This window comes from Salinimicrobium tongyeongense (genome assembly GCF_026109735.1).
Classification (GTDB): Bacteria; Bacteroidota; Bacteroidia; order Flavobacteriales; family Flavobacteriaceae; genus Salinimicrobium; species Salinimicrobium tongyeongense.
The window spans coordinates 1727624-1785294 of sequence record NZ_CP069620.1 but is presented as its reverse complement, the minus strand read 5'-3'; the positions used below and the strand labels follow the sequence as shown (position 1 = coordinate 1785294).

48 protein-coding genes, 1 tRNA gene and 2 pseudogenes (2 of these 51 running past the window's edge) are annotated in these 57671 nt (G+C 44.0%); 22 read left to right on the top strand and 29 right to left on the bottom strand.

Annotated features, from left to right (window positions below):
- From JRG66_RS07885 to JRG66_RS07875, 3 genes are all read right to left on the bottom strand, one after another.
- A protein-coding gene (locus tag JRG66_RS07885) for an OmpA family protein (protein ID WP_265162222.1) crosses the window boundary here: on the bottom strand, window positions 1-934 show its 5' portion. The gene continues 458 nt to the left of window position 1, outside the view; only the first 934 of its 1392 coding nucleotides appear in the window; its start codon is at window positions 932-934; the stop codon falls past the left edge of the window.
- Between the two features lie 298 nt (window positions 935-1232).
- Window positions 1233-2429, bottom strand: coding sequence for a glycine C-acetyltransferase (kbl, locus tag JRG66_RS07880; protein WP_265162221.1), 1197 nt, complete (start codon window positions 2427-2429; stop codon window positions 1233-1235).
- 31 nt (window positions 2430-2460) lie between these two features.
- Window positions 2461-5604, bottom strand: a complete 3144-nt coding sequence (locus JRG66_RS07875; RefSeq protein WP_265162220.1) for a UvrD-helicase domain-containing protein — start codon at window positions 5602-5604, stop codon at window positions 2461-2463.
- 224 nt (window positions 5605-5828) lie between these two features.
- Here JRG66_RS07875 and JRG66_RS07870 point away from each other — a divergent pair, with 224 nt between their 5' ends.
- On the top strand, window positions 5829-6437 hold the full coding sequence (locus JRG66_RS07870; RefSeq protein WP_265162219.1) for a superoxide dismutase: 609 nt from the start codon (window positions 5829-5831) through the stop codon (window positions 6435-6437).
- Window positions 6438-6791: 354 nt separating this feature from the next.
- On the opposite strand, the gene recJ is transcribed toward JRG66_RS07870, so the two are convergent.
- Window positions 6792-8489: a single-stranded-DNA-specific exonuclease RecJ gene (recJ, locus tag JRG66_RS07865; protein WP_265162218.1), complete on the bottom strand. Its 1698-nt coding sequence runs from the start codon at window positions 8487-8489 to the stop codon at window positions 6792-6794.
- A 162-nt stretch (window positions 8490-8651) separates the two neighbouring features.
- Between recJ and JRG66_RS07860 the strand changes: the two genes are divergently transcribed.
- Window positions 8652-9002, top strand: a complete 351-nt coding sequence (locus JRG66_RS07860) for a hypothetical protein (protein ID WP_265162217.1) — start codon at window positions 8652-8654, stop codon at window positions 9000-9002.
- Here JRG66_RS07860 and rsmI read toward each other — a convergent pair whose 3' ends face one another.
- Window positions 9003-9674: a 16S rRNA (cytidine(1402)-2'-O)-methyltransferase gene (gene rsmI / locus JRG66_RS07855; protein WP_265162216.1), complete on the bottom strand. Its 672-nt coding sequence runs from the start codon at window positions 9672-9674 to the stop codon at window positions 9003-9005.
- A gap of 6 nt (window positions 9675-9680) precedes the next feature.
- Window positions 9681-10478 carry a DUF8457 domain-containing protein gene (locus JRG66_RS07850; RefSeq protein ID WP_265162215.1) on the bottom strand — a complete coding sequence of 266 codons (798 nt, stop codon included), beginning with the start codon at window positions 10476-10478 and terminating at the stop codon, window positions 9681-9683.
- Between the two features lie 99 nt (window positions 10479-10577).
- On the opposite strand from JRG66_RS07850, the gene JRG66_RS07845 reads away from it, so the two are divergent.
- The 6 genes and pseudogenes from JRG66_RS07845 (at window position 10578) to JRG66_RS07820 (ending at window position 17577) form a co-directional block, all read left to right on the top strand.
- Complete coding sequence (locus JRG66_RS07845) at window positions 10578-11246, top strand: thymidine kinase (protein ID WP_265162214.1); 669 nt, start codon at window positions 10578-10580, stop codon at window positions 11244-11246.
- The gene (gene alr / locus JRG66_RS07840; RefSeq protein ID WP_265162213.1) at window positions 11218-12327 is read left to right on the top strand and encodes an alanine racemase; all 1110 of its coding nucleotides are present in this window, start codon (window positions 11218-11220) and stop codon (window positions 12325-12327) included. Before JRG66_RS07845 ends, alr begins: the two co-directional genes overlap by 29 nt.
- A gap of 38 nt (window positions 12328-12365) precedes the next feature.
- Complete coding sequence (gene mscL, locus JRG66_RS07835; RefSeq protein WP_265162212.1) at window positions 12366-12794, top strand: large conductance mechanosensitive channel protein MscL; 429 nt, start codon at window positions 12366-12368, stop codon at window positions 12792-12794.
- Between the two features lie 329 nt (window positions 12795-13123).
- Complete coding sequence (locus JRG66_RS07830) at window positions 13124-14113, top strand: aspartate-semialdehyde dehydrogenase (protein ID WP_265162211.1); 990 nt, start codon at window positions 13124-13126, stop codon at window positions 14111-14113.
- Window positions 14114-14241: 128 nt separating this feature from the next.
- A complete protein-coding gene (locus JRG66_RS07825) occupies window positions 14242-16416 on the top strand; it encodes a prolyl oligopeptidase family serine peptidase (protein ID WP_265162210.1) in 2175 nt (724 codons plus the stop codon).
- Between the two features lie 193 nt (window positions 16417-16609).
- Window positions 16610-17577 (top strand): annotated as a pseudogene (locus tag JRG66_RS07820) (ABC transporter ATP-binding protein).
- Between the two features lie 53 nt (window positions 17578-17630).
- On the opposite strand, the gene JRG66_RS07815 reads toward JRG66_RS07820, so the two are convergent.
- The 9 genes and pseudogenes from JRG66_RS07815 to pdxA form a co-directional block, all read right to left on the bottom strand.
- Entirely contained in the window at window positions 17631-18086 is a 456-nt protein-coding gene (locus JRG66_RS07815) for a transcription elongation factor (RefSeq protein WP_265162209.1), read from the bottom strand.
- Window positions 18083-18754: a monofunctional biosynthetic peptidoglycan transglycosylase gene (mtgA, locus tag JRG66_RS07810; protein WP_265162208.1), complete on the bottom strand. Its 672-nt coding sequence runs from the start codon at window positions 18752-18754 to the stop codon at window positions 18083-18085. Before mtgA ends, JRG66_RS07815 begins: the two co-directional genes overlap by 4 nt.
- Window positions 18751-19872 (bottom strand): NAD(P)/FAD-dependent oxidoreductase, encoded by a 1122-nt coding sequence (locus JRG66_RS07805; protein ID WP_265162207.1) that lies wholly within the window; start codon window positions 19870-19872, stop codon window positions 18751-18753. Before JRG66_RS07805 ends, mtgA begins: the two co-directional genes overlap by 4 nt.
- Window positions 19873-20041: 169 nt before the next feature.
- Window positions 20042-21387 (bottom strand): annotated as a pseudogene (gene accC, locus JRG66_RS07800) (acetyl-CoA carboxylase biotin carboxylase subunit).
- 39 nt (window positions 21388-21426) lie between these two features.
- The gene (gene accB / locus JRG66_RS07795) at window positions 21427-21927 is read right to left on the bottom strand and encodes an acetyl-CoA carboxylase biotin carboxyl carrier protein (RefSeq protein ID WP_265162206.1); all 501 of its coding nucleotides are present in this window, start codon (window positions 21925-21927) and stop codon (window positions 21427-21429) included.
- Between the two features lie 21 nt (window positions 21928-21948).
- On the bottom strand, window positions 21949-22944 hold the full coding sequence (locus tag JRG66_RS07790; protein ID WP_265162205.1) for a beta-ketoacyl-ACP synthase III: 996 nt from the start codon (window positions 22942-22944) through the stop codon (window positions 21949-21951).
- 168 nt (window positions 22945-23112) lie between these two features.
- Complete coding sequence (rpmF, locus tag JRG66_RS07785) at window positions 23113-23310, bottom strand: 50S ribosomal protein L32 (RefSeq protein WP_006988996.1); 198 nt, start codon at window positions 23308-23310, stop codon at window positions 23113-23115.
- Between the two features lie 9 nt (window positions 23311-23319).
- Window positions 23320-23856 carry a YceD family protein gene (locus tag JRG66_RS07780; protein WP_265162204.1) on the bottom strand — a complete coding sequence of 179 codons (537 nt, stop codon included), beginning with the start codon at window positions 23854-23856 and terminating at the stop codon, window positions 23320-23322.
- Between the two features lie 96 nt (window positions 23857-23952).
- On the bottom strand, window positions 23953-24999 hold the full coding sequence (gene pdxA / locus JRG66_RS07775) for a 4-hydroxythreonine-4-phosphate dehydrogenase PdxA (protein WP_265162203.1): 1047 nt from the start codon (window positions 24997-24999) through the stop codon (window positions 23953-23955).
- Window positions 25000-25057: 58 nt separating this feature from the next.
- On the opposite strand from pdxA, the gene JRG66_RS07770 reads away from it, so the two are divergent.
- A complete protein-coding gene (locus JRG66_RS07770; protein WP_265162202.1) occupies window positions 25058-25648 on the top strand; it encodes a riboflavin synthase in 591 nt (196 codons plus the stop codon).
- On the opposite strand, the gene JRG66_RS07765 is transcribed toward JRG66_RS07770, so the two are convergent.
- Window positions 25629-25940 carry a hypothetical protein gene (locus JRG66_RS07765; protein WP_265162201.1) on the bottom strand — a complete coding sequence of 104 codons (312 nt, stop codon included), beginning with the start codon at window positions 25938-25940 and terminating at the stop codon, window positions 25629-25631. The two genes, JRG66_RS07770 and JRG66_RS07765, sit on opposite strands and share 20 nt — an antisense overlap.
- A gap of 236 nt (window positions 25941-26176) precedes the next feature.
- Here JRG66_RS07765 and JRG66_RS07760 point away from each other — a divergent pair, with 236 nt between their 5' ends.
- From JRG66_RS07760 to JRG66_RS07750, 3 genes are all read left to right on the top strand, one after another.
- The gene (locus JRG66_RS07760; RefSeq protein WP_265162200.1) at window positions 26177-27235 is read left to right on the top strand and encodes a transporter substrate-binding domain-containing protein; all 1059 of its coding nucleotides are present in this window, start codon (window positions 26177-26179) and stop codon (window positions 27233-27235) included.
- A 178-nt stretch (window positions 27236-27413) separates the two neighbouring features.
- A complete protein-coding gene (locus tag JRG66_RS07755) occupies window positions 27414-30290 on the top strand; it encodes a M16 family metallopeptidase (RefSeq protein ID WP_265162199.1) in 2877 nt (958 codons plus the stop codon).
- Between the two features lie 192 nt (window positions 30291-30482).
- Entirely contained in the window at window positions 30483-31868 is a 1386-nt protein-coding gene (locus JRG66_RS07750; RefSeq protein WP_265165379.1) for a sodium-dependent transporter, read from the top strand.
- A gap of 71 nt (window positions 31869-31939) precedes the next feature.
- On the opposite strand, the gene JRG66_RS07745 is transcribed toward JRG66_RS07750, so the two are convergent.
- On the bottom strand, window positions 31940-32320 hold the full coding sequence (locus JRG66_RS07745; RefSeq protein WP_265165419.1) for a ribosomal maturation YjgA family protein: 381 nt from the start codon (window positions 32318-32320) through the stop codon (window positions 31940-31942).
- Between the two features lie 20 nt (window positions 32321-32340).
- Window positions 32341-32754 carry a BLUF domain-containing protein gene (locus JRG66_RS07740; RefSeq protein WP_265165378.1) on the bottom strand — a complete coding sequence of 138 codons (414 nt, stop codon included), beginning with the start codon at window positions 32752-32754 and terminating at the stop codon, window positions 32341-32343.
- Between the two features lie 275 nt (window positions 32755-33029).
- Between JRG66_RS07740 and JRG66_RS07735 the strand changes: the two genes are divergently transcribed.
- From JRG66_RS07735 to JRG66_RS07705, 7 genes are all read left to right on the top strand, one after another.
- The gene (locus JRG66_RS07735) at window positions 33030-35498 is read left to right on the top strand and encodes a DUF5916 domain-containing protein (protein WP_265165377.1); all 2469 of its coding nucleotides are present in this window, start codon (window positions 33030-33032) and stop codon (window positions 35496-35498) included.
- A 222-nt stretch (window positions 35499-35720) separates the two neighbouring features.
- The gene (locus JRG66_RS07730) at window positions 35721-38258 is read left to right on the top strand and encodes a glycoside hydrolase family 9 protein (RefSeq protein WP_265165376.1); all 2538 of its coding nucleotides are present in this window, start codon (window positions 35721-35723) and stop codon (window positions 38256-38258) included.
- 88 nt (window positions 38259-38346) lie between these two features.
- The gene (locus tag JRG66_RS07725) at window positions 38347-38538 is read left to right on the top strand and encodes a hypothetical protein (RefSeq protein ID WP_265165375.1); all 192 of its coding nucleotides are present in this window, start codon (window positions 38347-38349) and stop codon (window positions 38536-38538) included.
- Between the two features lie 10 nt (window positions 38539-38548).
- Window positions 38549-39571, top strand: a complete 1023-nt coding sequence (locus JRG66_RS07720; protein ID WP_265165373.1) for a cytochrome-c peroxidase — start codon at window positions 38549-38551, stop codon at window positions 39569-39571.
- Window positions 39572-39747: 176 nt separating this feature from the next.
- Window positions 39748-40293 carry a DUF488 domain-containing protein gene (locus JRG66_RS07715; protein ID WP_265165372.1) on the top strand — a complete coding sequence of 182 codons (546 nt, stop codon included), beginning with the start codon at window positions 39748-39750 and terminating at the stop codon, window positions 40291-40293.
- Complete coding sequence (locus JRG66_RS07710) at window positions 40293-40772, top strand: DUF488 domain-containing protein (RefSeq protein WP_265165371.1); 480 nt, start codon at window positions 40293-40295, stop codon at window positions 40770-40772. The genes JRG66_RS07715 and JRG66_RS07710 overlap by 1 nt, the downstream gene beginning before the upstream one ends.
- Window position 40773: 1 nt before the next feature.
- Window positions 40774-41376 carry a dual OB domain-containing protein gene (locus JRG66_RS07705; RefSeq protein ID WP_265165369.1) on the top strand — a complete coding sequence of 201 codons (603 nt, stop codon included), beginning with the start codon at window positions 40774-40776 and terminating at the stop codon, window positions 41374-41376.
- Between the two features lie 169 nt (window positions 41377-41545).
- Here the strand turns inward: JRG66_RS07705 and JRG66_RS07700 are convergent.
- Window positions 41546-41619 (bottom strand) — tRNA-Ile (locus JRG66_RS07700).
- Window positions 41620-41751: 132 nt separating this feature from the next.
- Window positions 41752-42201, bottom strand: coding sequence for a methylmalonyl-CoA epimerase (gene mce, locus JRG66_RS07695; RefSeq protein ID WP_265165367.1), 450 nt, complete (start codon window positions 42199-42201; stop codon window positions 41752-41754).
- 165 nt (window positions 42202-42366) lie between these two features.
- Here mce and rbfA point away from each other — a divergent pair, with 165 nt between their 5' ends.
- Together rbfA and JRG66_RS07685 are read left to right on the top strand one after the other, a co-directional pair.
- Entirely contained in the window at window positions 42367-42759 is a 393-nt protein-coding gene (rbfA, locus tag JRG66_RS07690) for a 30S ribosome-binding factor RbfA (protein WP_265165365.1), read from the top strand.
- A gap of 3 nt (window positions 42760-42762) precedes the next feature.
- Window positions 42763-43962, top strand: a complete 1200-nt coding sequence (locus JRG66_RS07685) for an ABC transporter permease (RefSeq protein ID WP_265165364.1) — start codon at window positions 42763-42765, stop codon at window positions 43960-43962.
- Window positions 43963-44053: 91 nt separating this feature from the next.
- Here the strand turns inward: JRG66_RS07685 and JRG66_RS07680 are convergent, their stop codons facing one another.
- The 9 genes from JRG66_RS07680 to JRG66_RS07640 all read right to left on the bottom strand — a co-directional run bounded on the left by JRG66_RS07680 (window position 44054) and on the right by JRG66_RS07640 (window position 57203).
- A complete protein-coding gene (locus JRG66_RS07680) occupies window positions 44054-44626 on the bottom strand; it encodes an outer membrane beta-barrel protein (protein ID WP_265165363.1) in 573 nt (190 codons plus the stop codon).
- A gap of 259 nt (window positions 44627-44885) precedes the next feature.
- On the bottom strand, window positions 44886-45878 hold the full coding sequence (gene dusB, locus JRG66_RS07675) for a tRNA dihydrouridine synthase DusB (RefSeq protein ID WP_265165361.1): 993 nt from the start codon (window positions 45876-45878) through the stop codon (window positions 44886-44888).
- Window positions 45879-46238: 360 nt separating this feature from the next.
- Window positions 46239-48653, bottom strand: coding sequence for an outer membrane beta-barrel family protein (locus JRG66_RS07670; protein ID WP_265165360.1), 2415 nt, complete (start codon window positions 48651-48653; stop codon window positions 46239-46241).
- A 184-nt stretch (window positions 48654-48837) separates the two neighbouring features.
- A complete protein-coding gene (locus JRG66_RS07665) occupies window positions 48838-49527 on the bottom strand; it encodes an LrgB family protein (RefSeq protein ID WP_265165358.1) in 690 nt (229 codons plus the stop codon).
- On the bottom strand, window positions 49524-49901 hold the full coding sequence (locus tag JRG66_RS07660) for a CidA/LrgA family protein (RefSeq protein ID WP_265165356.1): 378 nt from the start codon (window positions 49899-49901) through the stop codon (window positions 49524-49526). Before JRG66_RS07660 ends, JRG66_RS07665 begins: the two co-directional genes overlap by 4 nt.
- A 37-nt stretch (window positions 49902-49938) precedes the next feature.
- Window positions 49939-52884 (bottom strand): serine hydrolase domain-containing protein, encoded by a 2946-nt coding sequence (locus JRG66_RS07655; protein WP_265165354.1) that lies wholly within the window; start codon window positions 52882-52884, stop codon window positions 49939-49941.
- Window positions 52885-52913: 29 nt separating this feature from the next.
- The gene (locus JRG66_RS07650; protein ID WP_265165352.1) at window positions 52914-54083 is read right to left on the bottom strand and encodes an acyltransferase family protein; all 1170 of its coding nucleotides are present in this window, start codon (window positions 54081-54083) and stop codon (window positions 52914-52916) included.
- A 192-nt stretch (window positions 54084-54275) separates the two neighbouring features.
- Window positions 54276-55484 carry a C40 family peptidase gene (locus tag JRG66_RS07645; RefSeq protein WP_265165350.1) on the bottom strand — a complete coding sequence of 403 codons (1209 nt, stop codon included), beginning with the start codon at window positions 55482-55484 and terminating at the stop codon, window positions 54276-54278.
- Between the two features lie 57 nt (window positions 55485-55541).
- Entirely contained in the window at window positions 55542-57203 is a 1662-nt protein-coding gene (locus JRG66_RS07640; protein ID WP_265165349.1) for a glycoside hydrolase family 10-like protein, read from the bottom strand.
- A gap of 429 nt (window positions 57204-57632) precedes the next feature.
- On the opposite strand from JRG66_RS07640, the gene JRG66_RS07635 reads away from it, so the two are divergent.
- A protein-coding gene (locus JRG66_RS07635; protein WP_265165347.1) for an ROK family protein crosses the window boundary here: on the top strand, window positions 57633-57671 show its start. The gene runs 1032 nt beyond the window's last position; 39 of the gene's 1071 nt are visible here — the first part of the coding sequence; its start codon is at window positions 57633-57635; its stop codon lies off the right edge, out of view.

The following is a 57671-nucleotide window of genomic DNA, read 5'->3' as shown; positions in this document are numbered from 1 at the left end:
GCACACCGTCATTGTCCATATCTTCCCATGGGCAACCATTGTTCTCTGCCGGACCTGCTTCGTTAGGACATTCATCCTCACTGTCTTTAACTCCATCCCCGTCGGCATCTGGACATCCGTTCATGGCAGCAAGACCTGCTACAGTAGGACATTCATCCTGAGGATCGGCTACCCCGTCACCATCGGTATCTGGGCAACCATTAAATTGTGCAAGACCTGCTTCGTTTGGACATTCGTCCATGCTATCCTGAATTCCGTCACCGTCAGAATCGGGACACCCGTTAAACTGTTCCAATCCGGCTACTTCAGGGCACTCGTCATCTTTGTCGTAGATACCATCTCCGTCAGTATCCTGGCCTCCAAAGGCAAATTTGATCCCTGCTGCATGCTGGAAGTGTGAGTTCATATCGTCATCAAATCCATGCTTGTAGATAGTCTGGATTGAAAGGGCAAGGTTATCTGTGAACCAGAAGTTGAAACCCACAGTACCATCAAGAGTGGCGAAACCTTCTTCGTCTATCCAGGTGTAACCCCCACCAACTCCCACGATAGGATCTAACCAACCTGCGTTGGCATCATTGCGAAAGCTGTAGTTAAAAGTACCATCAAGACCGTAGTACATAAGGTCATCCCATCCTTCATCTCCATATTTACCAATCTGGTTAACCGAACCAGCTGCTTCAAAATAGAATCCTGCGCCAATGTTACGGGCAACAGAAATTCGGGAAATACCCGCAAGTACGTTCCAGTGGTCTCCGGTGTTGAAGAATTCGTCAAAATAACCACCTAGAGGTGCGTCTTCACCTGTAGGGTAAAAATCCACTGCGTTTATTCCTATTCCAATAGCCCAGGGATTATTGTCATCCTGTGCCTGCATGGTGCTAAAGCTCAGGATGCATAATGAAGCCAATAATAATCTGTTTAGATGTTTCATATTGCAGAGTTTAATTTTAATTAGTTAGCAGAAACAAAAGTAGACCGATATTCACTATTAACAAAGCCCAATATAATAAAGTTTTCTTAATAACACTGGCATTCGGGGCAGTCAGAAAAGATTTTGGACACAATAATTTTGAGAAAACATCAAAATTTTAACAAAATTTTAAGTTGCATCAGCAGGTAGATCACGCCTCCAAAAAGGCCTTTTTGAGAGGTATAATCTTCAAAGAATGAAGAGGCTATAAAGACAGTAAAAAAGCTGCTTCCGCAAAGAAACAGCTTTTTATTTTAATTTACCTGATCACGTCAAGCTCTTTGCCCACCTTTTTAAAGGCGGCAATAGCTTTATCTAAATGTTCACGGGTGTGGGCAGCCGATAGCTGGACCCTTATTCGCGCTTTTCCTTTTGGCACTACAGGATAGAAGAACCCAATTACATAGATACCTTCCTCCAGAAGCCTGTCGGCCATTTTTTGCGAAAGCTTGGCATCATAAAGCATCACCGGCACTATAGCAGCTTTCCCGTCAATAATTTCAAATCCGGCATCCTTTATACCTTGTTTAAAGTATTTGGTGTTCTCCTTCACCTTGTTTCTAAGCGAATCGTCTTTAGCCAACATCTCAAAAACCTTGATTGAAGCTCCCACTATAGCCGGGGCCAGTGAATTGGAGAAAAGGTATGGCCTTGACCTTTGACGCAAGATCTCTATGATCTCTTTTTTGGCCACGGTATAACCGCCCATCGCACCGCCAAGGGCTTTCCCCAGGGTTCCGGTAATAATATCAATACGGCCCAATACTCCTTTTTCTTCAAGAGTTCCAATCCCATCCTGGCCTATAAATCCTGTTGCATGGCATTCATCTATCATCACCAAAGCATCATACTTGTCGGCAAGGTCGCAGATCTCATCAAGGGGTGCCACAAGCCCATCCATAGAAAAGACCCCATCGGTAACGATAATTTTAAAACGGGCCCCTTTTTCATTAGCCGCCTTAAGCTGTTCTTCAAGGTCTTCCATATTCCCGTTTTCATAACGGTAGCGTGCCGCCTTACACAGCCGCACCCCATCAATAATGGAGGCGTGGTTGAGGGAATCAGAAATTATGGCGTCTTCAGCAGTCAAAAGTGGCTCAAAAACGCCGCCGTTCGCGTCAAATGCAGCAGCATAAAGAATGGTGTCATCCATTCCGTAGAAATCGGCAATCTTGCGCTCCAGATCTTTATGGATATCCTGAGTACCGCATATAAACCTTACACTCGACATTCCGAAGCCATGGGAATCCATAGCGTCTTTCGCCGCCTGTATCACTTCAGGATGTGAAGACAGCCCAAGGTAATTGTTAGCACAAAAATTAAGGACCTTTTTCCCACCTTCAAGCGTAATCTCTGCGCCCTGTGGAGATGTAATGATCCTTTCCTTTTTGTAAAGCCCTTCTTCCTTGATATTTTTTATTTCCTTTTCAAGGTATTCTTTCATTTTTCCGTACATACTGACTGGTTTTTTACAAAATTACATTCTTTTACACAAAAGTTACTTCAATCTGGTCGTTTATATATACCAGGATCTTCTTTTCGATCTCAAAATCCATTTTTTCCAGAATATGAGCATATTCTGAAATCTGCGCTTTATGTTTTGGATCTGCCGCACCTGTTTTGTAGTCAATGACGCTTACTTTTTGACCTGAAAAAATCAGCCTGTCGGGCCTCAAAATAGCTCCGTCTTCAGAAATGATTTCCCGCTCGTTAAAATTCACGACCCCCTGTGCGAAATACTTTTTTAACTCCCCGTGGCCGGTGACTTCCAGAATAGACCTTTTGAGTTCTTCTTTTTCTTCGGAAGCAAAAAGTCCGTCATTTTTGCCATTTTCAAGCACCTGCTCCACATCTGCTTCGGTATCTATTTTTGCAAAAAGATCGTGGATAAGCTGACCTTTTTCAATGGCCTGCTGTTGCCTAGTATTCCACATAAGCCCCGAGCGCGTGATGATGGAAATCCCATTGCCCTGGGTTGGGGAAGAAAAGAAACTTTCCTGCTCAAAGCTGTTTGCCGGTTTTCTTTCTTCGGAAATAATTTCATGCGGGTTTCCGAAGTGGTATACGTGGCCATCATCCCATTTTCCTGTAGAGCGCAGGTAAGAGATCAACAAACCTGAAATGCGGTTGGTATTCTCATTGCCTTTTTTATCGAGGTCCATCTTTGAAATGACATACAACTGCTGTTCGGGCCGCGTCATGGCCACATACAAAACGTTGAGCGCGTCAAGCTGACTGTTACAACTCAACTCATGATAGATCTGAGGAGCTTCCCCTTCCCATTCCTTCATCTTGTCGGCCGCGCGCAGGTAAGCGATCTCTACGTTGTTATTGAGGTTTTCGGGCAGTTCTATCCAAAAATGTTCCCTGGCAGTATCGTTAATCTGGGTATTGGCAAAAGGATAAATAACCACAGGAAATTCAAGGCCTTTTGCCTTGTGAATGGTCATTATTTGCACGGCATTCTCCCCCTGTGGCACCACTATGCTCAATTCGTCTTTTTTTCGCTCCCACTGTTCCAAAAAGCTGAAAAAACCCACGCCTTCAGAACTGGAAACCTCATACACAAAATCGAGGTAGAACTGCAGGTAAGCATCAGAAACTGCTTCCAGTGAAAAAGCCCTGATGATATATTCAACTGCCTCATAAACCGACATTGCCGTGGCTGCCACGGGTGAAAAACTGATCCCGTTTTTTTCCAGGGCTTTAAAAAACTCCTCTCCTTCAGGCTTTAAATGCTCTTCCAGAAACTGGAAGTCATTTTCTACCTCAATGTTTTCAGACAAAAGATAATCGAGGATCTCAAATTTCAGCGACTTGTCGCCCGGGTCAAGGCAATACTGTAAAATGGCAGTTATAAACCTGATTTTTGGCGACCTGTTGATGAGCAGGCTTTCCGCAGAAATCACCGGCACGGCATGTTCACTCAGGTAATTGGCAACGGCTATGCTCTCCCGTCGCGTTCGGGTGAGGATGCAAATATCTGAAAGCCGCCTGCCGTTTTCCTGCACTTCCTCAATAATTTCGAGTACTCTTACGGGGTAGGCCTCCATTTCTTCGGAAGCATTTTCGGCTTCAATAAAAGATATGTTCACATAACCCTCTTTTGAGCTCACCACCCCCTGCCCGCTGTTCAGAAACAGGTTTTTATGCGTTTCATGCAGAAAAAATCCGGAAGTGTACTTAAAAAAATCATTATTGAACTCCACTACTGTTCTCGCGCTGCGGTAGTTGTTTGGCAACACCAGCATTTCGAGCTCTTCAACGCTAAACGGATGCCGCTTTTGGCACAGCTCCATGAATTGTTCGGCTTTACCGCCACGCCACCTGTAAATAGACTGTTTTGCGTCTCCCACCAGCGTAAGGGAACCAAATTCGCCGGCCGGGTGTTCAATAGAAAGTGTATTGTCTACAAGCGGGATCAAATTTTCCCACTGTAACTGGGAGGTATCCTGAAATTCATCAACAAAATAATGCCGGTAGCGGTCTCCCAGCCTTTCATAGATAAAAGGCGCGGGCTGATCTTTCACCGCCTTACTGATGGTGGCATTGAATTCTGAAATCAACACCAGCGAATTTTCAGCTTTTATCTCTTCAATTTGTGCCTGTATGGCATTTAAAAGCGACAGCGGCACGAGGTTCTTCTCTACCGCTTCCAGAAATTGTATGCGGGTGAGGAGTAATTTTGCCTGCTTGTACAGCTCTATAATTTGCGGCTGAAGCTTATCGAGCACCTGCTTTTTTGCGGTATCAAGTCTGGAAGGATAAAGGGCTTTTTCTGCCAGGTCCCTTTGCCAGCCTGCGGAAAAGTTCACGTTAAAATCCCCTTTTTGAAGCTTCAGGAAAAACTTAGGGCAATAACCACCACTGAAGCAGCCGTTGTCAAGATCGTTTTCATCAAGCAAGCCGAAAAAATAATTCGCTGTCTCAACAACTGCATTTTCCAGTTTTTTCTGTTCCTGTGTTATCTTCTTTTTGAGATCTTCAAAATCTTCAGGTTTTTTTGTCTTTAGGATCTCCAGGAATTTGCTGCTGGTTTCCTGGGTGAGTAAACGGCCAATGGCAAAAAGGTCACGGGCTATGTCCCAGCTCTTGTCATCATCGGTCCTGGAGAGCACAAAATTCACTAAAATGCGGGTGAGGGCCTTGTCTTTACCGGCTTTGCTAATGAGCCTGTCTACGGCCTCCCCAATTACTTCGTCGGTTCTAAGTTCAACTTCAAAATTAAGGGGCAGCCCGAGGTCTTTGGCAAAAGTTCTCAAAACCCTGTGGGTAAACCCGTCTATGGTAGAAACTTCAAACGCTGCATAATTATGGATAATATGCTTCAGGATATCACTGCTTTTCTTCTGAATACGCTCTGCCGGCATTCCCGAACTTTCAGAAAGTGCCATGAGCAAATCATTTTCTTTTGAATTGCGGCTGGGGTTTGCCAGCCCATGCAGGCTCTCAACAATGCGCGATTTCATTTCCCCCACAGCTTTATTGGTGAAAGTTATGGCAAGAATGTTTTTATAACTGTCTACGCGGGGCGAAGAAAGCAGGAGCAAAAGATACTGTTTTACAAGGGTATAGGTCTTGCCAGACCCGGCCGAAGCATCATAAATCCTGAAGATATTAGCGTCCTTCAAATTTTTTCCACTAATGTAAGAAATGCTGTTTAAAATGACCTCCTCTTAGCTGTTCATTAGCAAGAAAATATGCCGAAGAAATGGGATAATTTTTCGGTATATCTAATTAAGTTTCCTAAAAAGCCACATCTTTAAGGATTTTATAACATTTTATAATTCCTATTAAAAAGGTTTATCTCTAAATTTGAAGTTGACCTAATTAATAATGTAAAAAAGATTTAACTATGGCTTTCGAGTTACCAAAATTAAAATATGCAGTAGACGCATTGGAGCCTCACATTGACGCAAAAACAATGGAGATCCACCACGATAAACACCACGCAGGATATACCAGCAAATTAAATGATGCCATTAAAGGCACAGATATGGAAGGCAAGAATATCGAGAATATTCTGAACAACCTCGACATGGAAGATAAGGCTGTGCGCAACAATGGCGGTGGTTATTTCAACCACAACCTTTTCTGGGAAATTATGGGACCTGATGGCGGTGGAAAGCCTCAGGGAGATCTGGCCTCTGCAATAGACAGGGACTTTGGATCGTTTGAAGCTTTTAAAGATGAGTTCTCTAAAGCCGGTGCTACCCAGTTTGGATCTGGTTGGGCCTGGCTTTGTGTAAAAGAAGGCGGAAAACTGGAAGTGTGCTCTACTCCAAACCAGGACAACCCTTTAATGCCGGGAGTTGGTTGCGGCGGATACCCAATCCTTGGAATGGATGTGTGGGAGCATGCATACTACCTGAAGTATCAAAACCAGCGTCCTGCTTATATTGAAGCATTCTTCAATGTGATCAACTGGGAAGAAGTGTCCAAGCGATATGCACAACATAAATAATTAAGATCGAACACAGATTTTAAGAAGACAGGCTGTCTTAAAACCTAAAGCGTACTTCCGGATTCTTTTCAGACCTAAGAACTTAAAAGAACCTAAACTCCGGACTTTCGAAAAAGGGCTTTTAAGGCAGCTTCTTTTTTTGCTGAATTTCACGCATAAAAAAAGGTGGATGACTCCACCTTTTTTTGCCCCAAATCTACCATGAACTTAACCTACTTATGTTATGGCTCTTCTAAAGTAGCTAAACATCTCATTATCAAAAACTTTTTTAGATCAAGTACATGGAAAATTGTTGAACAGCAAATGAAGAATACAGGCTGTAAGAATTCAGCAACAATATTAACAGAAGAGGGGTTAATTTACCTCTAAATCTTTTAGTCTCAACTGCAGCGTCACATTGCCCTGAAATTCATTTTCGTCTATACAAAAGGCAGCTTTCACTTTTTTGCCCTCACTCACCAGCTCACACTTCCTGCCCAAATCAAAACCTATGGCGTCAAAGCTTCGGTCATTCCCTTTTTGAAAAAAGCGGGCTTTCAGGTGCTTGTCTTCACCCCCCACGCAACGCGCATAGCCGGTATCGCGCAAATTTTTAGTCATAAATACAGGCGACATATTCCCGGGGCCAAAAGGGGCAAACTGCTTGAGGATCCTGTGGAATTTAGCCGTAATATCGCTTAAGTCTATTTCGGCATCGATCTGGATCTCGGGCGTTAGCAGGCGCGGATCTATTGTAGCCGAAACCACCTCTTCAAATTTTCGCTTGAAATTATCATACTGGTGGGAAAGCAGGGTTAGACCCGCCGCATATTTATGCCCGCCAAACTGCTCAATGAATTCGCTGCAGCCTTCGAGAGCGTCGTAGACATCAAAGCCACTTACAGACCGTGCCGATGCCGCAAGTTTCTCTCCGCTACGGGTAAAGACCAGGGTAGGCCTATAGTAGGTTTCGGTAAGCCTTGACGCCACAATTCCAATCACCCCTTTATGCCAGTTCTCCCGGTACACTACCGTAGTTTTGCGATCCTGCTCCCTTAGTTCATTAATCTGGGCAAGTGCTTCTTCGGTAATGACCTTATCGGTATCGCGGCGGCTTGTGTTGTAGGCTTCAATTTCCGCAGCAAATTCTTTTGCTTTTTCGGGGTCTTCTTCAGTTAAAAGGTTTACGGCGTGCAACCCGTGCTTCATTCTTCCGGCCGCATTGATGCGCGGCGCCACTATAAATACAACATCTGTAAGCGTGAGCTGCTCTTTTTTGACCTGGGCAAGAATGGCTTTTATCCCGGGGCGCGGTGCAAGGTTTATCACCTGCAGGCCGTGGTAAGCCAAAATCCTGTTCTCTCCGGTCACCGGAACTATATCGGCCCCAATAGCCGTGGCCACCAGGTCAAGGTATGGGATAAGCAGCTCAAAAGGCTCTCCCCGCTTTTCATTTAGCGCTTGTAACAGCTTAAAACCCACACCACACCCGCAGAGCTCTTTGTAGGGATACTCACAATCTTCTCTTTTTGGGTCGAGCACGGCTACCGCGTTAGGTATCGTTGCCCCCGGCCTGTGATGGTCACAAATAATAAAATCGATCCCTTTCCCGGCGGCATAAGCCACTTTTTCAATGGCTTTAATCCCGCAGTCAAGGGCAATGATAAGGCTAATGTCATTATCGGCCGCAAAGTCTATCCCTTTATAAGACACTCCGTATCCTTCTTCATACCTGTCTGGAATGTAAGTTGCAATATTGGGATAGATGCTTTTGAGGTAAGAAGAAACCAGTGCCACACTGGTAGTACCGTCTACATCATAGTCTCCAAAGACCATGATATTTTCCCCTTTTTGAAGGGCGAGCTCAATACGCTTTACCGCCGCTTCCATGTCTTTCATTAAATACGGGTCATGAAGGTCTTCAAGACTGGGACGAAAGAATTTTTTGGCCTCCTCGAATGTTTCTATACCGCGCTGAGCCAGTAAAGAAGCGATAGGCTCCTCCACGCCCAGGACTTCTACAAGATGTGCTACGGTTTTGGGATCGGGTTTGGGTTTGAGGGTCCAGCGCATAGATTTTTTTTCAAAAATACTGATTGTTCTTTATAATTTACGTCCTACAAACCGACCTCATCGAGAACTTGAAGGAAAATCTGACGCCGAAATTCATCTTTTGTAAAGATTTATTCAAGCAATTATTTATTTCTTTATTAATTGAATTAAAAATCACACTCCATGAAAAAGATCATTTTATTCGCCATTTCCCTGATTTTCCTTGCCTGCAAAAATAAAACTTCAGTAGAAACAGAAGCACCTGAAGAAACGATTTCCATTTCAAAAGCCGATACTCTTGAGCACCTGCTTTCAAAAGCAATACCCACTGAAGGCGGTTTCAGTATTTCAGAACAGGCAGCACATGCAGTTCTGAGTGAAATTAAGCACCGCGAGCAAGGCATCTTCTATGTCTATGCTCCAGAAAGCGGATTTACCGGGACCGAAGTAGTAAAGATCAAAAGAGCTGAATCTAACGGAGCAGAGGTTTTTTCTGAAACAATCATCACGCTCGATATCGAGGTTACAGAATAGCTATTTATTCCCTGCAACCACCACCACAATCTCCCCTTTTGGAGGTTTTTCTTCATAGTGCGCAAGAACCTGAGCTGCTGTTCCTCTCACAGTTTCCTCGTGTAGCTTGGTAATTTCGCGGGAAACTGAAACCTGCCGGTCTTCCCCAAAATACTCCTTTATCTGGCTAAGCGTTTTGAGGAGCTTGTGCGGCGATTCATATAATATTATGGTACGGGTTTCCTGCGCCAGGAATTCCAGGCGGGTCTGCCTTCCTTTTTTTACCGGCAGAAAACCTTCAAAAACAAATTTATCATTTGGAAGACCGCTATTTACCAATGCCGGAACAAAAGCAGTTGCACCGGGCAGGCAATCTACTTCAAGCCCGGCTTCAACACAGGCGCGGGTCAATAAAAATCCGGGGTCGCTAATTGCCGGGGTTCCGGCGTCGCTTATTAATGCCACGGTTTTTCCATTCTGAATTTGCCGCACCACATTTTCCACAGTTTTGTGTTCATTGTGCATGTGGTGGCTCTGCATGGGAGTATTGATCTCGAAGTGTTTAAGCAGTTTTCCGCTGTTGCGGGTATCTTCAGCTAAGATTAGGTCTACTTCTTTCAGAACCCTGACGGCGCGAAAAGTAATATCTTCAAGATTGCCTATAGGCGTGGGCACAAGATAGAGTTTTGCCATAGAGCCTTACTCGAAGTTCTTTTCAACTATAGCCAGGAACCTGCTTTCATAGTCTTCCTTGCCTTCCCAGTTATTATAATCGGGTTTTACCATGTTGGCGACAAAGTTGAAAGCTTCTTCTTTAGTTCTAATGGTGGAAAGCTGGGACAACACCCTGTTGTAATCTGAAGTACTTCCGTCAAAAAGGTGCTTTACAAAGGCCATTCTGTCGTTAAGGCCAATATTGATCCCTTTTTTAAGCCTGTCGTTGAGAGACCTGGGCTTTTCCTGGGCAGAGCCTGCCCTGTTCACAGGTTCAAACTGCGGCAGGTTGTCATAATGCACCCCTCCAATATCGTTCATATCGTTCTTCTTGTAGTCGCGAGGTTCAATATGTGCAAAAAGATCGTCTATCTGCTGGGTTTCAGGTGGCATTTGTGCTACAATATCCTTTATTTTTTCGGTGTTGGGCTCGGTGATCTCTTCAGAATCGTTGTATTCGAGCCCGGTGGGGTTGTATTCATCGGGTTCGGGAGCCTCTTCGTCCTGCTTCACTGCTACAGGCTGCTTTTTTTCTTCGGAAACTTTTACAGGCTGTTCTTTTTCTTGCGGGGCTTCCACTTTTTGAGCAGTTTTCACAGCTTCCTGCTCTCTGATCTCAGAAGCAGTGTATAAATTTGATTCAGTAAAATTATAGACGGTAAGCTTTTCGTATAATCTCCTGGCCAGCTCTTTCAATTCCCCGGTAGCGACCTGTTCCTGATCTTTTAAAAGAGCAACTTTTTCGGCCAAAGCTACTAATTCCTCTTTCAATTGCTTTTTCATAACTTTCATTCTTGCAACCCGACTACGGTTGTATTTTTAATAAATTTGTGTCACCTTTATCAAAAGCGAAGTCCGCTTTTTGGTCTTGAAAAATACAAAATGTTTCTCGAAAATACAGTAAATCATAAAGAGCAATTTGGGTGGATTGAAGTTATATGCGGTTCGATGTTCTCTGGGAAGACCGAAGAGCTTATTCGCCGGCTCAAACGCGCCAAATTTGCCAAACAAAAGGTCGAGATCTTTAAGCCGGCCATAGACACCCGCTACAATGAAGAGATGGTGGTGTCGCACGACTCTAACGAAATAAGGTCTACACCTGTTCCTGCCGCAGCCAACATACGCCTGCTGGCCGATGACTGCGATGTGGTGGGTATAGATGAAGCCCAGTTCTTTGACGAAGAAATCGTCTCTGTATGCAATGACCTTGCAAACAGGGGCGTTAGGGTAATCGTTGCCGGGCTGGATATGGATTTTAAAGGCAATCCCTTCGGGCCCATGCCCAACCTAATGGCCACTGCCGAATATGTGACCAAAGTACACGCCGTTTGTACCCGCACCGGGAACCTCGCCCAGTACAGCTACCGCAAAACTTCAAACGAAGACCTGGTAATGCTGGGAGAGACCGAAGAATATGAACCTTTGAGCCGCGGAGCCTTTTACAAAGCCCGCTTAAGGGAAAAACTAAAAAATTTCGAGGTTACAGAACCCGAAGAACTAAAAGACACCAAAAGAAGTGAACATGCCGAAAGCCAGGGAGACCGTACTTGAAATCAACCTCGATGCCTTAGCGCACAACTATACATACATTAGGTCAAAACTCGATGAAGATGTGAAGTTCATGGCCGTGGTCAAGGCTTTTGGCTACGGAAGTGACGTAGCCGGCATAGCCCATAAACTCGTGGAGCTGGGCGCCGACTATTTTGCGGTTGCTTATACTTCGGAAGGTATTGCGTTAAGGGAGGCAGGAATTGAAACCCCAATTTTGGTACTGCACCCGCAGTCCCTAAATTTTGAAGAGATTATAGAGCACTGCCTGGAGCCCAGCCTTTACAGCGAATTTGTACTGAAGGAGTTCATCAAAACAGCTGAAGGCAAGAACCAGGAAGCTTATCCCGTGCATATTAAATTCAATACCGGCTTAAACCGGCTCGGCTTTTCAGAAAAAGAGACCGGTATAGTGAAAAACCTGCTAAGCGCCAGCACTTCAGTGAAAGCAAAATCTTTCTTCTCTCACCTGGCAGCAAGTGAAGACTGGAAGGAAAGGGAATTTACCCTCATGCAGATCCACACTTTCAGAAAAATTGCAGTGAAACTCTACGATGAGCTGGGGTACAGGCCAATGCTGCACATTTGCAATACTTCGGGCATCATTAACTACCCCAAAGCCCATTTCGATATGGTGCGATCGGGGATCGGGCTTTACGGCTTCGGAAATGATGAGCCCAATGATGAAAAATTAAGGCCCATTGGAACGCTTAAAACCATAGTTTCGCAAATCCATGAGCTGGAGAAAGGCCAGTCCCTGGGTTATAACCGCGCCTTTATCGCCGAAAAACGGACAAAAACGGCCACACTTCCCATTGGCCATGCCGACGGGATCAACAGGCAGTACGGCAATGGCCGCGCAGGGGTGATCATCAACGGCAGCTACGCCCCAATTATAGGAAATGTATGCATGGACATGGTTATGGTCGATATAACCGGAATTGACTGCCAGGAAGGCGACGAAGTGATTGTTTTTGGAGGAGCACAGCATGCTACCGATTTTGCGGCAAAGGGGAATACCATTTCTTATGAACTAATCACCGGTATCTCCCAAAGAGTGAAAAGAGTGCTTGTTACAGATTAATTCATACATTTAGCCTACTAACTCAAAACATCTGAAAAATGGCATTTTTTAAGGATTTCAAGGCTTTTCTAATGAAAGGTGACATTATCGCCCTGGCTACAGCAGTTGTTGTAGGAGGCGCTTTTAACAAAATCGTGTCTTCTGTGGTGGCCGATATCATTATGCCAATTATTGGCGTGATTACCGGGGGAATAGACTTCTCCCAAAAGTTCATTTCGCTTGACGGCAATGAGTACGAGACCCTTGACGCCGCAAAAGAAGCCGAAGCTGCCGTGCTCACCTACGGAAATGTCATTCAGGCCATTATTTATTTCGTGATTGTGGCTTTCTTTATCTTCCTGGTGTTACGGGCTTATGAAAGAACCAAGACTGCGAAGGAAGCCCCAAAAGTTACCGAACCTAAAGGCCCTTCCCAGGAACAGCTGCTCACCGAAATCAGGGATGAATTGAGGAAAAAGAACAGCTAAAACTGTCATTTTTGACACCTAAGCATCACATTACGAGCACAAAAGCATTAACTTTGTGCTACAAAACAGCATAACAGCACGTAGTAACCGCTACGCTACATATCTCAACCTTAAACCCCCGGAACAACCGGGGGTCTTTTTTTACTAAAACCCTTCATATTTAACAAACTGTACAAAGTGGTTATAAAAAGTCATTTGCAGCAGAATTTCTTTGCGCCAACTCTTTTTATTATATGTAGTACAATACATTTGTATAAAATATCAAGACGATCAGGGAATGGAAGCCTAACAGCTTTCTGAAGCCTGGGAGGTCTTTAAATCAATATAACATGAAAATAGCAGTTGTAGGCGCTACCGGGATGGTGGGCCAGGTAATGTTAAAAGTATTGGCAGAGAGGAACTTTCCGGTTACCGAACTACTTCCGGTAGCTTCAGAAAGATCTGTAGGCAACAAGATAAGCTTCAATAACAAAGAGTACGAAGTGATTGGCCTGGAAGAGGCTGTGGCACAAAGGCCAGATATTGCCCTTTTTTCGGCCGGCGGTGAAACTTCCCTCGAATGGGCGCCAAAATTCGCTGAAGCAGGCACTACCGTGATAGACAATTCTTCGGCATGGAGAATGCATCCGGAGAAGAAACTTATCGTGCCCGAGATCAATGCTTCAGAATTGACTTCCGAAGATAAAATTATCGCCAACCCCAACTGTTCAACCATTCAAATGGTGATGGCGCTTGCCCCTCTTCACAAGGAGTACGGCATTACCCGTGTGGTGGTTTCTACGTACCAGTCTATAACCGGCACCGGCGTAAAAGCGGTGCAGCAGTTAGAAAATGAATACAAGGGCGAGCAGGGCGAAATGGCATATCCATACCCCATTCACCGAAATGCCATTCCGCAGTGTGATGTTTTTGAAGAAAACGGCTACACCAAGGAAGAGATGAAACTCACCAACGAGACCAAAAAGATCTTAAAAGATAATGCGGTAGAAGTAACTGCCACCGCGATTAGGATCCCGGTAGTGGGCGGCCACAGCGAGTCGGTAAACATCACTTTCAGCAAAGATTTTGACGTGAACGAGGTTCGATGCCTGCTTAAGGAATTTCCGGGTGTTAGCGTGCAGGATAATACCGACGTGAACACTTACCCCATGCCAATTTATGCCGAAGGTAAAGACGATGTTTTTGTGGGCCGCATAAGGCGCGACCTCTCCCAGCCCAACTCGCTCAACATGTGGATCGTGGCCGATAACCTGCGAAAAGGTGCTGCCACCAATGCAGTGCAAATCGCCGAATATCTGATAGATAATAAACTCGTTTAAAATAAGAGGTGCCAAAAATGGCATTTTTGAAGAGTCATAATTTAAAGGCTGCATACTTCTTGTGCAGCCTTTCTTACATCTTTTAATGAGAAAATTACCTATTTTAGGACCTCTTAAACTACTGATAAATGAACAGAATATTAATTACTGCCCTGGCTGCCGGAGCTTTGATCTCCTGCGGAAGTTCACAACAACAACCTGAACCTGCCCCGGGGGCAACCACTCAAACCCCATCTACTGCTTTGGAATATCCCACCACCCGAAAAGGTAATACCGTAGACACTTATTTTGGCAACGAGGTGAAAGACCCTTACCGCTGGCTCGAAGATGACCGCAGCGCCGAGACCGAAGCCTGGGTAAAAGCCCAAAATGAAGTCACTTTTGACTATCTCAACCAGATCCCCTTCAGGGATGAACTAAAACAAAGGCTCACCGAACTCTGGAATTACGAGAAAATAAGTGCCCCAAGTGAAGAAGGCGGCTGGATTTACTTCAGCAAAAACGACGGACTCCAGAATCAAAGTGTGATCTACCGCAAAAAATCGGAAGATGCCACGCCCGAAGTATTTTTAGATCCGAATAAATTTAGTGAAGACGGAACTACTTCTCTCTCCGGAATGAGTTTTTCTGAAGACGGAAAGACCCTTGCCTACAGTATTTCTGAAGGTGGAAGCGACTGGAGAAAGATCATCGTTATGGACGCCGAAACCCGTGAGATCAAAGAAGACACGCTTATTGATGTAAAATTCAGCGGCCTGTCATGGAAAGGCAATGAAGGCTTCTATTACTCAAGCTACGACAAGCCTGAAGGAAGCGAACTTTCAGCAAAAACAGACCAGCATAAGCTTTACTACCACAAACTGGGCACGCCCCAAAGTGAAGATAAAGTGATCTTTGGTGCCACGCCCGAGCAAAAGCACCGTTACGTGGGCGGGAATGTTTCAGAAGATAACCGCTACCTGTTCATCTCGGCCAGAACCTCAACTTCGGGAGGCAAACTGTTCATGATAGACCTCAAAGAAGACCATCCTACTATTGATACGATTGTTGGGCACGAAGACAACGAAAGTTACGTAATAGACAACCGCGGCAGCAAGCTGTTCATAGTGACCAATCTTGATGCGCCAAACAGGAAGATAGTTACCGTAGATGCCGAAAATCCACAGCCTGAAAACTGGAAAGACCTTATTCCTGAAACCGAAAATGTACTAAGCCCGTCAACCGGAGGTGGATATATTTTTGCCGAATATATGCAGGATGCGGTTTCTAACGTAAAACAGTACGATTATGAAGGAAAACTGGTAAGGGAAGTTGATTTTCCCGGAATTGGAACTGCCGGCGGTTTTGGCGGGGAAAAAGACGAAAAAGACCTTTACTACAGCTTTACTAACTACGTAACCCCCGGAAGCATCTACAAGTACAATGTAGAAACCGGCACATCACAATTGTACAACCGCCCCGAGGTGGCCTTCAACCCCGATAACTACACCAGCGAGCAGGTTTTCTACACCTCTAAAGACGGCACTAAAGTGCCTATGATCATCACCTACAAAAAAGGGATCGAAATGAACGGGAAGAACCCAACCATACTTTACGGTTACGGCGGGTTCAATGTAAGCCTCACCCCTTCCTTTAGTATTGCCAATGCCGTGTGGATGGAACAGGGCGGAATCTATGCCGTGCCCAACCTGCGCGGAGGCGGGGAATACGGGAAAGACTGGCACGATGCCGGTACTAAAATGCAGAAGCAAAACGTTTTTGACGATTTTATTGCCGCTGCAAAATACCTCATCGAAAACAACTACACTTCCAGGGATTACCTGGCCATTCGCGGCGGCTCTAACGGCGGACTTTTAGTAGGGGCTACCATGACCCAGCGGCCAGACCTTATGAAAGTTGCCCTGCCGGCAGTGGGTGTGCTTGATATGCTGCGATACCACACTTTTACAGCTGGTGCGGGCTGGGCGTATGACTATGGTACTGCCGAAGACAGTGAAGCCATGTTCAATTACCTGAAAGGATATTCTCCTGTTCACAACGTGAAGAGCGGAGAAGAATACCCGGCTACTTTAGTGACTACCGGAGACCATGACGACCGCGTGGTACCGGCACACTCTTTCAAATTTGCGGCTGAGCTTCAGGAAAAACAGGCAGGCGACGATCCTGTTTTAATAAGGATTGAAACCAATGCAGGCCACGGTGCGGGTACGCCGGTGAGCAAGACCATTGAACAGTATGCCGACATATTTGGCTTTACCCTTTACAACATGGGATTCAACAAACTCCCTAAGCCTGTAAAATAGCATTTTTACAGACCTTTTTAGAAGAGGCTGTTTTAAAGCACTTTAAAGTTATTCTGAATTATTGCCAGGAACCTGCCTGCTCATCACAACCGGCACTAGGTTCTTATCAAGGTTCAGCTTAGCGGAAATAAGGCTTTGAGACAGCCTCTTTTTATTATTAAAGCCTTAATTTTACAGCCTTAACCTAAAGAAGATGCTAAAGGTCAAAAACCTTTCTTTTGCTTATGGAGACAAACCGGTGTTAAAGAACCTCAGCTTTAACATCCAAAAAGGGGAAAATATATCAATCATTGGAGCCAGCGGTTGCGGCAAGAGTACCCTGCTCCAGTCTCTCTACGGGCTTCATGATGTAAACGGAAAGATCTTCTGGAAAGAAAAGCAGCTGCTGGGGCCAAACTTCAACCTCGTTCCCGGTGAAGATTTCATGAAATACCTCACGCAGGATTTCGACCTGATGCCGCCCCTTACTGTAGCCGAAAATGTTGGAAAATACCTCTCCAACGCCTATCCCCGCAAAAAACAACAACGCGTAAATGAACTTCTCGCCCTGGTAGAAATAAAGGAACTGGCAAAAACAAAGGCAAAATTCCTGAGTGGAGGTCAACAACAGCGGGTAGCACTGGCAAGAACTTTGGCCAATCCCCCGAAGTATTACTCCTCGATGAACCCTTTAGCCATATTGATCATTTCAGGAAGAACAAGCTGCGCCGAAATCTCTTCAGCCACCTTAAAGCATCGGGCACTACCGTACTGGTAGCCACCCACGACAGCACAGATGCCCTTTCTTTTGCCGATAAGACCATCGTGATGAAAGCCGGAAGGATCACAGCCATGGGATCTCCCATAGAACTTTACAACCATCCGCCAAACGCTTATGTCGCATCCCTTTTTGGGGAGGTAAATGAGCTCCCGGCCTCCCTATTTTTCGAAGGCCAGCCCCCGCGAAAGAAAATAATTCTTTATCCACACGATATACGTTTATCCAGTAATGGTAAGTACCGGGCGGTAGTCAAAAATGTGTTTTTTAAAGGAAGTTTTTTTCTTACTGAAGTTGAAATGCAAGGGAAATCCATTTTCGTGGAACATCCTGAAGGCCTGGAAAAAGGCAAATCTGTTCGCTTACATATCGAACAGGGTTTACTTGAAAAAAGGTCAGGCTAAGCGGGAATTTCTTCCGTAGAAATTATGCCATTCCAAAATACAGAGATTTCCCTTTAGAAAACTTCTTCTATCTGTATTTCCCTGCCGTTGAATTTCACCCTGCTTCCTGCCGCTTTTCCTGTAAAAATTTGGGCTATAGGTGCGCCTACCCCCACCGCATAAAATTTCTCATTGCCCGCACTAATTTCGCCGGCAGGAATGGCAATAAAATAATTAGCCACTGTAGTTTTCACTACACTTCCAAAGCCAGCCACAGGCCCGGTATTTTGAAGGGGGACATCTTTCAGGGTTCTTTTGAGTTTTTTAAAACCTTCGGCCTGGCCTGCCACTTTCTCAAATTCCAGGTGCAGCATGGCTCTTTCAGTTTCATACTTGTCGCCCATAGAGCATTTGGTCTCCAGTTTTAGGGCAGCCTCAAGTTCGCGAATCACCTGCTGCACGTTGCCGAGCTTTGCATCAACATAAGCCTCACAGGCCTCCACAAGTTGCCTTTTTAGCTGCAGATTCATTCCGAAAGATTTATGGTGCCAAGGTTCCTCATTTGCCTCACAATCCAGCTTTGCCTTCCCCTGATGTAATTACTGGCAGGGTTGGCCCTGTATTCCCGCGGATTTGGGAGTACGGCCGCAATGGCAGCAGCTTCATAGGCCGTAAGGTTTTCTGCGCTTTTCCCAAACCAGGATTGGGCTGCGGCTTCGGCCCCGTACACGCCTTTTCCCATTTCTATGCTGTTAAGGTACACCTCAAGAATACGCTCTTTACTCCACAGCAGTTCGATCCAGAAGGTAAAATAAACTTCCAGGCCTTTCCTGAACCAGCTGCGCTGTTGCCACAAAAAGACATTTTTGGCGGTTTGCTGCGAAATGGTACTGGCCCCTCTTACTCTTTTGCCCTTCTTGTTCTCCTCCATCGCCTTTTGAATTGCCTCATAGTCGAACCCGTTATGCTTCGGAAAATTCTGATCTTCACTCGCAATTACCGCCAGCTTCAGGTTATCTGAAATTTCTTCGGAAGGCACCCAATCGTGAGAGATCTTTTCATCGGGATGTTCAAAATACCTGATGGCCATTAGTGGAGTAAATGGAACCGGCACCCACTTGTAAACCAGCACCATGAATATGCTGAAGAGGATGAGCCCTAAAATAAGCTTTCCAATAAACCTGAAGACTCTTTTCATCGTGATTCAATTAGACCGGCCAGCTCTTTTCCTACCAGGCTGCCAATTGCTATTCCCATTCCGCCTAAGCGCACTCCGCAGTAAACATTATCGGAAACCTTTTTGATCACCGGTTTCTTCTGCCCGCCCATTCCCATGATGCCGCTCCACCTCCTTTCGATCTTAAAAGGAGTGTCGGGTAAAATGACATTTTTGAGCAGGCTTTCCAGCCGCTGCTGTACGAGTGCCGTCAATGCCATTTCGGTGGTTTCTTCCCCTTTCAGGTTTAGGTTCCTGCCGCCACCCAAAAGTATCCTGTTGTTAATATTCCGGAAGTAGTAAAAGCCCTTTTCAAGGTGAAAAGTTCCTTTTAGATGCAGGTTTGGGATAGGTTCTGTGATCAACACCTGTGCCCGGGCGGGTTTTACTTCGGGAATACCCAGTTGCGAGGCAAAACCGTTGGTGGCAATAAGCAGTTTACCGGTGTAGAAGCTAAAATGTTCGGTTTCTATTTCTACGGAATCGCCTACTTCAGCAAAAGCATTTACGGTAACCGAATTGAGGATCTTAACACCCGCCGCCTGCACCTTCTGAAGCAAGGCGCTCATCAGTTTCCCGGTATCCAGCTGGCCTTCGAATTTATTGTAGATAAGGCTGTCTTCCACTTTTGCAAAGCCGAAGGTATTGCTGGTAACGCTGAAAACATCCTCTCCAAAAACGGGATATAAAAGGCTGTTAATTTTTGCCATTTTTGAGAGGCACGAGTCAAAAAGATTCCCTTCTGCCGCTGTAAAGAGTTCATACCCGCCGTGAACCTGCAAATCTATGCTGCCGGGGCTCAGGGTTCTTTTGAGTAATTCCAGGCCTTCTAGCCTTTGCCTTACCAGTTCGAGCATTTCTTCTTCGGAATGCTGCTGCAAATCGTCAAGAAGTTCGCTAAGGCTGCCAAAAGCGGCAAACCCGGCATTTTTGGTGCTGGCACCATTGGGCAGGAGCCCCCGTTCGAGAATTACCACCTTAGCTTCAGGGTAGCGGGTCTTTAACTGCAGGGCGCAGGTAAGGCCGGTAATCCCGCTGCCAACAATGGTAAAATCAATATTAGAAAACCAGGAATCGTGTTCCCAAAAAGAAAAGCTCATGAAAATGTCATTTTTGAAACTTCAGCAAATAAACTTCCGAAGCATCTAAAGGTATAAAAAAAGACTGCTGCCCTCCAAGGATCGGGATTCAAGCCCATAAATAAAAAAGGCCTCACAGGTTTTGAAAACCTGTGAGGCCTAATATCTTAGATACAAATATTTTTTGCGGCTATTCTATGGGCTTCATCTTAAAGCTTTCCATGAACTTGGTAGTGTAATTCCCCGAAACATAATCCGGTTCATCCATTAACTGCCTGTGGAAAGGAATGGTAGTTTTTACCCCTTCAATCACAAACTCGTCTAGCGCACGTTTCATTTTGCTTATCGCTTCTTCACGGGTTTGAGCCGTGGTAATAAGCTTGGCAATCATGGAATCATAGTTAGGCGGAATAACATATCCACTGTAAACGTGGGTATCTATTCTCACCCCATGCCCCCGGGCGCATGCAGGTTGGTGATCTTTCCTGGAGAAGGCCTAAAATCGTGGTATGGGTCTTCAGCATTGATTCGGCACTCAATGGAATGCAGCTGTGGCTCATAGTTCTTACCCGAGATTGGCACCCCGGCTGCCACTAGTATCTGTTCCCTTATAAGATCGTAATCTATCACCTGCTCGGTGATTGGGTGCTCTACCTGGATACGGGTATTCATTTCCATGAAGTAGAAGTTCCTGTGTTTGTCTACAAGGAATTCTACGGTCCCGGCCCCTTCATACTTGATATACTCGGCTGCTTTAACTGCAGCTTCCCCCATTTGCTTCCGAAGTTTATCGGTCATGAATGGCGACGGGGTTTCTTCGGTAAGTTTTTGATGGCGGCGCTGTACAGAGCAATCCCTTTCTGACAGGTGACAGGCTTTTCCCGAGCTGTCTCCCACGATCTGGATCTCGATATGGCGTGGCTCTTCAATGAGCTTTTCCATGTACATCCCGTCATTGCCGAAGGCGGCTCCTGCTTCCTGCCGGGCAGATTCCCAGGCTTTGCGCAGGTCTTCCTTTTTCCATACGGCTCGCATTCCCTTACCACCACCACCGGCGGTTGCTTTAAGCATAACGGGATAGCCCATATCATCGGCGATCTTTTCGGCTTCTTCGTAAGATTCGAGAACGCCTTCAGAGCCCGGAACACAGGGAACCCCGGCAGCTCTCATGGTAGCTTTGGCCGTGGCCTTGTCTCCCATTTTGTCTATCATATCGGGGCTGGCACCAATAAACTTGATGTCGTGTTCTGCACAGATCTTCGAAAATTTGGCATTTTCAGAAAGAAAACCGTAGCCCGGGTGAATAGCATCGGCATTGGTAATCTCGGCTGCTGCGATGATGTTTGAAATCTTTAAATAGGAAAGATTACTGGGAGGAGGGCCAATGCATACTGCTTCATCGGCGAAACGAACATGCAGACTCTCGGCATCGGCGGTAGAGTATACCGCAACGGTCTTTATGCCCATTTCCCTACAGGTGCGAATAACGCGCAAGGCAATTTCCCCCCTGTTGGCAATCAATATTTTTTTAAACATACTGTATAGTTTTGGCTTTAGGGTAGCTCCTTACAGCTATTATGACGGATCTACCAGGAACAGAGGTTGATCAAATTCTACCGGTGATGAGTCATCTACCAGTACTTTTACGATCTTTCCGGAAACCTCACTTTCAATCTCGTTGAAAAGCTTCATAGCTTCGATCACACAAAGAACATCGCCTACTTTAACAGTATCTCCAACCTCAACAAAAGGTCCTTTGTCTGGAGATGGTTTTCTATAGAAGGTTCCTATTATGGGAGACTTAATAGTAACATATCCTTTATCTTCCTGCGCGGCACCTGCATCGCCCCCGGTTGCAGGGGTCTCCTGAGGTTGTGGAGCAGAAGGCTGTTGCTGCTGTACCGGCTGTTGCACTTGTGGTGCAGCCTGCATGGGTACCTGCTGAAGGATTGTGGTTTCCCTTTCGTCAGATCCGGTTTTAATGGTGATCTTTACATCGTCCATTTCCAGCTTTACTTCGCTGGCACCAGATTTTGCCACAAACTTGATCAGATTCTGAATTTCTTTTAAATCCATATTATTTAGTGTTGGGTGTTTTTAAGAATTATAAGCCCACTTGAGGTAAATGGAACCCCATGTAAAGCCACCTCCGAAGGAAGCGAAAACGAGATTATCCCCTTTTTTCAGCTGTTTTTCGAAGTCACTCAATAGTAAAGGCAAGGTAGCCGAAGTGGTATTGCCATACCTGTGAATGTTCATAAGTACTTTTGAATCTTCGAGCCCCATTCGGCTGGAAGTTGCATCTATGATACGGCGGTTTGCCTGGTGCGGCACCAGCCAGTCTACATCTTCTTTTGTAAGATTGTTGCGTTCCATGATTTTGGCGCTCACATCGGCCATATTGGTGACGGCAAATTTGAAAACCGTTTTTCCATCCTGGAAAACGTAGTGCTGCTTATCGGCCACGGTTTGTGCCGTAGCAGGAATAAGGGAGCCTCCGGCAGAGATCTTGAGGAACTCTCTTCCGGCACCATCACTTCTAAGGATCTCATCCTGTAGCCCAAGGCCTTCTTCATTGGCTTCAAACAACACAGCCCCTGCGCCATCCCCAAAGATGATACAGGTAGTTCTGTCTGTATAATCAATAATTGAAGACATTTTATCGGCACCAATGACCAGTACTTTCTTGTACCTGCCACCTTCTATGTATGCTGCTGCGGTAGACATCCCGTAGAGGAAGCTGGAACAGGCTGCCTGCAGGTCGTAAGCAAAGGCATTTACGGCACCTATCTGAGTGGCCACATAAACTCCTGTTGCTGCCACCGGAAGGTCGGGCGTTGCAGTAGCCATGATGATGAGGTCAATTTCGGCAGGATCGATTCCCGATTTCTCAATGAGGTTTTGGGCGGCTTTTATGGCCAGGTAGGAAGTTCCCTTATCAGCATCCTTAAGGATGCGGCGCTCTTTTATGCCGGTTCTTGAGGTGATCCACTCATCGTTGGTGTCCACCATGGTCTCAAGGATCTTGTTTGACAAAACAAATTCCGGTACATATGCGCCTACAGCTGTAATCGCTGCTGTTGTTTTACTCATAAAAATGCATTTAATGCCCCTGCAAAATAGTTAAATTACTGAAAAACAGTAAACTAATAAAACTTTAAATACAGCGGTGCAAATTAAGGTGTTTTTAGCACTTTATCAACTTAAAACAAAAAACTCTCACGATGTGAGAGTTTGGAATATTTTCAAAGCTCTTGTTTACTAAGCTTCTACTTCTTCAGTATTATCAATTAACACCTGACCACGGTAGTATAATTTACCTTCATGCCAGTGTGCCCTGTGGTACAAATGAGCTTCTCCTGTAGTAGGATCTGTAGCTATTTGCGGTACAGAGGCTTTATAATGCGTTCTTCTTTTATCTCTCCTCGTTTTTGAGGTCTTTCTCTTAGGATGTGCCATGGCTGCGTATTATTTATCGTTTAATAAATTTTTCAATTTGTCCCAGCGGGGATCTATGTCCTCCTCTGTTTTAGTCTCTTTTTCACGCGGACTTAATTCGTCGAGTTTTTCAAGTACATCTGACTCTAAAGTGCCGTCAAGCACCCCGGGATGAACTCTTTTTGACGGAACAGCCAAAACCAGCATTTCATAAATGTACTGTTGGATATTCACCTCGTACTCACCATGCGGCAAAATAAGAATATCCTCATTATCGTCGTTATACTCCTGCCCAAACTTGATTACCAGGAATAGCTGACTTTCTATTGGCTGGTCATAAGGTTCATTTGTAAGGTCACAATAAACGTTTACTGTTCCCGATGCTTTAAAAGTGAGCTCCAGCATTGTAGATTTCTTCTCAAACTGAAGATCTACCTTGATGTTGGCACTGTTAAATTCATCGTAGTCAAAATGTTCAAAGAACTTATTGTCAATCTCGTACTCGAACTGGTGTTTTCCTTGTTTAAGACCCACAAATGGGATCGTAAACTCCTTTAGTTTCCTCATTTCATCATCAGTTTCAAGTGCCTACCCCTCAGGATAAGGCGGGTGCAAAGATATAAAAATTAATGAATTGCCTATTCTTTATAAACAAATTTTTGTTTATATCTTTTTACCTTGTTTTCTCAGCACGTTTTGAGTGAGCTCTTCATATTCCTCACGGCTTTTAAAGATGTCTATTCCTTTGAACACAGCCTCTTTAAATGAATGGTAATCGGCTTCATTTTTACCGGCAATTTCATAGGCCGTGCCATGATCGGGCGAAGTGCGCACTTTGCTGAGGCCTGCCGTAAAATTCACACCACTTCCGAAGGAAAGGGTTTTAAAAGGAATTAATCCCTGGTCGTGGTAAGCAGCAATAATGGCATCAAAGTTCTTGTAGTTACCGCTTCCGAAGAAACTGTCGGCAGAATAGGGGCCAAAAATGAGCTTTCCGGAGTTCCTTATTTTTTCGAGGGTGGGTTTCATGACCTCCTCGTCTTCTTTGCCAATAACCCCGCCATCGCCACTATGCGGATTTATCCCCAGAACCGCTATCTTAGGCTGGGAAATCCTGAAATCCTGCTGCAGGGTTTTATGAATGATCCTAACCTTCTTTTCAATAAGCTGAGGCGTGATAGCCGCGGCCACATCTTTAACCGCCACATGATCTGTTAACAACCCCACTTTAAGGGTATCGGTGATCATGAACATTAGGCTTTCGCCTTCCAGTTCCTTTGCCAGGTAATCTGTATGGCCGGGGAATTTGAACTCCTCACTCTGTATGTTGTGTTTATTTATAGGCGCGGTGACAAGAATGTCAATATCCCCTTTCTTTAGGGCATTTGTTGCGGCCTGTAAAGAAAGAAAGGCATACTTCCCGGCCTCTTCTGTCTCTTCCCCAAAGTTCACCGTAACATTCTCCTTCCACACATTCACCACATTAAATTTATTGTCTATGGCCTGTGCCGCATCATCAACTCCCTGAAAAGCAATATCTATGTTCAGCTTTTTCTTAATGAAGGTGATCGTTTTGGCCGATGCGAATACCACCGGGGTGCAGAGTTCCATCATTCTAACATCCTCAAAAGTCTTGAGCACGATCTCACTTCCAATCCCGTTGAGATCTCCAATACTAATTCCCACTTTTATTTTGTCGGATGATTTCATAATGATTTCCTGTATTTACACTAATTTTATACCTGCAAAGGTAATTAATAATAGGAGAATGTTTACAGGCATCATTGAAGAACTGGGAGTGGTTACGGCACTAAAAAAAAGTGAAGACAACCTCGATATTAGTATTAGAGCAAACTTTACTTCCGAATTAAAAATAGATCAAAGCGTGGCTCACAATGGCGTTTGTCTTACTGTAGTAGATATTGCTCAAGACGAGTATACGGTAACTGCTATTGCCGAGACCCTTTTAAAAACCAACCTGGGAGAATTAAAGAAAGGAGATGTGGTGAACCTGGAACGCGGAATGAAACTGGGCGCCAGGCTTGACGGTCACATTGTACAGGGCCATGTAGACCAAACAGCCCTATGTACTGAAGTAGCCGAGAAGAATGGAAGCTGGGAGTTCAGCTTTGAATATGACCCTAATTTGCAGAACATTACCATAGAAAAAGGATCAATTACCGTGAATGGCGTGAGCCTTACCGTGGTGAATTCGGGCAGGAATAGTTTTAGCGTGGCCATCATACCCTACACCTTTGAACATACTACTTTCAAAATGATCGGGAAGGGAACCAGGGTAAACCTCGAATTTGATGTGATTGGAAAGTACGTAAAACGACTTACTCAGTTAAATTCTTAAGCTCCTCTTCTTTCTTTTTTAACCTGAATAACTGAAAAGCACCCAGCGCAACCCCCGAAAGGAACAGGGGCAGTAAATAATCGTTTATGGGTAAGCAAAAACCCGGTGGCGGGGGCGGCGTCCCACTCTCATCATCGGTCTCCCCACATCCGTTATCAGTGGTATCCTGGGTACTCTGCATCATTGGGGGCGGCGGATGTGACTCCTGCGCATAGATGGCGTTCGGATAAAATCCGAAGCTTAGAGTTGAAAACAGAATAAGTAAGATCTGGTATTTTCCCCGTTTACCCATATCCACAATATTCTAATAATTAAAAATAATAAACAAGCTGACTGTCATTGAATATCAGAAGTTCCATCTTCTTCCTGGTAATCAAATATATAAATTACAGGTTCTGAATTTCCCAACCTCTTCAAAAGAATATTTTTCTTACAAAATTACAGGATATTCTGCCTTCTTCCCTGTTTTTTCTCGCGAAAAGCTGTTTTGCTTATAATTTTATAAATTGAGGTCCTTTTTTAGATCTTATGAATAAAATTTTCCTTTTCCTTTTCTTCTGTTTAAGCCTTTTAAATACCAACGCCCAGGATTCTCTCAACGCGGGGGGCAAACTTGTTATAGGAGTCACCGAGGCCCCTCCTTTTGTGATAAAGGAAGACAGTGATTTCGCGGGCCTTAGCATAGATTCATGGAGACTGGTGAACAGGCAGCTGGATGCCGATTATGAATTCAAGCAATATGAAAGCCTTGAAGCCCTGTTACAGGCCGTAGAACAGGGACAGGTTGACCTAAGCATCAACCCCATTACAGTAACCGACAGGAGAATGCAGAAAATGGATTTTTCTCAACCTTATTTTATTTCCTATACCGGTATTGCCAGGAAAAGTGGTTCTGCCGTCTGGAGATACCTGTCTAATATCTTTAGCTGGAATTTCTTCTCGGCTATCCTTATCCTGGTGGGGGTGATCTTTATTTTCGGACTGCTGGTGTGGGTCTTTGAGCACAAAAAGAACAAGGAAGAATTTGGACTCGGCCCCAGGGGCATATTCCAGGGCTTTTGGTGGAGTGCGGTTACCATGACCACTGTTGGGTACGGTGATAAATCTCCCCGCACTTTAGGCGGTAGGGTGATTGGCTTTATCTGGATGTTCATGGCCATTATTATGATCTCTACCCTTACTGCAGGTATCGCCTCCTCCCTTACCGTGCAAAATATTCAGGATGATATTGGCAGCGTTCGGGATCTGGAAAGATTTGAGGTATATACCGTAAGAAGTTCAAGTGCGCAGGAATTGCTCGATCAATACAATATTGATTCGCACAAAGTTCCCAATGCCGGTGAGGGCATAGATGCGCTTTTGGAAAATGACAAGAACCTACTCGTGTACGACAAACCTATTTTGAGCTATTATATCGAAGAAAAAGAGGTGCAGGAGGAGCTTACAGTTTTGGAGAACAGCCTCAAAAAAGATTACTACAGTTACAGCTTCCCAAAGAATTCTGAACTTTTAGACCGAATAAACCCCATCCTGGTTGGCAGCCTCAAAACCATGGAGTGGAACAGCCTTATTTCTGAATATAAATAATTCTGAACTCCCTAAATTTTTTTCGCAGGAATAGAAGATGCAGCCTCAGCTTTTGAAGCTTTGATGATTTTGTTTGCATTCGCTTTATTAAAATTTGTAACATTACTGCTGAAAATCAGACACATTACTATTTAGCACGCATTTTATTTAGCCAAATTTTAACTAAAACAAACGAAGTATGAAAAAAGTAAGGTTCTTCGCAATGGCCATTATGTTGCCTTTGTTAACCTCAACCTTTACTTCCTGTGAAAACCTTCAGGGAAAGGAATCAGACAGCCTCCAGGACCAGGGCCTGTCTATTGAGTACGAGAAATATGAACTCGACAACGGCCTTAACGTGGTACTGCACCAGGATAAATCGGATCCTATTGTCTCTGTGGCCATTCAGTATGGCGTGGGTTCTAACCGCGAGAAAAAAGGCCGCACAGGATTTGCGCACCTTTTTGAGCACATGCTGTTCCAGGAATCTGAAAATGTTCCCCAGGACCAGTTCTTCAAAAAGATTCAGGATGTGGGTGGAACATTGAATGGCGGCACCTGGCAGGATGGAACCGTTTACTACGAAGTAGTGCCCCAAAATGCACTTGAAATGGTGCTCTGGCTCGAATCTGACCGTATGGGGTATTTCATCAATACAGTAACTGAAGCTGCATTTGCCAACCAGCAGGAGGTAGTACAGAACGAAAAGCGTCAGCGGGTAGATAACAACCCTTACGGGCACACCGGCTGGGTGATTGATAAAAACCTTTTCCCCGACGGCCACCCTTACAGCTGGCAGGTAATTGGGGAGCTTGAAGACCTTCAAAATGCCACCGTAGAAGACGTGAAAGAATTCTACGACAAATTCTACGGGCCCAACAACGCCACCCTGGTCATTGCCGGAGATTTTGACAGGGCAGAGACCAAAGAAATGATCAAAAAGTATTTTGGTGAGATCAAAAAGCGCCAGGAAGTTGCCCCGCTTGAAGTTCAGAATGTAAAGCTTTCAGAAACCAAACGACTTTACCACGAAGACAACTTTGCTACCGCACCTCAGCTCAACATGGTGTGGCCAACAGTGGAGCATTATACTGCCGATGCCTATGCACTCGATTTCCTGGGAGAGATCCTTTCCGAAGGAAAAGAAGCGCCGCTTTATGAAGTGCTTGTAAAAGAAGAAGAACTGGCCTCAGAACCAGTGGCCTTCAACAGCTCTGAACAAATTGCAGGAAAATTTCGAATCCTGGTCACTGCCAACGCAGGGGTAGATTTAGACAGTGTTGAAGCCGGTATTGAAAAAGCCCTTGCTCGATTTGAAAAAGAAGGAGTCACAGAGCGCGATATTGAGCGCATAAAAGCCGGGCTTGAAACCGACTTTTACAATGGCATAAGCAGCGTGCTGGGCAAATCTTTCCAGCTTGCACAGTATGATGTATTCACCGGGGACCCTGGTTACATTGAAAAAGATATTGAAAACATCAAAAAAGTGACCAAAGAAGATGTGATGCGGGTATATAACACCTACATCAAAGACAAGCCTTACGTGATGACCAGCTTTGTGCCTAAAGGCCAGCTCGAGCTTATTGCTGAAAATTCTGAAAAAGCCCAGGTGGTAGAAGAAGAAATTACCGAAAACGTAGAGACCGAAGTTGCAACCACCACAGAAAAGACGATCGAAAAGACGCCTTCAAAAATCGACCGGTCTACACCCCCGGCACTGGGAGAGGCTCCGGGCTTAAATGTGCCTGAATCATGGAACCTGGTGCTCGAAAATGACCTGGAGGTTTATGGCATTGAGCAAAACGAATTGCCACTGGTAAACTTTAGCCTGGTGATTGAAGGCGGACATTTACTTGACGACCTCAGTAAAAACGGAGTGGCAAACCTGATGACCGATATTATGATGGAAGGTACTGCCAATAAAACACCTGCCGAACTTGAAGAGGCCATAGACCTTCTTGGGGCTAACCTGTATATGTACACCACAGATGAGTCTATCGTGATAAGGGGAAACAGTCTTGCCAGGAATTTTGAAGCAACCATTGACCTGGTAGAGGAGATCCTCCTTCAGCCAAGGTGGGATGAGGAAGAGCTGGCCCGCATCAAAACCAGCACAATCAATTCCATAAAAAGAAATGAGGCAAATCCAAATGTCATTGCCAGCCAGGTGTATGACAGACTCCTTTACGGCGAGAACCACCCGTTTGCCTACCCAACTTCGGGTACCGTAGAATCTGTAGAGGCCATTAAGATGCAGGATCTTAAAAATTACTACAACAAATATTTTTCCCCTAGCGTGAGTCGTTTCCATGTTGTGGGAGATATCTCAAAAGATCAGGCACTGGAAGTACTCGCCGACCTCAAAGACAATTGGGAACCTAAAGAGGTTAGCATCCCTGAATTTGAAGTAGTGACCAACAGGGATAAAGCTTCCCTTTACTTTGTAGATGTACCCGGTGCCAAGCAGTCGGTGATCAATATAGGTTACCTGGCCCTGCCGCGCACCAGTGAAGATTTCTTCCCTGCCGAGGTAATGAACTACAAGCTGGGAGGTTCTTTCTCTGGTAACGTGAACCTTGTGCTACGGGAAGAAAAGGGATATACCTACGGGGCCCGAAGTGGCTTTAGCGGTTCTAAGATCCCCGGCACATTTACTGCTTCTTCCAGCGTGCGCACCAATGCCACGGGAGAATCTGTAGGTATTTTTAAAGATGAGATCGCCAAATACAGGGAAGGGATCACCCCCGAAGATCTCGAGTTCACCAAAAATGCCCTAATCAAATCTAATGCCCGCCGTTTTGAAACACAATCCTCACTACTGGGCATGCTTCAGGAAAGAAGTGCTTACGACCTTCCGGCCGATTATATAAAACAGGAGGAGGAAGTGATTCGCAACATGAGCCTCGAGCAGCATAGAAAACTGGCCCAAAAATACCTTGACGAGTCAAAAATGGCTTACCTGGTGGTGGGAGATGCCGCTACCCAGTTTGAGCAGTTCAAAGATATGGGCTTTGATGAAGTTAAATTGATCAATAAACAGGGGGAAGAAGTAAAACCCGAAGCAGTAAAGCCCTAAACAATTTTTTAAATTCCATTATAAGCTCCCGTGTTCGCGGGAGCTTTTTTTTATTCCCATGAGCAGGTTATAAAACCCGGGTATTTTTTGGTGACACCTTACCTCGTCTTCAATGGCATAATACGGTGAGCTATTTTTTAAAGCCTGCAAAATTCCCTCAAAAATTTAGGAAGAATAATCTACTTTTGCCGAATGGCAGCAAGAGGTGGTTTTTCAAGCAGGTTAGGCTTTATAGCCGCAGCCGCAGGATCGGCAGTAGGCCTGGGAAATATCTGGCAGTTCCCGTATGTGGCAGGACAAAACGGAGGGGCTGCTTTTTTAATAATCTATGTTTTCTGGATTTTCCTTATTGGTTTTCCGGTAATGCTGGGAGAGATCACCCTGGGCCGAAGTGCAAAGTCGAACCCTTACGGGGCTTATAAAAAATACGGCGGAAAAGCCTGGGGGCTTGTAGGGCTGTTCGGCATTCTTTCGGGCATCATGATCCTTTCTTTCTACAATGTGGTTTCTGGCTGGGCTTTCGGTTATTTTCTTGAAACAGCCTTCGGAAACCTATTGGAAGAAAATGATTTTTCATCCTTTTTTGGAGAATACGTAGCCGATTATTCAGATAACCTCTGGTTTAGCTTTGGGTTTATGGCTATTACTGCCGTTATCGTACTGCAGGGTGTCAAAAAAGGGATTGAGGGTTCTGCAAAAATATTGATGCCGGCTCTTTTTTTCCTGTTACTGGGAATCATAGTTTACGGGCTCACTTTGCCGGGAGCAATAGAGGGCGTGAAGTTTTATTTGCTGCCCAACTTCAGCCTTATAAATGCCGAAACTATTTATTCTGCCCTTGGGCAGGCTTTCTTTTCCCTAAGTCTGGGAATGGGCGGTTTGATTACTTACGGCTCTTATCTCAGCAAACAGGAAAACATTTTAAGCTCTGCCAGCCTGGTGGTAATTGCAGATACCATGGTGGCATTTTTGGCAGGTTTAATGATTTTCCCCCTTGTTTTTTCTCAGGGGCAGTCTCCTTCAGAAGGCCCGGGGCTGGTATTTGTGGCTCTTCCCGGAATCTTTCAGGCCATGGGGCCAGTGTTGGGGAAAATTATAGGAAGCAGTTTTTTCCTTTTGCTGTGTTTCGCCGCCCTCACCTCTACCATCTCCCTGCTGGAGGTGGCCGTTGCCTATCTCATTGACGAGCGCAAATGGTCCCGCCGCAGGGCAGTTTCTTTGATGGCTCTTGTCATCTTTTTTATTGGCATCCCCAGTATGCTGGGTTACGGTGCCGTTCAAAGTTTAACCAGCTTTACTTTTTACGAAGGCACTTCAAAAAGCTTTATGGACCTTGTACAGGATGTATTTTCGGTTATTGCGCTGCCCCTTGGAGGCTTCCTGCTTAGTGTATTTATCGCCACCCGGTGGACCACTGCCAAATTTTCTGAAGAAATAAGCCAGGGAGCAAAAAATTACAAAGGCTCTTTTATGGAAAGCTTTTTAAATGTAATGATCAAATTTATCTGTCCTGTAGTTTTGGGGCTCATGTTCATACTTACCCTGCTTCAAAAGTTCTTCAACATACAGCTGTTCTAGCTTTTCTTCGGAAGAAAATACAGCTGAAATATCCCGGAAAATATTTTATTATTTGCACTGGCGATTTAACCTCACTCAGCTTTCAAATAACCTGCTTTTAATTTTTCTGCGGAATAAATGCCGAGTGCCGCAAGCGTGTAAATAAATATATCCAGCCATTCAGCATGATTTCCCAACACCGCCGAAGCAATCCCGTTATCCTGAAGCTTCAGCAGAAAAATAAGGTTGAAATACTGTGAAGCTTCAACAGCAAAAGCGAAAAGCAGCACTCCAAAAATGGCATTTTTGACAGGAATGTCAAAAAAGCTCTTTAAAAGGCAATACAAAAATATGATTACCAGAAAGTCGCCGCCGTAGGGCCTAATGACCGCATCGTTTATAAAAGCAGCAATTAAAACCTCTGTAAAGAAAAGAAGAACGGCCGCCCAAAAATAACCTGCATTGAATTTCATCACGGCAAGCTAATTAAATACTACAAAGCCCTGGTGTCAATAAAAGTTTCAAGGATGATCTTGATATGCCTCTGGGTTTGAGGGTCCATACCTTTTACAGATTCGCAGTACTCGCTTACCAGCTCGGGCTTTGAGAACGTGGTGTGTTTTAAATGTTCTGCGATATAATCATCAAAAGAGCCGGTTGAAAGGTCTTTTCCCACCACCTGTATGATGCTGTGGTGCCGCGGGTCTTCCCTGATCTGCTCAAAAAGCCCCAGAACCTTGTTCTTTTCCCCTTCCAGCACCTGGAAGAAGTTGCCTTCAGAAAAAAGGAGCATTCCTTTAATGTTGTTGGCGTTATTTTTTTCCCGCCATTCCATGAGCAGGGTTTCAACTTTATCTTCGGGTAAGTGCGCACTGGCGCTACTTACAAAACATATAGCATGCTGCATAAAAAATCATTTTGCAAACTAATATAAAGAAGTATCGCTACAGGTGCTCCCAAGACTTTCATAATTCCCGCCGGCCTTCAGCAGGATTTCTTCAATTTCTTCGGAAGATCTTTTCTTTTGAATTTCCGAAGAAGCTTCAGAAAAAATACGCTTCTAAAATGGCATTTTTGAAAGGAATTTCAGCTAAAACTTCAGAAATAACCGAAAAAACCAGAAAATTTTCTGTTGTACTGCAACAAATCACCTCTTTTTATGTCTTTTAACTAAACACATTGATGAAACCACTTTTTTCAGCTCTTTTTCTCTTGTTAAGCTTTTCGGCTTTTGCACAGGAAAAAGACAGCATTCCGAGGAAACAGATCTACATCTCCCGCATTTTAGAAGCGCCAAAGATTGATGGCCTGTTAGACGATGCTGCCTGGAAAAATGCTGCCACCGCCACAAATTTCGTGGAACGGCTCCCAAATAACGGCCGACCCATCCCCGACAGCCTTGCTACCAGCGTAAAGGTGGCTTACGACAACCTGGGAATTTACTTTGCTGCCCAAATGCTGGACCCCGAACCTTCAGAAATAAGAAAAGAACTCACCGAACGCGACGGCATAGGCAATGACGATTTCTTTTTTATCCTGCTCAACGGGTACAACGACCACCAGCAAAGCATGCAGTTCATTGTCACCGCGGCCGGCGTGCAATATGACGCAAAAATGACCAACGGCAACGAAGATTCTTCCTGGAATGCCATTTGGTACAGCGGCGTGGACATAAACGACCGCGGATGGACGGCCGAGATCTTTATTCCTTACTCTGAATTGCGTTTTCCCGAAAAGGCCGTTCAGGAATGGGGCTTGCAAATGGAGCGGGAATTTAAACGCAGCGGTACCCGCTACAGCTGGAGCCCCGTTGACAATGCCAAAGGTTCTTTTTCTATCTACGACGGCGAGATTCACGGCATTGAGCATATTCAAACCCCTGTACGCCTCTCGGTACAACCGTATGTTTCTACCTACCTCAACAATTATGACGGGGAGACCACTACCAGTATTAATGGCGGAATGGACCTGAAATATGGCATTAATGACGCCTTTACGCTAGACATGATCCTGATCCCCGATTTTGGACAAACCAAATTCGACGAGTCTGTGCTCAACCTTTCGGCTTTTGAGGTGCAGTATGACGAGCAGCGGCCTTTTTTTACCGAAGGAACCGAGCTCTTTACCAAAGGAGACCTCTTCTACTCCCGCCGGGTGGGGGGTGCGCCTTTTGGTGACATTCAACTCTCTGAAGAGGAAGAGGTGCTTGATTTCCCTTCTTCCGTAGATCTTATAAACGCCTTAAAAGTTTCGGGCAGGACCGATGGCGGCCTGGGGATTGGCTTTTTCAATGCCATCACCGAAAAAACCTACGTGAGCGTTAAAAACACCGAAACCGGCACTACCCGCCGCCAACTTATTGAACCTTTTACCAATTACAATATCCTGGTACTCGACCAGAGGTATGGAGACAATTCTTCGGTTTCGCTGGTGAATACCAACACCACCCGCGAAGGTAATTTTAGGGACGCTAACGCCACGGGGCTTTACATTGACCACACCAACAAGACCAACACCTTTAATTATTTTGGCGGAATAGAAGGCAGCTGGGTGATGGAAGAAGGCACCAAAGCAGGCATGGAAGCCCAGGCCGGAGTGTCAAAAATAAGTGGAAAGAACCGCATGGACCTCAACGCCAATTTACGCACCAAAGATTATGATATTAACGACCTGGGCTATTCGAGCGCCACAAATTTTGTGCGTTACCAGGGCCTTTACCAGCGCAGGCTTTTGCAGCCCAAAGGGTTTTTAAACAATATGTACCTCAACTGGGTGAGCGTTCATGAACGGCGCCTGGAGCCCGACCTGCACAGCAAATGGATCCTCAACTTTAATTGCAGCTTCACCACGCGCGAATTCTTCAACTTTGGGGGCGGTTTTGAGACCACACCCATTGGCACAAACGACATTTACGAGCCGCGGGTAGACGGCAGGTATTTTAGTATTCCGCCCTACTACGATGTGTGGGTGTGGTTCAATACAGATTTTAGAAAGAAGCTCGTGCTAGAGGCAGTAGCCGACTGGTACAAGTATGATGAGCGGGGCCGCGGAGACCTTATTTTCGATTTTGCCCCCCGGTACAGGTTTTCAGATAAGTTCAATCTACGACTGTCTACCAACCTGCGGTTGTCTGACAAAGAAGAGGGCTTTGTAGATTTCCTCGATGACGATATCCTTTTTGGGCAGCGCGATCGAAATACCATTGTGAACTCGCTGGGTGCAAATTATATCTTCAACAATAAAATGGGGCTCAACCTGGCTTTTAGGCACTATTATTCCGAAGTGTTTTATACCGAATTCTACACGCTTCAAAACGATGGCGACCTTAGTTTTTACGGCCCCAAAAATGACGAATACAACACCACTTACAACAGCTGGAACCTCGATCTGCGCTTTTCCTGGTGGTTCGCCCCCGGCAGCCAGATGACACTGCTCTACCGCAACGCGACCGACAGCTATCTGGAGCGCTCGCACATCAATATTGGCAATAATTTCAAGAACCTCTTTGACCAGCCACAGGTAAACAGCCTTTCTTTGCGAATTTCATATTACCTAGATTACAACCGCGTAAAAAGCTGGTTCAAGTCGCCTGCAAAACCCAACGTGCCTCAAGATGTGATTGGCTACAGGGAGTCAAAAATGCGGTTTTAGAGGGTGAATCTATTCTGAAAAAAAGGTGTCAAAAATGGCGTTTTTGAGAGGTAATTTTGAATGGTCTTTAGAAGAACCTGAATTGCCTTTAGGTTTCTTTAGGCTAACATTTTTTGAAGGCGCCACTCATTTCCGGCAGAAGTTATTCCCGCCTAATCTAAAAACAATTAATAAAGTGTGTTTTTAACAATTATTTTTTACATTTATAAAAAATGATTCCTTATGGGTAAAAGATCAGCACTCAGAAATTGGGCACTTCTTGTTATTTGTATCTTCAATGCCAAACCGCTATTCGCACAACTCAGCATTAACGAAAAAGAATATTTTGAAACCCACGGGCTCAATGTTCTTGTCTTTAGCAATGAGTACAACGGCTTCTTTTTTGACGAAAAAAACGCCGGAATCGAGCTCATTCACCACGGGATGAGAAGTAGTACCGGAGGGGCTGTAAGGTTGCAGAACACGCCCGAACAATGGGACCTTGTACCTTCCCTTGTAGAACGAAAGGTAGACCCTGCTTCCAATACCATAGAGGTGACCACCCGTTATAACCAGTTGGATTTCACCTCCAGGATCATCGTCAGGGCCGAAGGAAAGGGAGTGAATATTTCTGTGCATCTCGATAAACCCCTGCCTGAAAACCTGGAAGGAAAAGCCGGGTTTAACCTGGAATTTTTGCCTGCTGCTTATTTTGAAAAGTCTTACCTGGTCAATGGGAAACCGGGTATCTTCCCCCTTTATCCATCGGGGAATACCAGGATTAAACCCATAAATGAAAAAGTTCCGCAGTTTGCCGGGCATTCCACCTTAGACACCCGCGGGGAAGAAGAATTCATTGAACCCCAGCCCCTGGCTGCCGGGAAAACCATTATCCTGGCACCTGAGGATCCTTATCACCACGTAAAAATTTCTTCAGAAACCGAGATCTCTTTATTTGACGGGAGAAGCCTTGCCCAAAATGGCTGGTTTGTTACCCGCAGTATCCTGCCGGCGAATAAAACGGGAAAAGTATTGGAGTGGCATCTGGAAGCCAACACCGTTACTGACTGGATCCGGGAGCCTAATATTGGTTTTTCCCAGATTGGCTATCATCCTGAACAAAAAAAACTTGCCATCATAGAACTGGATAAAAACGACGACAGGTTGCAACCTGCCACTTTGTATCAGGTAACCCCGCAGGGAAAAACGGTGGAAGAATTGACCGGCCAGGTTAGCGAATGGGGTAATCATTTCAGGTACAATTATGTAGAGTTTGATTTTTCGGAAATAACCGAAACGGGGGTCTATTTTATAAAATACGGGGATCAAACCACAAATACTTTTCCCATAAGTGAGCAGGTGTACGAAACCGCCTGGCACCCTACCCTGGATGTTTTCTTCCCCGTACAAATGGATCACATGAAGGTAAATGAAGCCTACAAAACCTGGCACGGGAGACCATTTATGGATGACGCCTTGCAGGCACCGCTGGAGCAGGAACATTTTGACGGTTATAGCATGGGATCATCTACAGATACCAGGTTTCAACCCTACGAACACATCCCCGGCCTTGATGTTGGCGGATGGTTTGACGCCGGAGATTATGACATTCAAACAGGTACGCATTGCCTAACCATTACCGATCTGGTTGCTTCCTGGGAAGAGTTTGGGCTGGACCGCGATCAAACCCATATCAACCAGGAAAATCGTTACGTGGATATCCACAGGCCCGATGGGCAAATAGATATCCTGCAGCAAATAGAACATGGTACCTTAAACCTGGTAGCGCAGATCAATAATATAGGGCACCCGGTTAGGGGCATCATAGTTCCTAACCTTCACCAGTACCATCATCTGGGAGACGCCTCAACAGAGACTGACAACCTGCCCTACAATCCCAATTTGAAGCCATTCGAAAGCGACGGAGTGTCCAGCGGAAATATGGATGACAGATGGGTGTTTTCTGAACGCTCCCCTTACCTGGACTACAGCACCGCAGGGGCACTGGCTGCCGCAAGCCGGGCTTTAAAGGATTACAACCCGTCTCTGGCTGCCGAATGTCTTGAACTGGCAAAAAAACTCTGGCGGGAGAATAAAAATATGCCTGCGCCCGATTCCTCTTCCGGCTACTTTGCCCGTTTTCTCAAGCTCAGTGAAATGAATGCTGCCATGCAGCTCTACGTCACCACTAAAGAAGCTAAATATGCTGAAGCCTTTGAATCAAAGATCTGGAGCGCGATGGACGAAAATCTTGACCGGACCATTGATATCGCCCTGCACGCCGCGCCCCATATGGATGCAGCATTCAGAAAAAAATTAAAAGCCTATGTTCAAAAATATGCTTCAGAAATTGAGCAGCTTGAAAAAGACAACCCCTATGGAGTGCCCATGTTCCGCAGGCCGGGATGGGGTGGTAACCACGGGATCATAGATTTTGCCATCGCCAACTACAGGGCACATAAGGTATTTCCGGAGCTCATAGATAAAGAGCATGTATTTAAAGGCTTACACTATATCTTCGGAAGGCATCCGCATTCCAACCTTTCATTTGTCTCGGGCGTAGGCACCAGGAGCAAAAAGGTGGCTTACGGAAGCAACCGCGCCGACTTTAGTTTTATTGCCGGCGGCGTGGTGCCCGGCATCCTGTTAATGAGCCCCGATTACCCTGAAAACAAAGAAAACTGGCCATTTTTCTGGGGCGAGAACGAATACATTGTTGATATTGGAGCCAGTTATATCTTTCTGGTGAACGCAACAGATGAACTCCTGAAGGAAAAATAATTAGCCCGGGCCTTATCTTTACCTCCTCATGATCAGGTTCCAAAAATGTCATTTTTGAAGCTATTTTCTTCGGAAAGGCTTTCCAAAAATGGCATTTTTGAAGGCCTTGAAATCAAAGCCTCCCGATTCTGGTTTTTTTGCGAAAGGCACCCGATTTACATGGGGTTTTCAGGAAAATGTTCCCTTTTTTCAGAAAAAATCTGCATGCCAGCTTCAACACCTGACTTTTGTCATTGTTTTCTACCCTCATGCTTTCCTATTTTTAGTTCCTGACCGCTAATTCTCTAAATATGAAACGCATTTTACTCCTGGTATCGCTTCTTGCGATCATTTCCTGCAAAAACAAAAATGAGGATACCCAAAAAGACTTAACCGATGAAGGTTATGAGCTGCTCACCGATGCAAGTGTCTATTTTCAGCCTTTGTCTTCGGTAGAAATGGAGGAACCCGATTCAAATGCAGTAAAACTGGGCAAGCATTTATTTTACGACACCCGTTTGTCGGGAGAAGGGAATATCAGTTGTAATTCCTGCCACAACCTGAACACGTATGGGGTAGACAACCGGCAGTTCTCTCCCGGGGATGTTGAAGGAAGCTTCGGAAACCGGAATTCCCCCACCGTGCTATACGCAGCCCTGCACAAAATGCAGTTTTGGGATGGCCGTGCCCAAACCGTGGAAGAACAGGCTGCAGGCCCTATTTTGAACCCTGTAGAACACAATATTAAACAGGAAGAACAACTGGTGAACCGCCTGAAAGAAGTGGAACTGTACCAGGATTTGTTTGCCCGGGCTTATGGCGAGGAGGCTATTACTTTTGAAAACGTGCTCAAAGCCATTGGGGCTTTTGAACGCACCCTCATGCCAAAAAGCCGGTTTGACAGCTACCTTGAAGGAGATCATGCCGCACTTAACGAAAGGGAGAAAGCCGGACTTAAAAGCTTTATCAATGCGGGGTGCATCACCTGCCACAGCGGCGTTGCCATGGGCGGGCAAATGTTCCAGAAATTTGGTTTGTACGAAGACTACTGGAAATACACCGAATCTGAAACCATAGATTTGGGGCTGTATGAGATAAGCCAGGATGAAATGGACAAATATTTCTTTAAAGTTCCCGGCCTGCGCAATATTGAACATACCTCGCCATACTTCCACGACGGCTCTGTAGAAGATCTTAATAAAGCAGTTGAGATTATGGTAGCACTGCAAACCGCCAAAGAACTTTCTGAAACTGAGATTGAAGATATAGTAGCCTTCCTGAAAAGCCTTTCTGCCGACGTTCGCCCCGAGGCAAAACAGAACCCATTTAAATAGAGGTTAAAAACCGGTTTTATTACTTATTGCTAAAAATCCCTTGTAGAGCCTGCGGGGGATTTTTTCTTTAAATGTGAGGTTTGGAATTGTTTTAGGCGTACTTTTTAAACTATAAATGTGATGTGAAGATCTTCCCAAAGAATCTACACTTGAAATAAAAACTTTATATTTGGTATATGGAGAAGACGTCCTTGTATACAATTGGTCATGGAAATAAAGATCTTAAAGATTTTATTCAAGAATTAGAAAATTTCTTTATTGAATATGTCTTTGATGTAAGGTCTAGGCCAGTTTCTAATTTTTGTCCACATTTCAATAGACCTGTACTTGAATATGAATTGGCAAAAAAAGGAATTACATATGTTTTTTTAGGTGACTATTTAGGAGGGTTGCCAAAAGACAAAAGTTGTTTTACAAATGGAAGAGTAGATTATAAAAAAGTAAGAGACAAGGATTTTTTTAAGGAAGGTATAAGGTTATTAATAGAAGCTCATGAAGCAGATTTAAAAATAGCTTTGATGTGTAGTGAACGGAAACCCGAAGAATGCCATCGAAGTAAACTAATTGGACAAGAACTGCTTTATAATGATATATCAATAAATCATATTACACCAGAGGGTTTAAAAAAGCAAGAAAAAATTATATCTGAATTGACCAATGGACAAGGACTAAAAGATTTATTTGGTGTAAACGATTTTACTTCTAGAAAAGAATATCTGTAATGGAATTTTATACTATTGGAGTTTACAATTCAGAAGAAAGAGCTTTTTTTCAAAAAATAAAGTCAAATGGAATTGATACTTTTTGCGATATACGTCAAAGAAGAGGAGTGCGAGGAGCCAAATATTCTTTCGTCAATAGCACCAAACTTCAGAACAAACTGCGAGATATAGGAGTCAAATATATTCATCAATTATCCCTCGCTCCAACAAAAGAAATTCGAGAACTTCAAAAAAAAAATGATCTTAAATCTGGACTATTAAAAAGAAACCGGAGGGGGTTAGGAGAACTCTTTATTTCTAAGTACAACAAGGATATCTTGGAACAATTTAATTATAAAGAATTTTTCAACCACTTGGAAAAATTAGGATCTGAAAAAATTGTTTTTTTCTGTGTAGAAGAAAATAGCGAGTCTTGTCATAGATCATTAGTTACTTCCTACTTATCCCGAAAATTCAATTATAAAATTACCCATTTGTAATATGGAAGTTCTTATTACATCAAAAACAAGATGGAGTGACTGCTGTTGCATAGGAGGTTTGGAAATTACCACAGGAAGATTTCTTCGTTTAATGACTTCTATAGGAAGTTATCAGCCGATAAATTCTCCTTTCCAAATTGGTGAAGTTTGGGATTTAAACTATCGTTATCACCCTGGCAAGCCTCCTCATATAGAAGATGTTAGAGTAGACAGACGTCAAGGACCTTTGAGAAAATTAGATGATATTGCAGAATTTATTTTACAACATTGCACTGTATGGCAGGGGAATTACAATTCTTTATTCTCTGGGAAATTGAAATGGACAGGCAATGGAAGTGGACATATCAACAACCCCAGTGATTTACCAACTAATAGTGTTGGCTTTTGGAGTAGTGACAGGGACCTCCTTTGGGACGGTGAAAGATATTATCGCTACACGAGAAGACTTCTTGCAGTAGACAAACGGCTTCCTTACAAAGGAATGCAGCCTGCCATTCCTGTAATCCCAGCAGGTACACTTATAAGAGTATCACTGGCAAAGTGGTTGCCCAGTGAACGAGTTGAAGACAGATGTTATCTTCAATTATCTGGATGGTACTTGTAGTATTGAAATTCTCTTTATTTATATATACTTAGAAAAATCTTCCTCTTTTAAGGTGTTTTTTGTACTCCTATCAAGGCTTCCCTCGACTCCGCAAAAACTTCGCTCGGGACAGGCTTCTCGCCCAGGTTCAGGCATAAAAAAACCCCGCCAAAAGGCGAGGTTATGATTGTGGTCCCACCTGGGCTCGAACCAGGGACCACCTGATTATGAGTCAGGTGCTCTAACCAGCTGAGCTATAGGACCGTTTGCTTGGTGCTCTAACCTCCCGATAACTATCGGGAGAACTACAGGACCGGCTCATTGGTGTTATGAGGGCGCAAATTTAAAGATTTGTCCAATACCTAACAAGCATTTAAAAATATATTTTTTGATAGGCTATAAATCCTCCCACACCTCATCGCCAATGGGAATATACTCCTCTCCGGTCTTGATCTCCTCGCAGAGCTCAACCAGCACCCCGTTAGCCGATTTTGGATGTAAAAAAGCCACCAGCTTATTGTCGGCACCTTTTTTAGGGCGTTTCGAAATGAGCTCGAAACCTTCTGCCTTGAGGCGTTTCATTTCAGCTTTAATATTGTCTACCTCAAAAGCGATGTGGTGAATGCCTTCGCCCCTTTTGGCGATAAATTTTGCCACGGCACTGTCTTCGGTAGTTGCGGCCAGCAGTTCAATTTTGCTCTCCCCGGTCTTGAAAAATGAGGTTTCCACGCCTTCACTTTTCACTTTTTCGGTTTTGTAGCTTTCTGTCTGCAGCAGTTTCGCATAAAGTTCATTGGCGGCTGCCAGGTCTTTTACCGCTATTCCTATGTGTTCGATCTTTTTCATTTTTCAGTTTCAATAGTTTTTAAAATGCAAATTTCCGAAGCAACATGAGTCGCTCCGGAAGTTTTGAGTTTTAAATATAGAAAGTCGGCAGCGTTTAGTGGCAAAAAGCTAAAGCTATTAACGCATATTTTAAGATTTGAGCACTAAATATGCTATTTTTGTGCCATGGAAACGAACAGACAAAAAAAAATAGGAGGCGTATTACAGCAGGATCTTGCCGATGTGCTGCAGTCTCACTTGAGGGATGCGGGAAGAACAGGAATTTTAATCTCTGTTTCGAAAGTTAAGGTCACTACAGACCTGTCGCAGGCAAAGGCTTATTTGAGCATCTTCCCTGCAAAGAATGCGCAGGATATACTGGGAGAACTCAACCTGCTTAAACCACAACTCAAGCACGAACTGGCACAGCGCACAAAGAACCAGCTGCGGCGTATGCCCAACCTCGAGTTCTTTATTGATGATTCCCTCGATTATATTGAGAACATCGAAAAATCTATGAAAGGGGAGAACAACCCTATAGCACAGCCCGATTTGCTTTCGAAGCGCAAAAAATCTTAAGGCTTGAAATTCCCCTTTTACATAGCCCGCAGGTATTTGTTCTCAAAAAGCAGCAACAATGCCATCAACATCATCACCTTCATCGCGGCAGTAGGGGTTTTTGCGGGGTCTTTTGCCCTGTTTATCGTACTTTCGGGCTTTACGGGGCTCAGAGACTTCAGCTTATCTTTTTCAAACCAGTATGACCCCGATCTTAAAGTGCTTCCGGCAACGGGGAAGACATTCAGCTTTTCTGCGGAAGAAAATCAGAAGCTGAAAAACATCAGCGGAATTTCCACTTTTTCAGAAGTAATAGAAGAACGGGTATTCCTGGATTTTAAATCGAAGAATAAAACGGCCTATATCAAAGGCGTAGATGAAAATTTCCTGAAGGTGAACCAACTGGACAGTGCGGTTGGCCTGGGAGGCTGGTTTCATCCTGAAGAAGCCCAGGTGGTGATTGGAAACACCATATCCCACGAGCTCAACCTGGGGACTTTTGATTATATGAGCCTGCTTGAGATCATGGTGCCGCGCCCCGGAACAGGACAGGTGCTCGATCCTACCAGTGCTTTCAATTCAGAAAGAACCGTAGTTTCGGGTATTTACAGCATCAACGAAGAGCTTGACGGAAAATATGTGTTTGCCCCAATTCGCATGGCCAGAGAGCTCCTTGAGCTAAAACCCGATGAGATCACCGCCCTCGAACTCAGGTTAAAACCCGACGCAGACCCCGAAACTGTAAAATCGGCCGTACAGGCAGCCCTTAATGACGAGGTGGAAATCAAGAACAGGGCACAGCTCAACGACGCGCTCTACAAAATGCTGAATACCGAAAACCTGGCCGTATACCTTATTTTTACCCTGGTTTTGATCATTGCACTCTTTAACGTGGTGGGTTCAATTATCATGGTGATTTTAGACAAAAGGGAAAATATCAAGACCTTGCACAGCCTTGGGGCCACGCCCGGGCAAATTAAAAATATCTTTTTTACCCAGGGCGTATTTATGACACTTTTGGGAGGTAGTATTGGGCTTGTCTTTTCTATCGCGCTGGTCTTTTTGCAGCTGCAGTACGACCTGGTGATGATCACCCCCACCCTGCCTTACCCTGTGGCCATCACCTGGCAGAATATACTGGTGGTAATGCTCACCATTACTGCGCTGGGAACCATGGCATCTTACATTGCGGCAAGCCGAAGCAAAAAAGCTTTGGGAGCCTAAGACATCTATAGCTTTTAACTCAAGAATTCTGAAGATCCATGGTTGGGAAATACATATTCAGAGCCTGAAAAGAGAGCCAAAAATGTCATTTTTAGAACCTCTTCGAAATTCCCAATCCAAAACTAATGTACTGGAGCTCCATATCGGCATCAACAGCACCAAAATCTGCCGTTGCCGAAAGGGACCTGTACACAACCTGCGGCTTTAGATCAAAATTGTTCCCCAGTTCAAATACCAATCCGCCTTTAACTTCAAACCCCAATTCGTGTCCCGAATCTGCAGTAATATCTCCTGAATTATCTTCGAATTCAAAATGTTTATAGATCCCGCCAATCCCAATAAGGTAAGACATATTGTTACTTATTGGCCTTACATAGTTTAATCCAAAGGAATAGCCGGTCTCATCAATTTCCAGATCTGCAAATTCATTTTCTTCATCTATTCCAAAATTATTCCAGCCCCAACCGGCATAGACTCCCAGGCTTTCCGTGAAATTATATAAAAGCATTGCCTCAAACCCATAACCAATTTTAAGATCCATAACATCCGGCTGCTGAGTTGGGAAATTCACCTGTGGACGAAGCTCCACAGCCCATTTCTCCTGTGCTGTCATTTGAATAGAGAACAACAACAGGAACCCTGAGAAGATTAAAAAGTTTTTCATGACCTGTTTGTTTAAGACAAAGGGAAGATTATTGCTAATGAAGGATACCCATAAGAACAATAGATCCCACTTTGTTTAGCATTACAGGCAAAGCTACAACCCTTCAAAAATCCCGAACATGATATTTGTCAATCCTGAGAAATAAATTTAAGGAGTATTATACTGGAATTCAGTATGTAAGATATCAAATGTAGGTGTTACAGCTTCAAAGAAATCCCTGCTTAAAATGCCATTTTTGACCACTTAGCAACAGCTGATCCTATACGAACTGGTAGCCGGAGAATTCTTTTTCCACCTCGTCAAAGGCTGCAAAAACATCGGCGGCATCGTCGCTGGTCACCATCTTTTGACGGTATTCCTTGAAGTGCGGAATCCCTTTAAAGTAATTGGTATAGTGCCGCCTGGTCTCAAAAACGCCCAGCTTCTCCCCTTTCCAATCTATAGCCATTTGCAGGTGGCGGCGGGCGGCGTCAAGACGCTCTTCCATAGTGGGAGGCGCAAGGTGTTCACCGGTTTTAAAGAAATGCTTTATCTCTTTAAAGAACCAGGGATAGCCAATACTGGCACGGCCAATCATTGCTCCGTCCAAACCGTATTTATCACGCATCTCTACAGCTCTTTCGGGCGTGTCTACGTCGCCATTCCCGAAGATTGGAATATGCATCCGCGGATTGTTCTTAACCTCGGCAATAGGCGCCCAATTGGCATCTCCCTTATACATTTGTACGCGGGTGCGGCCGTGAATGGAAATAGCACTTGCGCCCACATCCTGTAGCCTCTCAGCAACCTCAACGATCTTAATGGAATCGGCGTCCCAGCCAAGCCGGGTCTTTACTGTAATAGGAAGTTTGGTGTGCTTTACCATGGCTTCGGTCAAAGAAACCATGAGCGGAATATCTTTAAGGATCCCTGCACCGGCACCTTTGGAAACTACTTTTTTCACGGGGCAACCAAAGTTGATATCAATAATATCGGGACCCGATTTTTCCACAATCTCCACCGACTGCAACATGGATTCAAGGTTGGCTCCAAAGATCTGGATACCTACAGGCCTTTCTTTTTCGTAAATATCGAGTTTCATGACGCTTTTTGCGGCGTCGCGAATAAGCCCTTCCGAAGAAATAAATTCGGTATACACCACATCGGCGCCCTGTTCCTTGCACAACGCACGAAACGGCGGATCGCTCACATCTTCCATTGGTGCTAACAACAACGGAAATTCTCCTACATCTATGTTTCCTATTTTCGCCAAAACAACTGTTTTTCAGGCGGCAAAAATAAGGAAATTTATTTAGACGTTAGTCTTTAGTCGATAGACGGTAGTCGATAGTCGGTAGAAGGCCAATTTTAAAAAAATGATTAAACCTATGAAAAGGGCCAGGCAGAAATTCAACCATTTGTCCTTTTTCTTTTGAATATAAATCTGATCAAGGTGCCTGGATTTATCTTTTTCAAACCACTTCTCACTTCGTCCTTCTCAAATCGTATTTCATCAACTTGTTTCCCGCTGAATTCACAGATTTCCGCAGAAAAAAACTTTCCTGAGAACGGCTATTAAATTCATCCGGGTCACCAGCACATTATACAATATACCTTATACAATATACATTGTTTAGATCCTGTCTCTCTCTGCCGCCTCAATAGCTCTCTGGTTGTCGCTAAGCCTGAAGTTTCCGAAGTTATATTTGAAACCAAGACGAACATAACGGGTTTCGGGTCTTGGGTAGTAGCCGTTGTCCTGGTTGAGGTAGCGAGACCTTAGCCAGGTGTTGGTCTCATCAAGCAGGTCTTCCACATTCACGCTAAGCTCTGCACGATTGTTCCAGAAAGTTTTTCTAAGGCCAAGGGAAAGTGTGGTCATGGGATCCATTTTGTAGGAACCACTAAGCCAGTCGGACACATAAGTGAGGGTCAATTCTCCTGTAAGTGTCCCGTCTTTGGAAATGATCACATTATTGTAGAGGCTTCCGTAGAAACCATCTATTTCAAGGGTCACCGGCACATCGCCACTTTCAATTGCCACAAATGTACGCTCCTCATTAAAAAGTGAAACATAGGCGTATGCGTACCACCAGTTGGCCACAGAACGGCCGTGGGTAATATCGAGACCGTACGATTTACTCTCAAGCAGGTTCATACTCACCCTGCGCACAAGCATTTGATCGTTATCCTGGAAACTGAGCGTTTGAGGGGTCTCGCCGCTATCGCGATAATAAAGGTCAAAGAAATACTCATTTTTGAGGGCGTAGCCAAGAGTAAAGTTGTTGCTTACGGAAGCCTTCAGGTTCGGATTCCCGGAGTTGTAATCAAATTCAGTGAGGTAATACCTAAACGGGTTAAGGCTTTCATAGCGCGGCCGCTGAATTCTTCGGCTGTAATCAAAGCTGAGGCTGTGGTTGTTGTTAAAGCTGTGCTGCAGATAGAACGTGGGGAACAACTCAAAATATTCGCGGGTATCAATTTGTTCCATAGATCTGGAGTCCCCGGTACGATCGGTAAATTCACCTCTAAGTCCGCCTTTGACGCTCCATTTCTCCCAATCTCTGGCAAGAGAGAAATAGGCTGCATAGATATGCTCATCATAAAGAAAGTTATCTGACTGGTCTTCATCAAATATATAAGTGCTGGTATCGGGAGCCATGCGGAAATAATCTATCCCGCTTTCAGAAGAAATTACCGAAGCTTTAATCCCGCTTTCAAAACTGGTGCTCCCAATTGGGGTAGCATAGTCGAGCTGAGCGGTAAAAATGTCAATTTCCTGTTGGGCTTTGGTGTTAAAAGCATAATCGGTGGCACCAGCACCAAGCTCTACAATCCTAGTGTTTATTCCCTGGTCCCTGTTCTGGTCATAGCGGGTATAATGGGTTTTTGCAGAGATTTGAGCCCCCGGCTTGTCGAGCAAATGCCTAAATTCAAGATCGAAGGCCGCATTTGAGATATCCTCTTCAAGCTCACTATGGGTAATGAGGTTTTCAACTTCCTCATTAGCTTCAAAAACTGATGTGGACACATTATTATCAAATGTCTCATTGGGTGAATAGCTAAGGCTCGAAGAAAAATTCAGGATATTCTTTTCATCAAAATTGTAATCGAGCAGGATGTTGGCAGTATGCGCATTTGAGCGGGTGGTGCGCTCAAAATCTGTTTCCCATCGGGTAAATATTTCTTCGGAACTGTTTCTAAAGTTGATGTAGCTGTCGTCTTCCTTATATTCCTTACGGGCAGAATAGGTGTAATTTCCGAAGAGGTTGAGTTTATCGGTCTTGTAATAATGGCTGGTCCCGGCCTGAAATTTTGGGTAAACCGCCTGCGTCCAGGCGCCGTTTATGTTCCCTTTATAGCCGGGGGCAATACTTTTGGTGGTGACAATATTGAGGATTGCCCCTCCTTCGGCATCATAGCGGGCCGGCGGGGTGGTGATCACCTCAACAGATTTAATATTTTCAGCTGAGTAATTTTCCAGCAGCGTCTGCAGCTCGGCAGCGGTAAGTTGCACCTTGCGGTCATTAATATAAACCTGCACCCCCTGATTTCTCACCATAAGGGAATTGCCTGACAGGATCACCCCCGGAGTCCTTTTCAGGATATCCCATGAAGTCCCGGTGGAAAGGGTGGTATTCTCCACGCTAAAAACCAGGCGGTCAACCTCCCTTTTTACTGAAGGGTTTTTATAATTTATGGAAACTTCGCTAAGAGTAGCGGTGTCTTCGTTAAGAACAATGTCTCCCAAATCCTTATTCCCGGTAACTTCGATGCGCTGCAACAGGTTCTCAAAGCCTACGAAGCTTATTTTTAACAGGTAATTATCGGCTTCAATAGATTTAAGAGTAAAGAAGCCATCTTCTGCAGATACGGCTCCCTTGTAAACACTGGTAGAATCTTGCGCATTGAGCAGGATTACATTGGCAAATGCCACGGGCTCCCCCGAAACATCCAGAACGCGGCCCTCGATAGTATGCTGGCTAAAACCCGAAAAAGAACAAAATATTAAGAACAGGCACAGTGGGAGGCTGTATAATTTGGTCATGCAGTATGGTGGTTAGTACTTGATAAAGTTAACAAGATCAAACAAATATAGCATTTATGCGCTAAGCACAAAAGATTTTTGCTGCCGCTGTTGCTGTTGCCAGAAAAAATCTTTTTCTGCAAGAGTTCTAAGGCTGCACAGGAGTCGGCTTCTTTTATCAAAGCCCAAGAACATTCACTTTCAATTAGAGGATAAGGTGCAGAATCACAGGTGTGCTTACAGCTGTTACTATTCCATTTAGGCACATCGCAATACCACTGTAGACGCCTGGAATCACCCCTTCTTCGATCGCACGGGCAGTGCCTATACCGTGAGCGGCAGTGCCAAGGGCCGCACCTATCGCCCTTTGACTGGTAATCCCCATTTTATTGAGGAAGTAAAGCCCGAAAACATTTCCAAAAACCCCTACAGCTATTACTATGCCTGCGGTAATATCGGGAATTCCGCCCACGTTTTTGGTGATCTCAACAGCAATAGGAGTGGTAACAGATTTTGCTGCCAGAGACTGTATCAAAAACAGCGGCATGCCCAGCAGAAGCATAAAAACAACTATGCTTACCACCCCGCAAATACCCCCAATAATCACTGCAATGGATAGCAGCCTGAGATCTTTGCGCAGCTCTTCATACTTCTCATAAAAAAAAGCACCCAGAGCAACCACTGCCGGACCCAAGAAATAAGTGAGAATTTTCCCTCCCTTATTATAAGCCTCAAAAGGAATATCGAAAACCTTCAGGAATATTATTATTCCCACAATAGCAAGAAGAACAGGATTCAGAAATGGTATTTTAAACCTCTTTATTCTTCCGGCTAAAGCATAAAAAACAAGGGTTATCCCGATGCCAAAAATAGCCCACAGAAAAAAGAAGTTCATTTTCCCGATTTTTGAAGGATTACAGCGGTTATGTACAAGGTTAACAGGGTGCTGGCAATTACGGCAATTGAGAGGGGCAGCCAGTAAGCTTTTATAAGATCAAAATAGATCATCAAACCTACCCCATAGGGAATAAAAAACAGCACTAAAAACTCCAGAAGCTTATCTGATGCCGGTTTGATTGTGCTCAGGGCTATCCACTTGTACTTTAGCGCCACAAAAAGCAATACCATGCCAATGATATTACCTGCAACAGGCAATTTAAACAGATAACGTATCAATTCTCCCGCGAGCAAAAAAAGCAGGATAAAGAAAAAGGCTTTTATACGCACCCAGGAGAAGAGATCGGTTAGGTATTTAAGTACTTGCCGCAAATTTTTACATGTTTACAAAATTCAGGTTCCAAAAATGCTAATTTTTAATTGCGTCATAAAGCACCTGATGAATCTCGGTACGGGTGTTAAGACTGTACAAACGGTGGTTATCCCTGGTAGGGTGCACGCGGTTAGAAAGGAAAATATAGAGGAGATCTGCCTCGGGATCCATCCACACCATAATGCCGGTAAAGCCGGTATGGCCAAAACTTGATGCCGATGCATCCTGTGCCGTATTCCTGCTCTCGCCCTGCTCGTTGTAATATGGCTTGTCAAATCCTAAAGCACGGTGGTTATCGGAACCTGGAAAGGTAGTTTCGGTGAATTTTTGAAGCGTTTGCGGCTCCAGGTATTGTTTGCCGCCATAATTTCCGCCGTTGAGGTACATCTGCAACAGCTTCGCCAAATCGTTGGAATTGGCAAACAAGCCTGCATGGCCAGAAACCCCGCCCAGCATGATGGCACCCTCATCGTGAACCGTACCATGAATTGGTTGTTGCCTGAATGAAAAGTCATATTCTGTTGGCACAACTTTGTAAAGTGGTAGCTGCGGATTAAAACCTACCGTAGTGGCACCTAAAGGATTGTAAAAGTTCTGCTGAAGAAAATCGGTAAAAGACAACTCGGTTCGGCTTTCTACCACTCGTGGCGCAAGAATGAAAAAGAAATCTGAATACACGTATTCCTTTTTATCCCGTAAAGGAGATTTGCGAATTGCTTTTGCGATCTTATCAGGATAGTCTTTATGCAGGTACATCCCCTCCTTTATTTTTATAGGGTATTTTTCAGAAGGTGTTTTTTTAAAGGTATTTCTCTTGTAACTGCCGTTCTTTCTAAAAGTATCTTTCCAGAAAGGGATCCAGGGTTGAAAACGAGCCTGGTGGGTCAAAATATCATAAAACTGAATATCTGCTTTATTAGATCTTCGGAAGGAAGGGAGGTGATCGGCCAGAGTCCCGTCCAACTGGAATTTTCCCTGCTCATATAATTTCATGAGCGCAGCCATTGAAGTTGAAATTTTTGTCACTGAAGCGAGATCGTACACATCATCTTTTTTCACAGTAATCGTGTCAAAATAAGAATGTGCCCCGTAAGCTTTATGAAACACCACTTTTTGATCTTTTGCTACCAGAATCTGCGCTCCGGGAGTTGCTTTCATCTTTATGGCCAGGTTCATAAGCGAATCAATTCTGGTGTGTAAGATTTCTGAATCCATTCCTGCGGCTTCGGGAAGAGTATAACTAAACCTGATACCTCCTTCCACCTCCAGGCCGTCTCCGGCTTTAAATTTCTCTCCCACACTCACCGGCAGCTTTCCGTTAGCTCCAATTCCGCCAAAGATAAGCTGTGCCGCCACCTCCTGGGTCTCTTCGCTATCCTGATAAGCAACCACCAGCCCTGCAGCATTTTCAATTCCGTCAATTTTATTGAGTACGTATGGGTTCTTAAAAAAGGCAAAAATCGAGTTGTCTTTAGAAGCCAGTTCTTTTACGAGCTGCAACACATCTTCATTAAGTCTCAGGATATTCCTTGGGAATTTGCTGAAGTCATGGATTCCGGAGATCACCAGATCATAGTTCTCTAGCTGGTCTTTCAGGGTTCCTACCATCATTTCTGAAGCATCTGCCGGAAGGAAAAAATGTGTGATCCCTGTATAAAGGTCGAGGGTTTCCTGAAATTTTGTTTTTTCGGCAGAACCAAAAGAAACAGAAGCTATTTTCAATGATTCCAGCTCCTGCACCGGAAGTACATTGCTGTTATTTTTAAGCACTGTTAACGAAGCCTCTACCAGCTGGCGCTTAAGGTAAACGGCCTTTGGCGTGTTGATCTCTTCTAGGATATTTTTTACTTCTACAGGCTCATAGCTGCTTAGCCCCACCCACTGTTTCACTGCCAGGATCTTCCTAACACGGGAATCGATTTCCTTTTGAGAAATAAGCCCCCGGTCAACGGCTTTTCGAATTTCTGAAATAGCTTTAGAAACTTCAACCGTAAACTCCAGCAGGTCATTACCTGCAAGGATGGCATCTTTATCTACTATTCCCGGTTCGTTGCCTTCGGTAACCCCTTTCATGTTCATCGCATCGGTAACAATAAGGCCTTCAAAGCCCAGCTTTTCTTTTAAAAGACCTGTAGTAATTGGTTTTGATAAAGTAGAAGGCACCCCTGTAGAATCGAGGGCCGGGATGTTTAAGTGCGCTACCATTACCCCGCCTATCCCTGCTTTTATAACTTCTTTAAACGGATACAGCTCTAAAGAATCAAGCCTTACCACCGGATGGTTAATTTGCGGAAGCGAATAATGCGAATCGGTATCGGTATCTCCATGCCCCGGAAAATGCTTGGCTGTGGGCAGCAGTTTTGCATCCTGCATTCCCTGCATATAGGCAGTAGCCTTTCGCGCCACATTGTATTTGTCTTCCCCAAAAGACCTGTAATTGATTACAGGGTTGTTAGGGTTGTTGTTGACATCTACTACAGGTGCAAAATTGAGGTGCAGCCCAGATCTTTTAATTTGCCTGCCCACTTCGGTACCCAGCTCATAAATCAAATCTTCGTTTTGTATTGCACCCAAAGCCATTTGAAAGGGGTAACTAATAGTACTATCCAGGCGCATGCCGAGGCCCCATTCTCCATCAATAGCCCCCAAAAGTGGCACTTTTGAGGCTTCCTGGTATTCGTTCATCAGCTTCACCTGAGTCTCGGGATCTCCCTGGAAAAAGATGAGTCCTCCAACTTTCTGTTCATTGATCAGCTTGAGAATTTCCTGCTTATGGTCTTCGCCGCGATTGGAATATGCCGCTACCATAATAAGCTGAGCAATTCGTTCATCTGGTGACAGGCTGGTCATCACGGAGTCTACCCATTTGCTGTTGGTGTATTTCAGAAAAGGTGGGGTTCCTTTAGTAGAATTCTGAGCTCCAGAACTTAGGCCTGAAAAGAACATGATAACAAGAAAAAAACCTAAAGCAGTAAATCTCATTTTAGAGTATATAAATTCCAAATATAGAATTAAACTTTGATGTAGATTTTCTTTTTGTCCATCCAATAGCCAATCACCCACAGACCAAATACATAAGTAACCGCGAAAAGAAGGGATGCATTATAATCATTAAGCCAACTAACATAAACCTCTTTATAAATTAATGATTTTAAGCTTAGACCCTCAATATGAATAAGATTCATTACTGCTATGATCATTCCTGAAAGTGCATAAATAAACAATGGATTGCGACCGAAGGCTTCAAAAAAGTAAGCCCATCTTCTTAAGTTCATATGTTCTATAATCCAGATCAATGCACCAATTACTACTAAATCCCAACCAATGGTCAATAATACATATGAACTGGTCCAGAGAGATTTATTAATAGGTAAGAGAAAATCCCATGCTTTTGAAATTAATACTAAAGCAATTCCTGTCAGCACAAGTTTAGCAATTGTAGGAAGGGAGCTTCCAGATTTTTGAATAAACACACCGGCTACATATCCGGCCAATACATTAACAACGGCAGGTAATGTGCTTAATAATCCTTCCGGATCAAAAGGAAGTCCAAAGCTTTGGTAAAGATTTTCATCAGGAATAAAAAACAAGTCGATTTTGCGTACTAGATTCCCTTCGAGTCCGAAAGGGTTGGCCGAATCTCCAAAATACCATAACACCCCCCAATATCCCAATAATATCATCGCACTTATCACCAAAGACCCCTTGACCGACCAAAACTTTACTATGAGGGAGGCTATAAAATAGCAAATTGCTATACGTTGTAAAACACCCATAATTCGAACGGATGAAAGATCATTTAAAATAAACTCTCCTCCGGACCAATGAAAAAATGGAAATGCATTAAGAAATAGACCTATTAAAAAAATTAAAATTGTTCTTTTAAAAACTTTTTTAAGATATACTACCTCCCCTTGATCTTGAAATTTTTTCAAACTAAAACTCATTGCGTTACCCACTACAAATAAAAAAGTTGGAAAAACTAAATCTGTAATGGTGAAACCGTGCCAGTCAGCATGTCTAAAAGGTGCGTAAATACTATTCCAACTGCCGGGAGTATTGACAAGAATCATTAATGCAACTGTCATTCCTCTTAAGACATCCAGGGCTGGATAACGCTGCTTAACCTGAGTAATATTTACCTGATTATTATAGGAATTATGATTTAGAGCTTTAATCATAGTACAGGAATTTTAGACAGTCATCCATTAATTCTTATTAGAATAAGTTACATGAATGCGTCTTTATAAAGATATAAAAATCAATAAAAAGAAGAACTTATTTAAATTTTTTTATTAAGTATTTGTGAAGATTATAAAGGTTATTATAAGATCAATACTTCTTAAATGACACCCATAGGAAATGATTACATTTTATCGTCCAAACAAATCACTAACAGTTAAGTAGATAATAGAATGATCTTCATGATTTAAATATCGTTTTGTGCGTAGATACCTGTTATAGTTGAATTCATCAAAATTTGGAGCTTCCGAGTCCATACTGCTCACCTGGACCCTGCCCGAGGAATGTATGAACTGGTTATCACCAATCCACATTCCGACATGCACCACTTTCTCCTTATTCCCATCTTTCTCTGGAGTTCCAAAGAACAGGAGGTCTCCCTTCTGAAGCTTTTCAAAATTTTTAGTGGAATCTACCAACATGCCTGCATGTACCTGTTGTGAAGCATCACGGGGAATTATCAATCCGTTCATGAAAAAAACTGTTTTTGTATAGCCGCTGCAATCGACTCCTTTTGCAGAGGTTCCACCCCATAAATATGGTAATCCCATAAATTCTTTTGAAGTTTTTACAAGATTTTCTTCGGAAATTTCCAGATTATCGATCCAGTCAGAATATTTTTGAGCTTCAGAAGTATTTATAAATCCTGTGCGATCATCAGGATATTCTACTTCAAAAAAGCCATTTTTGACACCTCTCAATACAAAAATATTTCCCGCTACCGCATCTGAGACTACTTCAGAATTTTCAGAAGCTTCTTTATTCACCTGGCCGTAAGCTTCGGTAAAAATAACTTTCTCAGCAGCTTTCCACCTCCTGAATTCTTTGTCTGAAAGCAAACTAATACCACCATGGTCTACCCACGATAAATATTTATCGGGTGTTTGTACCAGGTACCATTCCCCTTCTTTTTTCAGGACCTTTAGTGGAGTACCAAGAGTAGCCTGAGTGGCAAGTTCTGCAGAATGTTGTGGATTAGAGCGTAAATTGGCAACTGAAATTCTCACCAGGGCATTTGTTTCCCCTTCTAAACCTTTAGAAGGATAAACCTGAATGCTATCAACGTATTTAATTTGAGCCGAATCCAACTTTTGCTTCAGCCTTGCAAGAGCTTCATGATTTGTTGTTTCCCCCCTGAGCACAAATTTCCCTTCATATTCCTCACCTGTCACATCAAACCTCGCCACCCGCCTATCGGGTGCGTATTCCCCCTGCACATCTTTAATGAAAGCATCTGTGGGGTTTTCATTATTGGTAATGGGATCTTGTTTTGCATCGTTACACCCAATAAATGCTACTGCTAAGATAAGTGCATAAACACAACGGTTCAAAAATGTCATTTTCAGCCTTTATTTTTTTAAATTATTTGAATGGTAAATTACTGAATTTGAAAAAAATTAAGGCAAAGGAGCTATCACTTTCTTCTCAAAAAACTCACTTTGGTTACCATTTCTATTTACGGCGGTTACTCCAATTTTTGAAAGCTGATGCCCGTTAACCGATAGTGGTAAGAGAAGGGATCGTTGATTTTTATTGAGGATCTTGTAATCCCATTGACCATTGAACATATAGTGCACTACCCACTTAAAAACATCATTTTCTGAAGCATGCTCCCATTCAACCGTAACATTTTTCCCATTGTTTATTATTTCTACTGAAGGTTTTGCCGGAACTCTCTCATCCAGCCAGGGAGAAGCAGGCACCAGTGCTTTTTTATGATATGCTTTTTCCAGAATACCTGCAGAAAGATGCGGATACTTGAGCAACGGACCTATACTCCATTGAATATTTCCTTTGCTATTAGGCAGCATTCCGCGGGTAATCATAATTTGACTTAGGGTTTCAATGAGATTAAGGTCATCACCTCCAAAATCTATATTGATTCCGGGCCATAAATGCCGGTTATAATGATTTTCTTTTTCCCACCAACCCAGTAGAACCGGAAAACTCTGCCCTGCCTGACTTATTTTCCAATACAATTGGGGAGCGTAATAATCTACCCAGCCCTCATTTAGCCAAAGCCGGGCATCGGCATAAAGTTCAGAGTATTGATCCATTCCTGTGATTGAACGAGGATAACCCGGGCGGTAAATCCCAAAAGGGCTTATTCCAAACTTCACCATGGGTTTCTCTTCCTTAATTTCAGAATATATCCGCTTAACAAACTTATTTACATTATCACGGCGCCAATCGGGTTTTGACAACTCCCCACCCTCCTGCTGATAAGCAAGATAAGTAGCGGCATCGGGAAAATCTTCTCCTTTATTGTAAGAAGCATAAGGATAGAAATAGTCATCAAAATGGATTCCGTCGATATCATAGCGCTTTACGATATCCATTACGACCTTTGAAGTATGGTCTTGAGTGGCTTTTTTAGCAGGATCCATCCACCACATCCCATTTTTTAGCTTCACCATAAAATTGGGATACTTTGTCACAGCTGAAGCCGGAGTAACTTCACCGCCTGTAGAATGATGTGCGCGATAAGGGTTTAACCATACATGAAATTCAAGCCCGCGTTCATGCGCTGCATCAAGCCAGAACTGCAATGGATCATAATATGGATCTGGCGCCTGCCCCTGTACTCCGGTAAGAAAAAACGACCAGGGCTCCAATTCGCTTTCATATAATGCATCTGCCTGTGGCCGGGCCTGAAATATTACAGCATTATAATTATGTTCAACTAAAAAATCGAGCAAATTTATAGCTTCTTTTTGCTGCTGAGCTGTAGAAAGACCCGCTTTGCTGGGCCAGTTGATATTGGCTACAGTTGCAATCCAGGCAGCACGGAATTCCCGCATCACAAAAGGAGAGTTTATAAAATTTGCCTTTACCGGTTTCTCTTTGTCTGCTTCAGGAGTAACAGGAAGTTCTTCAAAGACTTCTTGTGGAGTTACAGCAGGCATTTTTTCACCGACTCCTTCAGGTTTTCTCACCTCCTTTTCCGAAATGGCCTTTCCTGAATGTACCGCTGGCTTTGAACCTGAACACCCATTCAATCCAAAAGAAAAGCCAAGGCCAATGATAAGCAATTTTATTTTTGCTGAGCTATACGTCATTTTTTAAAGTAATTTTTTCCTAATCATAACTGGGAGCAAGATAGCTTTATTTCAAATTTGAAGAATAATTTCTCAAACCTTAGAACAATTTCCCCTAAGAGATTTCCACCACCAACATAAATAAAATAAACCAATACAGGTAAAATCTTTTGTAAAAATTTTTAATAAGTTGCTTGTTAAGCATAGCTTTTTTTTCATATTTTAGATTTTAATTTAAACTCACCTCGACATAAAATTTTGAAGGATATCCAAAAATTTTTATTAAGCTCACAGCCTCCCAAAGCCCGGAGCAGTGTAGAGCGCAAAAAACATCTCCAGAAATTAAAAATTATACAAAGCCTATATTTTCAAGGTCCGCAAACCAATACGCAAATTTGCGAGGAATTTAATATTAGTTCACCCACTTCGATTAGGCTGCTTAACCAGTTAATGGATCAAAACTGGGTCAAGAAAGAAGGCCAGGGAGAA

Excerpts from the sequence above, each read along its gene's own strand:
- mtgA (WP_265162208.1), bottom strand. The coding sequence starts at position 18,754 with ATGAAAAGAGTCTTCAGGTTTATTGGAAAGCTTATTTTAGGGCTCATC.
- JRG66_RS07850 (WP_265162215.1), bottom strand. The coding sequence starts at position 10,478 with ATGAAAAAGCAATTGAAAGAGGAATTAGTAGCTTTGGCCGAAAAAGTT.
- JRG66_RS07720 (WP_265165373.1), top strand. The coding sequence starts at position 38,549 with ATGAAACGCATTTTACTCCTGGTATCGCTTCTTGCGATCATTTCCTGC.
- rsmI (WP_265162216.1), bottom strand. The coding sequence starts at position 9,674 with ATGGCAAAACTCTATCTTGTGCCCACGCCTATAGGCAATCTTGAAGAT.
- JRG66_RS07860 (WP_265162217.1), top strand. The coding sequence starts at position 8,652 with ATGAAAAAGATCATTTTATTCGCCATTTCCCTGATTTTCCTTGCCTGC.
- pdxA (WP_265162203.1), bottom strand. The coding sequence starts at position 24,999 with ATGAAATCATCCGACAAAATAAAAGTGGGAATTAGTATTGGAGATCTC.
- JRG66_RS07780 (WP_265162204.1), bottom strand. The coding sequence starts at position 23,856 with ATGAGGAAACTAAAGGAGTTTACGATCCCATTTGTGGGTCTTAAACAA.
- kbl (WP_265162221.1), bottom strand. The coding sequence starts at position 2,429 with ATGTACGGAAAAATGAAAGAATACCTTGAAAAGGAAATAAAAAATATC.
- JRG66_RS07765 (WP_265162201.1), bottom strand. The coding sequence starts at position 25,940 with ATGGGTAAACGGGGAAAATACCAGATCTTACTTATTCTGTTTTCAACT.
- JRG66_RS07750 (WP_265165379.1), top strand. The coding sequence starts at position 30,483 with ATGGCAGCAAGAGGTGGTTTTTCAAGCAGGTTAGGCTTTATAGCCGCA.
- alr (WP_265162213.1), top strand. The coding sequence starts at position 11,218 with ATGCCGAAAGCCAGGGAGACCGTACTTGAAATCAACCTCGATGCCTTA.
- JRG66_RS07735 (WP_265165377.1), top strand. The coding sequence starts at position 33,030 with ATGAAACCACTTTTTTCAGCTCTTTTTCTCTTGTTAAGCTTTTCGGCT.
- mscL (WP_265162212.1), top strand. The coding sequence starts at position 12,366 with ATGGCATTTTTTAAGGATTTCAAGGCTTTTCTAATGAAAGGTGACATT.
- JRG66_RS07770 (WP_265162202.1), top strand. The coding sequence starts at position 25,058 with ATGTTTACAGGCATCATTGAAGAACTGGGAGTGGTTACGGCACTAAAA.
- JRG66_RS07815 (WP_265162209.1), bottom strand. The coding sequence starts at position 18,086 with ATGAATCTGCAGCTAAAAAGGCAACTTGTGGAGGCCTGTGAGGCTTAT.
- JRG66_RS07755 (WP_265162199.1), top strand. The coding sequence starts at position 27,414 with ATGAAAAAAGTAAGGTTCTTCGCAATGGCCATTATGTTGCCTTTGTTA.
- JRG66_RS07870 (WP_265162219.1), top strand. The coding sequence starts at position 5,829 with ATGGCTTTCGAGTTACCAAAATTAAAATATGCAGTAGACGCATTGGAG.
- JRG66_RS07740 (WP_265165378.1), bottom strand. The coding sequence starts at position 32,754 with ATGCAGCATGCTATATGTTTTGTAAGTAGCGCCAGTGCGCACTTACCC.
- accB (WP_265162206.1), bottom strand. The coding sequence starts at position 21,927 with ATGGATTTAAAAGAAATTCAGAATCTGATCAAGTTTGTGGCAAAATCT.
- JRG66_RS07665 (WP_265165358.1), bottom strand. The coding sequence starts at position 49,527 with ATGAACTTCTTTTTTCTGTGGGCTATTTTTGGCATCGGGATAACCCTT.
- JRG66_RS07645 (WP_265165350.1), bottom strand. The coding sequence starts at position 55,484 with ATGACATTTTTGAACCGTTGTGTTTATGCACTTATCTTAGCAGTAGCA.
- JRG66_RS07760 (WP_265162200.1), top strand. The coding sequence starts at position 26,177 with ATGAATAAAATTTTCCTTTTCCTTTTCTTCTGTTTAAGCCTTTTAAAT.
- JRG66_RS07655 (WP_265165354.1), bottom strand. The coding sequence starts at position 52,884 with ATGAGATTTACTGCTTTAGGTTTTTTTCTTGTTATCATGTTCTTTTCA.
- JRG66_RS07845 (WP_265162214.1), top strand. The coding sequence starts at position 10,578 with ATGTTTCTCGAAAATACAGTAAATCATAAAGAGCAATTTGGGTGGATT.
- JRG66_RS07650 (WP_265165352.1), bottom strand. The coding sequence starts at position 54,083 with ATGATTAAAGCTCTAAATCATAATTCCTATAATAATCAGGTAAATATT.
- rbfA (WP_265165365.1), top strand. The coding sequence starts at position 42,367 with ATGGAAACGAACAGACAAAAAAAAATAGGAGGCGTATTACAGCAGGAT.
- JRG66_RS07715 (WP_265165372.1), top strand. The coding sequence starts at position 39,748 with ATGGAGAAGACGTCCTTGTATACAATTGGTCATGGAAATAAAGATCTT.
- JRG66_RS07680 (WP_265165363.1), bottom strand. The coding sequence starts at position 44,626 with ATGAAAAACTTTTTAATCTTCTCAGGGTTCCTGTTGTTGTTCTCTATT.
- JRG66_RS07710 (WP_265165371.1), top strand. The coding sequence starts at position 40,293 with ATGGAATTTTATACTATTGGAGTTTACAATTCAGAAGAAAGAGCTTTT.
- JRG66_RS07705 (WP_265165369.1), top strand. The coding sequence starts at position 40,774 with ATGGAAGTTCTTATTACATCAAAAACAAGATGGAGTGACTGCTGTTGC.
- JRG66_RS07825 (WP_265162210.1), top strand. The coding sequence starts at position 14,242 with ATGAACAGAATATTAATTACTGCCCTGGCTGCCGGAGCTTTGATCTCC.
- JRG66_RS07830 (WP_265162211.1), top strand. The coding sequence starts at position 13,124 with ATGAAAATAGCAGTTGTAGGCGCTACCGGGATGGTGGGCCAGGTAATG.
- JRG66_RS07725 (WP_265165375.1), top strand. The coding sequence starts at position 38,347 with ATGGCATTTTTGAAGGCCTTGAAATCAAAGCCTCCCGATTCTGGTTTT.
- JRG66_RS07640 (WP_265165349.1), bottom strand. The coding sequence starts at position 57,203 with ATGACGTATAGCTCAGCAAAAATAAAATTGCTTATCATTGGCCTTGGC.
- rpmF (WP_006988996.1), bottom strand. The coding sequence starts at position 23,310 with ATGGCACATCCTAAGAGAAAGACCTCAAAAACGAGGAGAGATAAAAGA.
- JRG66_RS07670 (WP_265165360.1), bottom strand. The coding sequence starts at position 48,653 with ATGACCAAATTATACAGCCTCCCACTGTGCCTGTTCTTAATATTTTGT.
- JRG66_RS07790 (WP_265162205.1), bottom strand. The coding sequence starts at position 22,944 with ATGAGTAAAACAACAGCAGCGATTACAGCTGTAGGCGCATATGTACCG.
- JRG66_RS07745 (WP_265165419.1), bottom strand. The coding sequence starts at position 32,320 with ATGAAATTCAATGCAGGTTATTTTTGGGCGGCCGTTCTTCTTTTCTTT.
- mce (WP_265165367.1), bottom strand. The coding sequence starts at position 42,201 with ATGAAAAAGATCGAACACATAGGAATAGCGGTAAAAGACCTGGCAGCC.
- recJ (WP_265162218.1), bottom strand. The coding sequence starts at position 8,489 with ATGCGCTGGACCCTCAAACCCAAACCCGATCCCAAAACCGTAGCACAT.
- JRG66_RS07805 (WP_265162207.1), bottom strand. The coding sequence starts at position 19,872 with ATGAGCTTTTCTTTTTGGGAACACGATTCCTGGTTTTCTAATATTGAT.
- JRG66_RS07730 (WP_265165376.1), top strand. The coding sequence starts at position 35,721 with ATGGGTAAAAGATCAGCACTCAGAAATTGGGCACTTCTTGTTATTTGT.